Here is a 55,994-nt window from a genome sequence, read left to right as displayed (position 1 = left end):
GCTCGTCGCCGGTCACCCACCACTTGGCACGCCAGTTGTGGCCGCCGTACGACACGGTGTCACCGCCGGTGTAGACCCGTGCGGCGTCCCAACCCGGCGTGGTGCAGGTGGTCCCACCGCTGCCGTTGCCATCGCCTGTGCCCCCGCCACCACCTGTGCCATCGCCGCTGCCGCCACCGATGTTGACGTCGACGCAGGAGTAGAACGCATTGGCGGTGTCCGCGATGTTCCAGACGGCGAGCACCTTCTGACGGCCCGTGAAGGTTCCGAAGTTCACCTCCTGGCTGACGTCCGCGGCCGGCTGCTGATTGTGGCCGTCGAACTCGGCGATCTTCTGACCACCGATGAAGTACTGCCAGTTGGCGGTGGAGTGCCGGGCCGTGTTGTGCCACGTGAACGTCACGGTCGTGCCGACCGGTGTGACCTGCCAGCCTTTGCTGTCGTTGTCGAGCTCGGCGTACTCCGCGTGTCCGCCACTGCAGCTCTGCAGGCCCTTGGGTCCCTCGACGCTCTGCGGTTCGTACTTGATCTGGCCGCAGTCGACGATGCCCTCGGCGCACTGTTCCTGCCTACTGGTGGGCAGCGTCACCCACCCGTGGGCGCTGGCCGTGCTCGCCGGGAGGCTGACGGCGAGCACCGGAGCCAGCAGCGCACCGATCGCGAAAGCCGCTCGTCTTTTTGTGTTCATGCCATTCACTTCCTTCGGGGTGTTCGAGGTTGGCGCATGTGAAGCCCGGCCTTGCCGTGCGTTGCCGGTGGTGCGTGGTGGGCAGTTGCGCACCGATGGCGCATCCCGCGGGGCCGGGCGGGGTGCGCGGACACCTCGAGGGCGCGGCGCGTGAGACACGCGCCGCGTCTTGGCGCAATGGACGCCGTAGGTCAGGGCGAAGGCCGGGAAAGGTCTGGACCTGACGACCACTAGGTCTAGACCATAACCTCGCGTCCGGTTCGGTCAAGAGTCCTGCGCGCGCCGTTCGAAAACTGGGAGGGATTACCCCGGGAACCGGGCCACGCCTCGAATCTTCCCCGGCTATTGGTCTAGACAAGCTCGGTCGGAATGGTTCACAGTGCTCTGCACGTGCGTGCCACCGGACCGCAGAGCCATCGCCCCGCCGCGCGGCACCCCACGAACGCGGCCGCGGACATACCCGCATCACCCGCCGGAGTAGCGCCCCGAGCACCACACACCGACGCCGTCCGGGCCGGCACGCCCACAAACGCACCCCAGTCTCGCCCCATCGCGGCGCAGCACCCCCACGGTCGCTGCGCGAGAGAGGAGCACCTCCAATGAAAGCGCTGGAAAGAAGCAAGGTGCACGTGCTCGGACTGTTCCGGATCGTCGTGGGACTGCTGTTCGCCTGCCACGGAGCCGCCACCTTGTTCGGCATCCTGGGCGGTCCGCACGGCGCAGAGCCGCAGTTCGCCGCATGGCCCGGCTGGTGGGCCGCGGTCATCCAACTGGTCGGCGGGGTACTGGTTCTGTGCGGCCTCGGAACTCGCCTCGCCGCCATGGTGTGCTCGGGATCCATGGCGTACGCCTACTTCGACGTGCACCAGGCCCACGCGGCGCTCCCCATCGAAAACGGCGGCGAGCCTGCGGCCATGTTCTGCTGGTCCTTCCTCCTCATCGCCGTTTTCGGACCGGGTCGATGGGCACTGGCGTCCCTCATTCCTTCCCGCCGACGGTCCGGCACCGGGTCGACCGGTTCGACGTGGTCACGGAGCACGTCGACATCCGCGTGAGCGGAAGGTCGACGTAACCGCCGACGGACAGCGCACCCTCCTGTCCGTCGGCCCACCGTTCTCTGCTCCGTGGTCGGCCCGCCGCTCTCCGCTCCGTCGACGGCCCGCCGTTCTCTGCCCGGCTCAGCACGATGCCTGGGCACCGTTGTTCGACCAGGAGATCGCCCGCAAGGAACTCACCCCACCGGAACAGGGCCGACAGGGCCGATGGCCTGTGATTGCCTGGCCCGGGGTTGCCCCTGACCCCGTACAAAGTCCGGCGGCGGCCCGGGTATTCGGCCGACTGCCGGCCGCCGGTCGCGTCGCCGGTGACGTGACCTGGTTGAACGTTCGAGCATGGTCCAGTGCGCCGCCGAGTGCCCTGTACAGGGAAAGGGCGCCGAGCGGCCCCGAATTGGTCTAGTCCCTTCTTGGTCCAGACCATTGACCCATCGCTGGGGCGGCCGCTATCCCAGTAGTCGGCAACTCCCTGTCCGGGCACGGACATTGGCCACCCCTTCCACACACCGGGACTGACATGAGACTCGTGCGTTCCTTCCGCGCGGCCCTCACCGCAGCCGCCACCACGGCGGCCGCGATGGGCCTCGCCCTCACGGGAACCGGCACCGCACAGGCCGCTACGCCCCTGCCGAACCACGTCTTCGCCCCCTACTTCGAGGCCTGGACCGGCGAGAGCCCCGCCGCCCTGTCCGCCCAGGCGGGCGCCAAGCACCTGACGATGGCGTTCCTGCAGACCGCCTCCAAGGGCTCCTGCACGCCGTACTGGAACGGCGACACGAGCATGCCGATCGCCGCCTCGACCTTCGGCGCGGACATCAAGACGATCCAGGCCAACGGCGGCGACGTCATCCCCTCGTTCGGGGGCTACACGGCCGACACCACCGGCACCGAGATCGCCGACAGCTGCACCGACGTCCAGCAGATCGCCGCCGCGTACGAGAAGGTCATCACCACCTACGACATCTCGCGGCTCGACATGGACATCGAGGTCGACTCGCTCGACAACATTGCCGCCATCGACCGCCGCAACAAGGCCATCAAGCTGGTCGAGGACTGGGCGGCTGCCAACGGGCGCACGGTGGAGATCTCCTACACTCTGCCGACCACCACGCAGGGCCTGGCGAACAACGGCGAGGCGCTGCTGCGCAACGCGGTGAGCAACGGCACCCGGGTCGACCTCGTGAACCTCATGACGTTCGACTACTACGACAACCAGGCCCACGACATGGCCAAGGACACCCAGACGGCCGCGCAGGGTCTGTACGACCTGCTCGCTGAGCTGTACCCGGGCAAGAGCTCGGCTCAGTTGTGGAACATGGTCGGCGTCATCGAGATGCCGGGCGTCGACGACTTCGGCGCGGCGGAGACGTTCACCTTGGCCAACGCCCGCACCGTGTACGACTGGGCGGTTGCCAAGGGCATCAACACCCTGTCCTTCTGGGCGCTGCAGCGGGACAACGGCGGCTGCGCCGGCGGGGCCGCCGCGGACAACTGCTCGGGAATCCAGCAGAACACGTGGGACTTCACGCACGTCTTCGCGCCGTTCACCGGCGGGACCACCACCCCGTCCAACGATTTCTCCGTCGCGCTCAGCCCCACCTCCGCCTCCGTGACGGCCGGCCAGTCCGCCACGGCCACCGTGAAGACGGCCGTGACGAAGGGTGACGTCCAGAGCGTGAAGCTCAGCGTCAGCGGGGCGCCGGCAGGCGTCACCGCCTCCCTCAGCCCGACGTCGGTCACCGCGGGCGGTACCTCCACGCTCACCCTGGCCACCACCTCGGCCGCGGCCTCGGGCACCTACACGGTCACCGTGACCGGCGCGGGCACCTCAGGCAGCCACTCGGCGACCTACTCCCTGACCATCACCGGCGGCTCCGGCAACCAGTGCACCAACGCGCCGTGGGCCAAGGACAAGGTGTACACCAGCGGCCAACAGGTCTCCCACAAGGGTCACAACTGGAAGGCCAAGTGGTGGACGACGGGCGAGGAGCCCACCACCACCAGCGAGTGGGGCGTCTGGCAGGACCTCGGCGCCTGCTGAACCGCCACCCCCTCCCCTAGCCGGATGCCGCAACGCCGCAGGCACTCTTCGACAACGCGTCAGGAATGAGCCGGGCCCGCCCAGATCGCCTGCGGCATAGTCGGCCGGCAGCCGGGGCTCGCGCCCGCAGGGTGACACAGGTCGATCAGGCCGGGCCCGGCCGCCAGCAACGGCGGCCAGGGGGCTGCCGCCTGTCGGGCCAGAGTCCGGGTGTCCTACCGCTCGTGGCGTCGCAGAGCGCGGCGGGGCAGGATCCGGAAGCCTCACGCTCCCGGCCGGCGCCGCGTGGGAGTGCACCATCGACGCAAGCACAGCTCGGTCGTCGGCCCGCCGGCGACCGCCCACTCCGAGGAGGCTGTGCAGTCGCGGGCTACGACTCGCCATGCCAACTCCCCCAATTCGTCTCACACAAGACGCTCGATCAATCCCATGCCAGGAGTCGCGAGCGGACACCCAACGAGACGATCTCTCAGGCAGTCCCGGTCACCAAGCACTGCTTGGGGTGGGGAATCATCAACGCATGGATCGGGTGATAGATCTCGATGAGGCCGCCGCTGCCATCGCGGACCGACAGCCCCTGTGGCAAGCCGCCGGGCTCAGTTGCACGCCACGAGCATGGACGATACGGGCACGCTTCCCGCACCGGATGTGAGATCGGTAGTAAACCCGACATGCCGAAGACCGCCACGCCGAAGCACGGTGGTCCGCAAAGTCCCGCTGCACCGCCGGAGGTTCAAGGGAAGGGGGCGTCTGCCGAGGCAGGTCGGCCTCCCGTATGAGCGAGGCACTTGTTCAGGGCCGCTGTCCGCAGAATGCTTCTTGTGTGTTGCCATGGACGGGGGCTGCGTGCGAGAACGGTGAGCGCAACTCAGTGGCGTTCGGCATGCGGACGAGGAAAGCTCGCGCACATGGTCTCGGTATTGCAGAATGTGGCAATTGACTGTGCGGATGCCTACGAACTGGCCCGGTTCTGGAGCAGCGTGACTGGCCGCCCGCTGCATCCGGAGGACAGACCGGGTGACCGGGAGACCCAGGTGCTGCCGGCGGAGGGCCCAGTACTGCACTTCAACCAGGTGCCCGAGGCCAAGACGATCAAGAACCGGATCCATCTGTGTCTGCGACCCGGGACCTCGCGCGAATCCTTGCTGATCCCGAAGGCAACGAATTCTGCGTCCTGCGCAGTGAGTCCGACCGAGCCGCCATGACTTCCTGACGCTCGCGCGCCGTCCTTGCCGGTTTCGCGTTCGACTGCGTGACGCACGGCCCGCCCCCGTGCGGGGCATCCGAATACGCCGCGACGATGCCAAGCTTCTTCTTCAGCTGCACTGCTGAATGATCTGCGCCTGCCGGCCCCTGCTCCTTCTCCTCCTCAGCTGCTCGCAGCCGTGCGACCTCCAGGCTCGTACGTGCCCTCAGGCCGTCGGGTGGGAGCCCGGGGTGTGGCCGAAGGTGCGGCGGAAGACGTCGATGAAGGCACTGGTGGACGACCATCCGCACTGATGGGCCACCGCGGTCACCGGCGTCCGCTCGGTCAGGAGGACCAGGGCGTGGTGGAGACGAAGTTGTGTGCGCCACTGCGGGAAGGTCATGCCGAGGTCACTGCGGAACAGCCGGGACAGGGTGCGGTCGCTCGCCCCGACCTCGCGGCCGAGTTCGGCGAGCGTGCGGCTGTCGCCCGGCTCGGCTTGCAGGATGTCGCACAGGGTGCGCAGCACGGGGGTGGTGGGAGTGGGAAGGTACAGCGGCTGCTGGGGGGATGCCCGCAACTGGTCGAGGAGCACCGTGCGAAGGCGGCCCCGTTCGGGGCTGTCGTCGTCCTCGGCGCGTGTGTAGGCGATGATCAGTTCACGCAGCAGTGGGCTGACAGCCAGCACGGTCGGTGCGTTGAGACCGAGCGGGTTCTCGGTGGCGGGCAGGCCCACCAGATGCAGGTCGAGTTCGCCGTAGGCCCGGTGCGCGTGCGCGGTGCCGGCGGGCACCCAGATGGCGCGCGTGCCCGGGGCGACCCAGGATCCCTCGCTGGTCGTGACAGCCAGCACCCCGCGGCCTGCATAGATGATCTGGTGGTCGTCGTGCCGGTGGGCGTCGATCGTGCCGCCGGCCGCCAGCCACTGGGTACGGGTGGGAGCTACGGGATCGTGGCGGGTTTCCATCATCACGTGGCAGGTTATCGGAAGTGCGACATGATGTCGGGCCCGGAACATGGCGGGATGCGAAGGAACACACCGATCGTTCTGCTGTCCGTGGGGCACGCCTGTGTCGACATCTACCAGGGTGCCGTGTCGGCCCTGGTGCCGTTCTTCGTCGCCGAGCGTGCCTACACCTACGCGGTCGCCTCGGGCGTTGTGCTGGCCGCCTCGCTGCTGTCCTCGGTGGCGCAGCCAGTGTTCGGCGCGCTCACCGACCGCTGGGCCATGCCCTGGCTCCTGCCGGTCAGCACGCTCCTCGGCGGTGTCGGCATCGCACTGAGCGGCCTGAGCGGCTCCTACGCGCTCACTCTCGTATGTGTCGCGATATCGGGGATCGGCGTGGCCGCCTACCACCCCGAATCCGCCCGCCTCGCCCGCATCGCCGGCCAGGGCAGCCACCGGGCCATGGGCTGGTTCTCCACGGGCGGCAATATCGGCTTCGCGCTGGCCCCGCTCATGGTCGCCGCCGTGGTGGCCACCGAAGGACTGCGCTGGACGCCCGTGCTGGTGCTGCCGGCCCTCGCCGGTGCCGCGATGTGCCTGCCCGCGGTGCGCGCCCTGCAGCACAGGCAGGCCGCCGGACACCGTACGACGGCGCCGGCCGGACGCGACGACACCGCCTCCTTCGTGAGACTGTCACTGGCCGTGGTCTTGCGATCGATCGCGTTCATCGGTCTGAGCACCTTCATCTCGCTGTACGCCCGCCAGCGCCTGGGCGGCAGCGCGGCCGCGGGCACCGCGGCCCTGTCCGTGCTCTACCTCGGCGGTGCGATCGGCTCGGTGCTCGGCGGGTCGCTGGCCGCCCGATGGGACCGGGTGACGGTCTCGCGCCGGTCGTACCTGATCACGGCCGCGGCCATCGCCGGCGTGGTGTGGGTCCCCGGCCCGACCATCTACCTGTTCGTGGCACTGACCTCGGTCGGTCTGTATGTGCCCTTCTCGCTGCAGATCACGCTCGGCCAGGACTACCTGCCCTCTCGAGTCGGCACCGCCAGCGGGATCACCCTCGGCCTGACCGTCAGCGTCGGCGGCCTGGCCAGCCCCGCCATCGGCAGCCTGGCCGACGCCACTTCCCTGCAAACCGCACTGGCGCCTCTCGTAGTGACGCCCGTGCTGAGCTGGCTGCTTTTTCGAACCCTGCCCGAACCGGGCACGCCACAGCCTCAGGTCGCGGCGCCGACGAAGGGAGACGACACCGATGCCGCCCTCAGCCCCCTCCATGCCGACCCCCGATGAACAGCCCCTACGACCAAGCCATAGGCGCGTTTTCTGGCCAGTACTCACTGGTAGCGGATGTGAGGCCCGCTTGCTGGGGCATGATCGCGGTTGTGTTCCGCGAAGACATGCCCTGCCGCGTGAGGTGGGAGATCCTGATGCACGAGCGGTTCAGCGGCGTGTGGATCTGCAAAGACTTTGGCCGCGCGACCATCAGCGCGGATCCCACCGAGCTGGGTCGGGCCGTCCTTGCCGCGTACCTCGTCGGCCGGTCAACCCGGGGTGAAACGTTCCGCGTCGTCGTCCGCGCTGACAGCGGCGGCCAGTTCGTCATCACTCCCGGCCAGCTCGCCGACCCTGGTTGGAAGGCGAACCCGGCCATCTGCCAGGCGCTGCCCGTCTACCTCCGCAACGCCCTCGCCTGACCCGGGCAAAGCCGCCGTTGACAGTGCCGCGGCAGGAAACCGATTCACGGGACCGGTGACAGCAGGTGACGTTCCATCTGAACGATCCCGGGGCCCATGCTGCTCCTTGGTCGGCCCGCGGACGGTGGTAGACAGCCGTGTTCGGAACAGGGCGCGGGATCTTGGGCGCCAGAACGCCGAGGCGCTCAACGGACGATGTGAAAGGCGCTCAGGGGCTATGCGTTCGGTTGATGAGGAGCAGGGCGATGCAGACGATGGAGCAGACCGCCCCTGCGTACAGCAGCGGCGCAGTCCAGAACCACACCTCTTCGGTGCTGTGGCCGCTGGTCCAGTGGCAGGTGATGGACGGAGGGAAGTTGTCCACGCTCACCGATGTCAGGCTGTAGTCCCGCCCGGCATCCATGTACACGCCGTCGCCGGTCTTGTCCCCACACACGCCGAGCGGGTTCGTGAAGGCGAGTCCGTAGACGGTTCCGGCTCCGTAGGCGGCGATGGCTGCTGCGCTGCCGATCACAGCCCAGCGGGCCGGCTGCGAGGGCTTCCTCCTCGTCACCCACAACGCGTACGGGAATGCCCCAACGACGAAGAGAAGGAGTGTGATCGCGGGCGGGCCGAACAATGCGAACAAAGACACCATGCGTCCTGACGTTACTTCCAGCGGAGGAACCGTTGCTGGTTCGCCCGTTACTCAGCCCGCCGGAAAGGTCTCGTGGAGGCGTGGTGTACAAGGTTGTCGCTGAACCAAGAGCTTCTACGGGAGTCCGTTCAGACGCCGCCAGCAGAGGAGCGCGCATCCGAGAGTGCGGAAAGCCTCGTGGATGTCGTCGCGGATCCGCAGGCGCCGGAACCAGTGCGGATGGGCGAACGCGCGCTCCACCAACCAGCGTTGGGGGCCCAGGCCGGAGCCGTGCTCGGTGCCACCGCGGGCGAACAACGGTTTCGGGCCGAGGTCCCACACCAGGCGGCGGTACTTGTCATGGTCGTAGCCGCGGTCCCCCAGTACTACGCCCGGGCGTCGCCGAGGTCGGCCGCGCTTGCCGCGAACGGGCGGCACCGCCTGGAGGAGCGGGATCAGCTGGGTGACGTCGTTGCGATTGCCGCCGGTCAGCGTGACGGCGAGTGGGATGCCGGTAGCGTCGGTGATCAGGTGATGCTTGCTGCCCGTCCTGCCCCGGTCAACGGGGCTTCGTCCGGTCTTAGCACCCCCTTAATAACGCCCGAATGTGGGAGCCGTCGACCGCTGCACAGGAGAAGTCCAAGGCGTTCGCGGCCCGCAGCTCGGCGAGCAGGGCCTCGTGCAGCCGAGGCCACACCCCGGCCTCGGTCCACTCCGCCAGGCGCCGCCAGCAGGTCATGCCGGAGCCGAAGCCGAGCTCCTGCGGCAGGTGTTCCCAGGCAATCCCGGTATGCTGCACGAGCTTAGAGGCATCATCTCATTTGGAGCACCTGCCGGTCGCCGTGCCGACGCCGACCTCCACCTTGCGGACGGGTCGGCACCTCCGGCACCACTCGCTGGAACAGCTCCCACAGCTCATCCGGCACCAGCCGCTCAGCGATCCCCGTCCCGGCCGGCCGTCGAACAGGCCAATTGACATGGCCTGTTAGCAGAGAACTGTCCCCGCCCGCCGGGGCCGGTAGGGGCCGGCGGGAAGCGCGCCTCAGCGCCGGACCGGGCGGACCGGGAGCGCTTCGACGCTGTTGCCGATGAAGCTGCGCTGGCGGGGCAGTTCGGCCTCGGGTACGGCGAGGTCGAGATCGGGGAAGCGGGTGAAGAGCCGTTCCAGGGCGATCGTGGCCTCGAGGCGGGCGAGCGGGGCGCCCACGCAGTAGTGCACGCCGTGGCCGAAGGACAGGTGCCGGGCCACGCCGGGCCGGGTGATGTCGAAGCGGTCGGCGTCCGGGCCGTGGAAGGCCTCGTCGCGCCCGGCGGCGGTGTAGCCGGCGAGGACCGGGGTGCCCTGCGGGATTACGGTGCCGCCGACAGCCAGGTCGCGGGTGGGGTAGCGGAAGGGGAACCAGCTGACCGGGCCGTCCCAGCGCAGCGTCTCGTCCACCACGTCCGACCAGGTGGCCTTGCCCTCCAGGACCAATGCCAGCTGGTCACGGTGGGTGCACAGTGCCCGTACGGCATTGCTGATCAGGTTGAGGGTGGTCTCGTGGCCGGCGACCAGCATCAGGCGCATCGTGCCGATGAGTTCGTCCTCGCTGAGCCGGTCGCCGCCGTCCTCGCGGACGGCTATCAGGGCGCTGGTCAGGTCGTCGCCGGGGGCGGCCCGGCGGGCGGCCGCGATTGTGCCGAGCAGCTCGACGAGCTCGCGTACGGCGGCCATGACCTCCGCCGGGGTGGTGTCGGTGGCGATGATCACCGTGTAGGTGAGGTCGTGCAGCCGGCCGCGGTGCTCGGGGTCCACGCCGAGCAGCTCGCAGATGACGCTCATCGGGAGCGGGAGCGCGAAGTGGGTGCGCAGGTCCGCGATGCCGTCCGGGTCCTCGGCGGCGGCCTGGCCGAGGTCGTCGAGGAGGCCGGCGGTCAGCTCCTCGATGCGCGGCCGCAGCCGCTCCACCTGGCGGGCGGTGAAGGCGTTGCCGACGAGGGAGCGAAGGCGGCGGTGGTCTGCGCCGTCAGCGGTGTGCATGCCTTGGGCGTTGGCGAACACTCGCAGCGGCCAATCCGCGGGGATCGTGCCGTCGTTCAGGGCTGGGCAGTGGCGGGCGTCCTTGGCCACGTCGGGGTGGGAGAGGAACTCCTTGAGCGCGTCGTGCCCCAGGACGACTGCTGCGGGCACCCCGCCGGGCAGGGCGATATCCGCAACGGGCCCCCGGGCGCGCAGGTCAGCGTTCAGGGCGTGCGGGCAGCCGCCGGCGGCGTCGACGACGTGCGCGGGCACGGGTGCGGGGGTGTGGGAGGACAAGCTGGGACTCCTGACCGTGTGAAACGAATACCGGCCAACAGTGCGGTGTCGACGGCTGGTTGTACAAGTCGGTTCCGCCGACGCCTCGGCCGAGGGTCCCAGCCCGCCCGTCCAGCTCGGCTGACTACCGAAGGGCCGGGGCCCGGCACCTCCAGCCTCGCCGGTGTTCGAGGCGCAGGGTCTGGGGCAGCGCCCGACAAGGACCGGCTCCACCGGATGGCCGTCCTGGCCGGCCGCCCTGACCTGACGTCACTCACCGAGCACGTGCGTTCCTTCGCCTCCATGCTCACCCACCTGCAAGGCGACCAACTGCCGGCTTGGATCGAAGCGGCCACGGGCTACCGCCGACGTGCCCGGTCTCAGCCCCCCGGCGTCCAGGACCTACTACGACTAGAAGATCGCCCAGGTTGCCTCAGTCGCTCTGGTCACCTCCGTCCAGCGGGGCCGAAGGGACGACTCACTGCGCGCTGCTGACGCCGAGGTCGACGCGCATAGACTCCCGCATGGACCTCAGGGCTGGCCACAGGTCCTTCAGCAAGCTTTTCGCACGATCGATGTTGTCGTCTGGGTGGGGGACGCCGCAATCAATGCGCCGCAGCAACCCGTAGAGGACGCTGATCTTGTCGTTCACGATGCGTGCCTCGGCGAGGACACTGTCCGAGACCAGCATCTGCGCTTCGTCGTACTGGACACGGTGGGCGTTCATCGCCGTACTGGCCCTCTGACGGATCTCGTCCGTCAACGCACCGGTCGCCACGGCCTGCACAAAATCGGCCAGCGCATAACGGCAGCTGCGCGCCTTGCTGTTGAGACCGATGTAGCAGTTGCGCAGGTTGTCATGGTGCTGGCGCTCACCCTCCCAGCGCAGCGCCCGGTAGGCAGCGCGTTGGGCCACGTACCCCGACGTTACGGTTCCGCCCACACCTGCAATACCGACCACCAGAGTGGCTAGCGCTGCGTCCATGAACCCAGTACAGCAATCCAGACCCATCTACCGGTGGAAGCCATGCGCGCCTCGACGGTTCATCACACACTGCGCGTAGTGCGAGGCCGGCTGCGCCCGCGCCAGGCCCTGACGGTCCGCGAGAGCACCGCCGGGGGCTCGGACCCAATGCGACGGGCTCCGAAGCCCCGCAGTGACGACCAGTTCGCCGGGCACCTCGCCGACTCGATCCGGATCCTCCGAGAAGGGACTGTCGGTGCCGACGGAAGTCGACTCACTCAACTGACCTCTCTCATCGCTGGTCGGCTGCCCGTTGCCGCGAGCCAGTCGAGCTCACGGCCCGTTCATCCAAGGAGTGCGAACGACGCCCGCTCTTGCCACTTCGCGCCGTCATGCGCCATGAGGACAACTGACGAGGCCAAAGATGTGACGGGGAGTTTGCCGATCAGTTCAGCCTCAATCTCATCCAGAACCGCATCGTCCTGACCCTCAGCGACAGTCAGGTGCGGCACGACCTCGGTGAACTGTCCGCCATAGGGAGGGGCTTCGGGCCACCGGTCAGCGATCACCTCGGTGAGCCGTCGCAACTGCACGTCTGGCTCAGGAGCGAGATACAGCACCCCCGGAAACCGCCCACAGCTCTCAAAGCGCAGGTCAAAGGCATGATGACTGCCGAACACATCAGTGAGAGCCGAGCTGACACGCGCATCTATTCGGTTCTCGTCGAGGAACGGGAAAAGCACCGTGACATGTGCTGGTACTCCTGCTCTGGCTGAGGGATCGAAGCGTTCACGCCAAGCGCGGACGGCTGGCTCCGCGTCCGGGATCCTGATGATGAGTCCCGTCTGGCCTGCCCGAAACCTGCTGGTGCTGTCGTCTGCCATGACTCCCCATGCTGCCACCTCAGAAGCGGACGGCAGCACTGAAGCTCGCAGCCACGGAGCGTCACGGAGTCCACGTAGGCTTCCGAAGCTCGATCGCCGGTTACCGGAAAGTCATATACGGCGCGGTACGGCTCCCTCCTGCCAGCGGTAGAGGTCGCGCAGCAGGGAAATCTCGGCGCCGTGATGGATCAGCTCCCTGTTGACGTGCAGGACCCTGTTCTCCATGGGAAACCGCTCGGGACCCACCGTGGGCGGTTTCTCCAGGTCAGCGTCCGAGAGTTCGCGGACCCCCGCGTTCCATCTCCCATACATCTCATCGAGCTGATTTAGCGCCTCGTCAGCGGTCCCCGCGTAGGCGAACGTCTCGGAGTCGACGTCCTGGCCGCCGAAGTACCATCCGACCCGATAGCCCAGGCACGAGACGATGATGTGCGCCAGCCGCCAGGCAATCGTGGTCACCGGCGCCGGCACCGGGTCAGGGGACGCGAAGTCCACCATCCACTCCCCCGAACCTGCCGACATCGGTGCGGCCGACGTGCCACGTGGGCGGATGCTCCAGCAGCCGCGCACCGGCTCCCAGAAGTACTCCTCATCGGTAAGACCGTCCAGCCGCGGCCGCACGTTCTTGCGCCAGTACCAGTCCAGCTGCTCCGCGAGCCGCTCGCTTCTTGTCATTTCCGCACACTACATACAACGGAGACCTGGCTGTGACCCTCGCGGTCGCCGTCGCCGGCCGAGGGCCGCGAGACCCTACCGCACCGGGAGATGACGCTCGGGGCTGATGTGCCCTTCGGGCCGCGCCGCCGCGAGCGGCTGTTTGACATTGACAACCCGGCTGGCTGGGTTGGGTTCAACGACCCAAATGTGACAGCCTCGACCGATGACATGACGGATGATCAAGACCGCAGGCTCCCGGCCGAGATCAGGATGAGTATCCCGAGCGAGCGCCACGCCAGAGCCTCCGACCTGCATGTTCGAAGATGGCGAAGACCCACTCATTATGCGTCCATGATCATGAGCGATCTTCAGCACGGGACACGCGGGGAGCCGACGGCGCCTGAAAGCCGGCGACGCATATCAACCCGATCACCTGGGTCAAGCGGCCTCGGGACGCCTAGGATGGCGGGCAAGCGGAGCCGTAGCGCAGAGGTCGACGCGCGTGGTCTCCAAAATCACGAGGACGCCGGTTCAAATCCGGCCGGCTCCGCCCACTACGGAACAGCACAAGGCCGTCAGCAGCAGGTGCCCTCGCGGACCGTGAGAGGGCAGGCGGGCCAGGCCGGTGCCGAGCATGATGCGCTCGAGTCTCGGGCAGGACGCTGTCGCTTGCGAAGCGGCGAAATACGCTGACGCGCGGGCCCACGTCGGGTGGACTTCCCGGGCTGGCGTGTGAAGGTTCGTCGGTGAACTTCCGCGGCGTCGTCAGTGTGGGTGGTTCCCACTGGTTCCCAGAGGGGGAATGTGTGGGACATGCCCCGGACCCCCGGCCCCGAATATCAGCCGCAAATCCGATCATTCGACGGTCAGCTCGGTGACCCGTCCGGGCGGCGGACTGCCCCGGACGGAAGAGTCACCGATGGTGCAGAATTGCGATCATGAAGTCGCCATGAACCACTCATTACATGATCAGACATGCGATGCGCACGCTGTGCGCCGCCACCCTCGTGGCAGCTCCCCTCGCCCTGACCGCGACGCCTGCACAAGCCCTCGCTTCATGTACGGTCAACGGCCGCCCCGTGTCCGGTACCACCGTCAACGGTACTGCCGGCTCCGACTACATCAGCTGCGGCGCCCTCTCCGCGGGCGATAGCGTCGACGGCCTGGGCGGGAGCGACTACATCGTCATCAACGGCAGCGTCGCCGGAACCGTCGACGGCGGCGCCGGCAACGACTCCATCACGGCCAACGCCGGTACCACGGCGAACGGCAGGATCCTCGGCGGCCTCGACGGCGACTCCATTTTCGTCGGCCCCAACGCCGGCACCGTCGACGGCGGACCCGGCTCGGACTTCTGCCGAGTCACTTCCGGTAATCCCCCCATCAACTGCTGACCAGCAACGTGTCCGTTGACCCAGCCAACTGCGACGCTCAGAGCGGCCAGCGAGCGTGCACAACACGCCGGCGGACGCCCAGCCCGCGCGTGACCTGGCCACGGGCCGCCGCTCCTGGGTCGCTGAGACTGCTAGTTCGTTGCTGCGCTGTTCGATCACCTGGCCACCGAGTGGGACAGCACCCGTGCCACCGGCCGAAACGACCCGTTGCGCGATGCCTTGGGCCGCGGCGGCCCCTTCCCCGAAGGTCCTTGCCTCGAAATGGGGTCTGGAACCGTCCTGTTCACCCGAACTGCTGAGCAGGGTCTATCCGTGCGTGATCAGCGTGGACCTGTCCGAGCAGATGCTCCGCCAGGCTGCCGGACGGTCACCAGACCAGGACTGGATGTCGCAGCTCGAATGCTCCTGGCCTGCTTGCCACTCTCTGCTGAGCACCCACGGGCACATCCGCCTGGATGTGGGGAGAGATCGTCGTTGCAGTACGTGTGCCGCTCGACACCCGAGGGGGGATTGTGCGAACGAAAGCGAGACTGCTGCGCTGTGCCTGTTCGTAGGCGCTGTCGCGGTCGGCTGTGCGAACGCCGGCGACACCGCTGACATACGCCCGGCTGACACACGCTCCGCCGGCCGGCTGCTCAACGAGGCCGACCGCACCATCCTCCAAGCGGACGACGTCGACGTGGTCCAGACCGAGCGGTCTTCCCGTGGCTTCGGGCCAGCCACAGGAGCGGAACCAGGCCGCGTGCTCTGTGCTCGCTTAGCAGGCGAGGCCACAGCCGTTCGACGCCTTGAGGGCATTCGTCAGAGACCCACAGGCGTACGGGACCACGAGACAGGAACCGGCCGGGAGGCAGACCATCGGGCAGGGCCAACGACATGGTCGCACCGTAGACCGTGGAACCGACAGCACACCTACCCGCAAGCCCTGAGCACGCCTCCGCTACCAGTGGTCCAAACGAGCCCCCTAGTGCGCCACGCGGTAGCGGAGGTAGACGACTCTCGAGCTGAAGGTGCGGGTCTCGACGAGTTCGAGATCCACCCGGCGCTCACGCCGGGGAAAGAACGGAATGCCGCCGCCAACCAGCACCGGGTAGACCATGGTCCGGTACTCGTCGATCAGACCCGACGCGGCCGCCTCGGCGGCGAGAGTCGCGCCGCCGATCGCGATGTCACCCTCCCCCGGCTCGGCCCGCAACCGCTCGATCTCCTCCGCCAGGCCGCCGGAAGCCAGACGGGCACTGCCCTGCACCGCCGAGAGCGTGGTCGAGAACACCACCTTCGGGAGCGGCTTCCAGAGCGCGGCCCACTCGAGCATCGAGTCGTCGAGCGATGGATCCTGGTCGGCGGTCTCCCAGTACAGCATCGTCTCGTACAGCCGTCGTCCCAACAGGTGGACGCCGACCTCTCGAATCTCGTCGATCCAGAAGCGAAAGACATCCTCGTCGGGCGCCGTCCAGTCGAAGCCTCCGTCCGGCCCGACGATGTAGCCGTCAAGTGAGACGCTCATCGAATAAGTCACGCTGCGCATCAGAAGTCCTCCTCGCTGACGGGTTCGACAGTACGACCGCCGCATACCGCAGGACTCATCGCGGCTCTCGGGATCCCTTCAGATCTCCCCGCCCCACACGAAGATCATCACAAAGGACGGGGATCTTTCAGAAAAACGGCCCAAGGGGCACGGCCGGCTCGGCCGCAGATGGCGCGCTGTCACGCTCCCAACGGTCCACGACGGCCTGCTTCTCCGAGGAGGGCAGAAACAACGCGGGTCCAGTCGGAGCGGACGATCGACGAGCTTGAGGCTTCAGTACCCAGGACCTGGCCCGCCTCGCCGCCCAGCACGAGGACAGCATTCGACTCCGCGAAACCGCCGCCGGCACCACCCGGGTCAGCCGTCTGCCGTTACCCCGAACCGCCGTCATCGGGACGTGTACGGATGCCGCATACCCGACCGGATGCCGACTCTTGCACGGCGAGAGTTGGACCTCACCAGCGATCAGATCGAAGCCTCGTCGGTCGGCGAAGGCACGGCGCACGGACGGAGGACCATGAGCGAGTCTTCCAAAGTCGCCACCATGGCGGAGGGGAACCGGTCGAGCTCAAGACAGAGCGCGACGTCATCAGGATGGACTCCTTGACGCACACCCTCAGCCAGCTCGGCGGCGGCGCGCGACTCGCCGGCGCGGCGGAGGAGCTCAGCCGCATCCGTCCCAGCCTCGGTGGCCCTTCGAGCGATGTATTGAGCGCACGCCAGATCTTCATCGGCGTGCCCATCGTCGCCAGTGATCACGAAGGTGACACGGTCACACTCGCGTGTCCGCAAGAGCCGAGCCGTTGCCTCCGCCACCACGAAGCTGGCGCACAGCACCAGCGACGCCTCCTTGACCGCAAGGGCGCCGACCGTCCCTGCCGTGGTCTTCTGCACAACGGTCCGTCCGGCAAGGTCAACAGACCGCAGCAGGCCCGGCGAGTTGACGAAGTCGAACCCGGGCGCGGGCGGACCGTCTTTGAGCGCCACCCAATCCCGGTGGCGAGCCTTGAGCGAAGCGGCGTCGTCCAACGACTCGGCAAGAACGATCTTTTCCGCTCCCTGGGCAAAGGCCCAGGCAGCCACCGTGAAAGCACGCATTACGTCGACCACGACCGCCACAGAAGGGACTTCGACCAGATCAGCGATGCCAAGGAAGCGAGCGTCCATTCCGATCATGATCGCGTATGCCCGGCCCAAAGCGCTCGAAGAGTGACACACGTCACATCGACGGCCTCGGAGTGCAACACCTCCGGCTGCCTGCCTCGCGAAAGCGGTCAGGAACGACACGCCTGCTCAATCGCCACACGGGATGGGATGCCGAGCTTGGCGGACAGTGCGGCGGCCGTCGGCACGTTCGCCGCGTAGGGCTGTCACAAATGGTGAGGCCATCCAATCCTTGCTGTGGACAGCCACTGTTTGGTTCGTCGTCGTCGCTGCTGTCGAGGGTGAGTTGCCGGGTGGCGAGGGTGGCAGGCTGGAGGGCATCGACGCGCAGCGCGATGCCCTGAACTGGCCTGCCCGGTGGGGCGGGTGGGAAGGATGTCGCTGTGCCCAAGCCCTGTCCGGAAGCGTTCCGCGAGGGATGTTGTGCGGGTCTCGAGGAACCGCGGCCCGGGCGTGACACTCGAGCAAGGGGCTGACGCTGCCCCGGCCGGCGGGGCGGCCCTTGCTGGTACTGCCCAGAACCGGTGTACGCGGAGGGTTGTGCGCTCCGGCGTAACTCCGCTGGCTGGCATGCGCCGGTAGCGGCCTGGTGCAGCGTTCGGGATAGTGCCTGCGAAGGGTCCGCCGCTTGCGCACGGACCCTTCTACCTGCCCGCTTCCGGCACCCGGGGGACTCGCCATGAAAACCGTCAGGCTCCGCCGTACGCTCAGCGTTCTCGGCGTCACCGCCTCCACCGTCCTGGCCGCTGTCACTTTCGCCCAGCCGGCCCACGCAGAGAGCGCCTACGGCCTCATGAACACCGCGACCCGCAAGTGCACCGACCTGCCTGGCTTCTACGCCACCCCGCCCAACACCGAAGTCACGCAGTACACATGCGACTTCACGTACAACGACAACCAGCTGTGGTTCATCCGACCGACCCAGCCGCCCATCAACGGAAGCACCGTCGTGGAGTTCGTGAACACGAAAAGCGGTCTGTGCATGGACCTGCCCGGCTACGGCTCTGTCGCCGCGGCCACCCACGTCTCTACCTACTACTGCAACTCGGTGCCCGCCAACGACAACCAGGAATGGCTTCTCGACTACGCGTCCGGCCCCGGCAACGCCTACTACCACGTCGTCAACCTGAAGAGCGGTCTCTGCCTCGACGTCGCGGGCTGGGCCAGCGACGGATCCGACCTGGCGAACAACCTGCCGCTGACGGTCTACTCCTGCTACAACTCCGCCTGGGCCAACGGCGGCTACGACGACCACACCTGGCATGTCGTCTAACCTCGATCTTTCGTGACGGCTCGCCGGTTCACCTGGTTGGGCGCTCTACACCAGCCAGATCGGCCCGCGCTACATGGCCCACCTACTGCAGGTCGTGCTGCGCGAACTGGACGACATGAAACGAGCTGATCGGACCGGGCCCCCTCCGGGAAGCCGCCTAGAAAGCCGACCGCCGCTTAGAGAGCCTGCGCACCAATGGCGACGTCACCCGCGGTGTGAAGGTAGCTGGCGATGTCCACGCCGTCTTTGAGTACATCGAGCCCAAGTGCGATGCGCTGCCCGACTGGCTGGACCTGACCGTACCGGACGACCGTTTCGTCGCCTCCACCCTGCTGCTGAACCCGGCACCCCGGATCCGCGTGGTACGTCGCGACCAGCGATCAACCTGCAGACCAGGCTGGCTGCTGTCGCGCTGCCGTTCATCGAGCTCGCATGAGCCACCCGGCGCAGCACGGACGAGCAAGCTGCTCGCCGTCGCGGCGCCGGGCACCGTCTACGACCCGGACGCCGACGACGTTGTCCAGGCCGAGCTCGCCGCCGACGCGCGGGAAGCCGAGCTCCGCGAAGCCGCCGGGATCACGGCCCGTGTCGATGAGCGCGCCGACGCCCTGACCGCCCTCGACCCTGACTGACGGCTACCTCACGGCGCGGACTGGCACCGCAAGTACCACCTGCTGCACGCCCACCTCGCCGGCGGCGCCGACCCCGCCGCCCTCGCCCGCGAACGATCGTGGAGTCCCGAGACCACCTGCGCAGTGCCCCCGCTTCGATTACTCCTCTGAAACTCCTCAAGTCGCTTGGTGCTCAGAGAACATGACCGACAGGCTGATCCTCATGACAGGATTCACGGGACTGAGCAAGAAGAACAACTTCGTGCTGGCCATCCGGGACGCGGACGTGGTCGCGGCGGCCCTGCGTCAGGCACTGGCAGAAGCCTCACCACAAGAGCGCCCCGGCCTGGAGCGCGCTGTCGCACTCGTCGAGTCCACTGCCGCCGCCACCGAGACCCAACTGCGCGCTCGCTGGGTCCGTTCCCGGCTGGCCGCCGTCGGCTTCACCGGCGACATCACCTCGGTCGCGGCGGTGAGGGCACTGCGCCAGGCCGAGCCGAAGCTGAGCCTGCTCGCGGCGGTGCAACTGCAGAAGGAGGCAGTGGCCCATCCGGAGTGACCCGGCAGCCCGCGCACCACGCGTGGGAGCATTGCCGGTAGCGTTGCCCCTCCTCGAGGGGGGTGAGGTAGCAGCCCTTCCGTATGCATTGCAGCGGGTCCGTGCCATCGGACGCCGCCCTCGTGCAACTGATGCAACCGCTGCACGATTTGTAGACGAAGGTGCCCTGTGCGCCGTAGACCACCAAGTGCTGTCGGCCGAAGGCGCACGTCCCGGCTTCGTCCCAGCACCTCGTGGCGTAACGTACAAAGTTGCCGTCGGCGGTGTAGTGGGCTTTCCACTCCCCGGGGGCGCCGGCTGCAGCGGCGCGCCACCAAGGCGGTGCGGCTGGCGCTGCAGGCACATCGCCGATCCGGTCCGTCTGGTGCACCCGTTCGGCATCCACCCCGGAACCGGCGTGCGTTACGTCCACGCCGCCCACCGTGACAAGGCCCTGCCTCCCATCCGCTGAACCAGCACACACCATCGGCCCCGCGTATGCACCTGTTCCCGGTCCGCCCATGACATGAGCGGCCCTCGCACACTCCCACCACCCGTTCTCGAACCTTGGCGTCCAGCGTCGGGGCGGCTGGATGCGCCATCGTTCGTTATAGTGAACGTAGAGTTCATCAATCTGAGTGAGGGTGTCATGCAGGTCCCCGCCTACTACGCGGACACATACGAGGAGCAGGCCCAGACCCAGGTCGCCGCCATAGGGGAGCGCGACGGCACACCGTGGGTGGCGGTCGAGCACTGCCTGTTCCACCCCCAGGGTGGCGGTCAGCCGGCCGACCGCGGTTGGGTGGACGGTCACGAGATCGTCCCCGTGCGGGACCATGACTCCGGGCTGGTCGTGGCCGTGGCCTGCGGCGAGACGGCGCTGCCCGTCCTTTCGGTCGGGCAGCCGGTCCAGGTCCGCATCGACCTCCCGGTGCGCCTCGCGCATGCCGCCCTGCACACCGCCGGTCACCTGATCGAAGCGGCCGGACGGGCACAGGGCTGGGTGCTGGCCGCCAACAACCACTTCCCCGGCCAGGCCCGGATCGAGTTCACCGCGCCGATGCCCGACGCCCGCCTGGACACACCGGAGGGCCGGGAGGAGGCCACCGCGGCCCTGCGGACGCAAGTCGCCAAGGCCATTGCCGAAGACCTGCCCGTGACCTGGGAGAACGACGCCGACGGTCGTCGCGTCGTTCACCTGGCCCATCTGCACTCGGCTCCGTGCGGGGGAACCCACGTGCGCAGCCTCGGCGGCCTCGTCGACGTCGTACTGCCGACACTGAAGGTCAAGAAGGGCCGCATCCGCGTTTCCTACAGCGCCGACCACCGGGAGCACTCATGACGCCGCCGCCAGAGGAGCGCCGACCCGCCAGCAGCACAGCGATCGCGGTCGGAGCCCAGATCCGCCAGCGCCGCGAGCAGCGTGGCATGAGCAGTGCCGAGCTGGCCCGCAGGGCGGGCCTGGGCAAGGCGACGCTCTCGAAGCTGGAGGCCGGGCGGGGAAACCCGACGATCGAAACCCTCGACGCGCTCGCGATCGCCCTGCGCATCCCATTGACCGACCTTCTGGCCCGCGACACCGATCCGGGGCCGGTGTTCGTACCCGGCACCGACCTCGCCGACGGCGAGGTAGGACGTGAACTGCTGCGCCGTATCAGCAGCGGCAACAGCCTGGAGATCTGGCGGCTGCGCATGCCCCCCGGGACACACCTGGACGGCGTGCCGCACGCGACCGGCACCATCGAGCACCTGCTCGTCTCCTCCGGTCGTCTCGCTGCCGGGCCTGCCGACGCCCCCACCGACCTGCACCCCGGCGACCTGCTCGCCTTCGCGGGGGATGCCCCGCACGTCTACCGCACCGGCCCCGAGCCGGCCGACGTCACCGTCGTCATCGCCTCCCCCATCATCAGCTGAAAGACATCCCTGAACATGAGCGTCACCGCCCCCGCCGTGCCCCAGCGGATATTCACCAGCGACAACACCGCCGGCGCCTCGCCCGAGATCGTCCAGGCCGTCTTCGCCGCGGCCGCCGGCCAGGATCTGCCCTACGGCGCCGACCGGTTCACCGCCAGCGCCCGCGCCCGCTTCGCGGAGATCTTCGAACGCGACGTCGACGTCCTGCCCGTTTCCACCGGGTCCGCGGCCAACGCCCTGAGCCTGGCCGCCCTCGCCCCGCCCTGGGGCAGCGTGCTGTGCCACCGCGACAGCCACATCAACACCGACGAGTGCGGCGCACCGGAGTTCTTCACCAGCGGGGCCAAACTCGTTCCCCTGTCCGGCGACGACGCCCGGATCGACGCCGCCCAGCTGCGCGCGGCCGCGACGCGGAAGGTCGGCGACGTACACAGCGTGCAGCCTTCCGTGCTCAGCATCACCCAGGCCACCGAGACCGGCGCCCTCTACACCCCACCGAAATCCGCGCCCTGACCCGCATCGCCAAGGACGCGGGCCTGCGCGTCCACATGGACGGAGCCCGCTTCGCCAACGCCGTCGCCGCCCTGGGCTGCACCCCGGCCGAGCTGACCTGGCAGGCCGGCATCGACGTCCTCTCCTTCGGAGCGACCAAAAACGGCGCCATGACCGCCGACGCCATCGTCGTCTTCGACCGCGCCCTCACCCCGGAACTGTCCTTCCGGACCAAGCGCGCCGGCCAGCTCACCTCCAAGATGCGCTTCCAGTCCGCCCAGCTCGACGCCTACCTCACAGACAGCCTGTGGCTGCGCAACGCCGCCCACGCCAACACGATGGCCGAGCGCCTCGGCACCGGGCTCAAGGCCATTCCCGGCGCCGATCTCCTGCACGCCGTCGAGGCCAACATCCTCTTCTGCCGCCTCCCCCAGCCGGTCATCGACCAGCTCCTGGCCGAAGGATTCACCTTCTACCACGACCGCTGGGAGCCAGGTGTCTGCCGCTTCGTCACCTCCTTCTCCACCACCGAACACGACGTCGACACTCTCCTTGAGGCCGTACGCCGCCTCGCCGTCTGACGCCCCACGGCAGAGCGGAGGCGCCGGGTCACCACCGTGGTGGACCGCGCCATCGCTCCTGACACGAACCAGGTCACGGTGGTACGAGGCGTGGGCAGCCTCCTCGCCCGCCCTGAGTGCCGACAACCGTAGGCGTTGATCCGTGTCGGTGCGTGGCTTCCGACCAGTAGGCGCCCGCGCGCCGGTCCTACGTACACCGGCTTTCTCGAGATGGCCCTCAGCTGCGATGTGGGTCCGTCTGTTGAACGTCGCTTCGCTTGGCGAGTGAGCGCCGGGCATCATGGTTGTCGAGACGGGCCATACGCGAGAGGGCGAGTGCAGCAGGTGTCTGGAGGCGGGCAGGCGGCTTTGACGGAGGTGTGGCAGCAGCGATGGCCCCACTGCCCTCCAGTGGGCTACAAACTCCGTGTCCCGTATCGAGATGCCTGGGTGCGCTTTCGCAGCCTGCCGCAGTCGAAGCGGTACGCAGAGAACGAGAGCGAGTACGCCGTCGTCCTGGAGCGTTACAACACCGTCCTCGACGAGTTGTTCGCCGGCACAGACGTATACGTGATCACTCCTAACTGGGCGACTGAAGCCGAGGTCCCGCCGCTTCAACCCGACGCCGGCTATGGCAGAGCCTGCTGGTGAACGACGATCCAGAGCCGGAGTTCCGCACCTACTGCCATCTCTTCGCCGCCCGCCGGACTTGGCAACGTGGCTGCATCGACGAGTTGCTCCGTGAAATCGCCGACGACAAGGTGGCGGGAGTCCTCATCACCGACACGCGGATGCGGCGCGTCCATCACCCCTACGATGGCGGCGCCGACGTCTTCCTCACCTCACCGCAGGAGCGGGACCGCACGCGCGATCGGCATGCCGACTGGCTCTCCAGTCATCCGTCGGGTCTCTGACGGGCCCGGATCGCCGTGCCCGCCCACGGTGTCTGATTCAAGGGTCCCACCTCCTCAGTTCGCGGCGGCGCACGGCGGACCGCCCCGCAGACGTAGCAGGCAGGTGTGCGGCGGCGACCATCGCCGGTCAGTTGCTGCCGGACCGGCAGTCGACCCGGTGCAGGCGTGAGTACGAGTACTCAGGCCCCCGGGCCCGCGTTCGGGAAGGCTGGCTCCATGACTACCTGTCACACGCAACCACACCACCCCGTCCTGCCGCGCGTGCTGGGCGCGGCTGCCACAGGAGCGGTTCTGGCCACCGGCGCCCGGAGCTACCACTCCTGGTCCGAACACCGCAGCAACCGGACCTGCCAGGCGAGCGACAGCCTCTGCATCACCTGGTTGAACGTGACGGCCGTCCCCCTCATCCTCACGGTCACCCTGATCGTGCTCACCCTCGCCTACAAACGGCTGGACATCAGACCACGACTCGTCATCATCCCGCCGACAATCCTGCTCGCCCCGATACCCCTCGCCGCCGCAAGCACCGCGAGCGGAGCGTGGGCAGTCACCTTCACCGGCGCAGCCTGGTCGGGCTGCCTGGCCCTCGCCGCCTGGAACCGCTACCGAGTCCCTGCGGTCACGGCTTCAGCAGCGATACTGCTCGCCGCCATGGTCGCCTACTACCACTGATGATCGCCTGGCTGGAGCGGGGAACCCGCGGCACCCGAGGAAGAGTGAGATGCGGTAACCGAGGCTGCTGTGGAGCCGGTGCAAGTTGTGGAGCCGGACGCCTTCTTACCGCCCGGGCCGACAACGAACAGCCACAGGTCGTTCCGCTTGAAGACGGTGCAGGTCTGCTGCTGGCCGGGGCGGCGGAAGCGGATGGAGCCGCCGCGGACGTCGAACGGGTCCTCGGCGGTCATGTCGATGGAGATCGAGCCCGCCGCACCCCGCTACTGCGCGTGAAGGGCGAGTCAGGAGGCGGCCGTCACCCGGTCGACGGGCCGCCCGGCGGCGACGGTGTGCCCTGCGGCTCGGGTGCGGGAGCGGACGGCGAGGGCGTAGACGATCACGGCGAGCGCGGCGCAGGCGAGGGTGACCAGCCCGAGCGGGAGGGCGGTGCCGGCGCCGCCGAGGCCGACGAGCGGAGCGGCGAGCCCGCCGAACGCGAAGCGCGCCATGCCGAGCAGCGAGGAGGCGGTGCCCGCGATCCCGGGGTAGTGCGCGAGGGCGAGCGAGGTGGAGGGCGGGGTGGTGGCGGCCACGCCGCTGACCATGGTGAGCAGGGACAGCACCATCGCGGCCAGCGGGAGGTGCACCGCTGCGGTGACCAGGAGGCCGCCCGCACCCGCGAGGGTCATGGCGAGGCCCAGGACGAGAGTGCCCTTCTCCGACCATCGCTCCGACAGCCGTCCCGCGACGAAGCCGAACACCATGAAGCCCGCGGAGTTCAGTCCGAACGCGAGCGAGTAGCCCTGTGGGGAGAGCCCGTAGATTCCCTGCAGGACGTAGGTGGCGCCGCTGAGGTAGGCGAACAGGGCTGCGTTGACGAGGCCGGTGATCAGGGCGGCGCCGAGGAAGAGCCGGTCGGACAGCAGCCGGCGGAAGTCGCGGCCGCTCTGGGCCAGGCCGCCACCGGTGCGCTCCTGCGGGGGCAGGGTCTCCCGGAAGACGGTGAGGCAGGCCAGGAGGATCACGGCGCCGAGCAGGGCGAGGAAGCCGAAGATGCCGCGCCAGTCGGTGACGGCGGCCAGCTGGCCGCCCACGACCGGTCCGATGATCGCGGCCAGTCCACCGATCACGGTCAGGCGGCCGTAGTAGCGCACCAGCTTTCCGCCGGAATACAGATCACGACCGGCGGCCTGGGCGATCACGATGCCCACCGCGCCGGCCAGACCCTGCACGAAGCGGGCGGCGACCAGCGACTCGACGCTCGGACTGACGGCGCACAGCACCGAGGTGGCGATATAGGCGACGGCGCCGGCCAGCATGGGACGGCGCCGGCCGAACCGGTCCGACAGCGGCCCGGCAACCACCTGGCCGAACGCCAGGCCGAGCAGACAGGCGGTGACGGTCAGCTGCGCGGCCGACGTCGACGCGTGCAGCTCACGGGTCAGCGCGGGCAGCACCGGTAGGTAGAGGTCCATCGAGATCGGACCGAAGACGGTCAGCAGCGCGAGAACGGCGGCCAGGGCACGGCCGACCGTCCGCTCGCGCGGCAGGCTCGGGATCACGGGGGTACTCACGCAGCTCCAATGAACAGGGGCGACAAAACGGCTTCACCAGCGGCCTCTCGGCACCGCAGGAACTTGACCGATTTCCACACAACCGCGTTCCGCGGCGGTCAGGGAGTTCCTGTGAAGGGGTGTACCGGCAGTGCATGCCTGGCACCGTGGGCCGGGCGCACTGCCGGTGGGTGGGCGCATCACCTCTCCCCCGCAGCCCGCACGGTCTGGGGCGGCACCCTGGATGTGACCAACCCCCTCCCCCGTCACGGCTGCTTGCCTCATGGGCACGGATCCCGGCGTGGGCCGGGCACCCACGCCGGCCTTCGACTGCCCCAGCACGCGTGCCCTCGCCGCACGCCCTACTCGCCCGCAGCGAGCTCACGGCGCCGGCCGACCGGCGCAGTCCCTTGGACGCACACCGGCCTGGCTGAAAGAAGCCGGCCGTGCTGCGAGCGGAGCGACGAGGCCGTCGACCGTCTCCAGGCATCTGCCGGCGCGAAGCGCGCTCCCCTTCGATCGGGGGCTTCCGAAGGTCGGGCGCCAGGGCGTTGGCGGCGCAGGGCAGGCGGGCGATCAGCCGACCTTGAACATGCCCGTGCCTGATGGTGCCGAGGCCGAGAGGTCGAGCATCTCCTGGGTCAGGGCGATGCCACCGATCATCGAACCGGTGAGAATGCGCCGGGCGCTGCCGAGGCGGAAGCCGTTGACGGTCAGGGGCCCGGGGGCGGCGCCGCCGGGTTGGGGTCAGGTGTCAGTCGGTGGCCGGGGCGGCGGCGTATTCCTCGTCGGTGACGGGGGTCAGCCAGTGGACGACGTCGTGGTCGGCGTCCGCCTCGTTGATGGCCAGGTGGACCATCAGCCGGTTCGGTGCGGCGCCGTGCCAGTGCTCCTCGTCGGCCTCGAACAGGACGCGGTCGCCGGGCCGGATGACCTCGATCGGTCCGCCCCGGCGCCGGCACAGGCCGATGCCCTCGGTGACGAAGACGGTCTGGCTCAGCGGGTGGCGGTGCCAGTGGGTGCGTGCGCCGGGCATGAAGTGCACCAGGTTGGCGGTGACCCGCGACGGCTCGGGTGCGGCGGCGACGGCGTCGATGTAGACGTCGCCGGTGAACCAGTCGGCGGGACCCTTGACGGTGTTGATCGAGCTTCGGGTGATCTGCAAGGTCGTTTCTTTCTCGGTGGGCGTCAGGGGTTGACGGGCACACGCTCGGGCCACTGGCTCGCGGGATCGCGAGGGCGGCGGCGTGTTCCGGTGAGCGGCGGCGGGGGTCAGGGCTTGAGGAGTGCCTTGATGGCGCGGCGTTCGTCCATGGCCTGGTATCCCTCGGCGACCTGCGCCAGGGGCAGAGTGAGGTCGAAGACCTTGCCCGGATTGATGCGGCCGGTCAGGACGCGGTCGATCAGGTCGGGCAGGTAGCGGCGCACAGGGGCGGGGCCGCCGCGCAGGCCGACGTGGGAGAAGAAGAGCTCCTGGCCGTCGATCGCCACCTCGTGGGGGACGCCGACGAAGCCGACGTTGCCGCCCGGCCGCGCCGTGCGCAGGGCCTGCCGCATGGCCTGGGCGGTGCCGACGCACTCCAGGACCGAGTCGGCGCCGATGCCGTCGGTGAGGTCCTTGATCCGGGCGACGCCCTCTTCGCCGCGCTCGGTGACGATGTCGGTGGCGCCGAACTCGCGGGCGAGCTGCCGGCGGGACTCATGACGGCTCATGGCGATGATCCGCTTCGCGCCCATCTCCTTCGCCGCGATCACCGCGCACAGTCCGACCGCGCCGTCGCCGACCACCACGGCGGTGGAGCCGGGCCTTACCTCGGCGGCGTCGGCGGCGTACCAGCCGGTGCCCATCACGTCGGAGACGGCCAGCAGGCCGGGCCAGAACTCCTCGCCCGGCACCTCGTCGGTGGCGACCAGGGTGCCCTGGGCGTTGGGGATGCGCACGTACTCGGCCTGGCAGGTGCTCATGAACTCGCGGTTCAGGCAGTTGGAGGGGAAGCCGTTGCGGCAGTTGGCGCAGGTGTTGTCCGAAGTGGCGAACGAGCCGACGACGAACTGACCCGGCTTGAGCTCGGTGACCTCAGCCCCGACCTCCTCCACGAAGCCGACGTACTCGTGCCCCATCGGGTGCGCCTCGTCGGTCGCGTCGAGTCCGCGGTAGGGCCACAGGTCGGAGCCGCACACACAGGTGACGGCGGTACGGATGATCGCGTCGGTCGGCTTGAGGATCTTCGGATCATCCAGGGTCTCGAAGCGCACATCGCCGGGGGCGTGGATCACTGCTCCGCGCATGGGGGAAGTCCTTCCGTTTGCTGAGGGGCGGGCCTGAGGGCGGTCCGCGGGCCGTCGTGCCCTGGGCGGGCGAATCGGGGACGCGTAAGGGCGCCGATGTCCTTCGCGCGCTGCCCGGCCGGGGTGCCCCCGGGGCGGCCGCGCCGCACAGGGAGTGCCTCTGCTCCAGGTAACCGCTCCTTCGGGCGGCCAGCGAGTTACCAGCGAAAGGTGTACTGCCAGTACACCCCTCCCCCGGCGGGCAAGCCGTACCGTCGGAGACATGGACAACCGTGAGGAGGTCCGCGAGTTCCTCACCTCGCGGCGAGCGAAGATCACCCCGGAACAGGCCGACCTGCCTGCCGGTTCCCGACGGCGCGTACCCGGGCTGCGCAGGAGCGAGGTCGCAGCGCTGGCCGACATGAGCGTCGAGTACTACGCGAAGCTGGAACGGGGCAACCTGGCCGGCGCCTCCCCGGCCGTCCTCGAGGCGGTCGCCCGCGCGCTTCAGCTGGACGACGCCGAGCGCGCCCATCTCCTGCACCTGGCGCAGGCGGCCGACGGCTCCGATGCCCTCACCCGCCCCCGGCGCCGCGCCACCAGCCGGCAGTGGAACCCGCACCGCAGCCTGCAATGGACCTTGGACGCGATCACGGCGGGGCCCGCGGTCGTGTGCAACGGCCGCACGGACATCCTGGCCGCCAATCCGCTCGCCCGCGCCTTCTACACCGACTTGTTCGCCCACTCCGACAACCAGCGGAACCTGGCTCGCTTCAACTTCCTCGACCCCGCCTCCCGCCAGTTCTATCCCGACTGGGAGCTGTTCGCCGACATGGCGGTGGCCATCCTGCGCCGCGAGGCCGGCCGCGACCCTCACGACAAGGACCTGCACGACCTCATCGGAGAGCTGTCCACCCGCAGCAAGGACTTCCGCACCCGCTGGGGCGCCCACAACGTCCGCCGCCACGGGACCGGAACCAAGCGGTTTCGCCACCCCGCGGTCGGCGATCTCACCCTCGCCTACGAGTCCTTGGACCTGGCCGCCGAACCCGGACTCAACATGACCATCTACACCGCCGAACCCGGCTCCCCCTCAGAAGAGGGACTACGCCTGCTCGCCTCCCTGGCCGCCACCGAAGACGTCAGCCCGGCAGCGCAGCAGCACCCCACCGCCTGACAACGGCGATGCCCCCACGCATCCGGCGACGTCCAAGTCTCCATCCAGAAACGGCCATCAGCACGGACCCGCTGTCGAGCCAGGCCCTGAAGCCACTGATCCGCGGTATCCCTCCGGTCCGCTCCCCCTACGGCACACCGGCAGGTGGTGAACCGAGGACGCCGTGATCCGGCCATCATCCTCATCCCGGGGTGAGTTGATCGCCCCCTCCGCTATCGTGACTGCCCGTCAGTCTCGGGCGCGCGCACGTTCCGCGCGGTACGAGGGCACACGGGGAAGACGGGAGAGCGGCCGGATGCCGAGCCTTGCGCGCATTCCGCTGGACGGTGGCGGTGCGGTCCTCGTGGAGGCGGCGCCCGTCACGGCGGACGGACCCGTCCATGCCGGCCGTGTCGGTGACGTCATCCGCGATCTGCCGGCGAGCCTGCAGTCGGTACTCGCCCCGGTGCGGGAAACGGCACGTGCCGTCGTGGAACAGCTCAGGCACGCGGGTCCGGCGGAAATCGAGGTCGAGTTCGGAGTCGACCTGTCGGCGCAGGCCGGGGCAGTCATCACCAAGAGCGAGGCCGGCTTTCACTTGAAGGTACGGGTGCTGTGGCAGAACGCCCCCGAAGCCCCGGACGCGCAGGCCTCTTGAGGGGTGACGGCCGTGACGGGCGCCCTTGACCGCGGTGGCGGCCGCGGAGGACCTGACGGTTTCTGGGCGAGCATCGCCCGGATCACGGACGAGGCCGGGCGGGTGGCCGGGGCCGGGTTCCTCGCCGCCGAGGACACCGTTCTCACTTGTGCCCATGTGATCGATGCCGCCGGCAGCGCCCCGGGCGGCCGGGTCCGGCTGTCGTTCCCCGCCGCCCTCGGCACGCCCGAGGCCGTCGGTCGCGTCGAGTCCGGGACGTGGAGCCCAGCTGACGCCCAGGACATCGCCGTTGTGCGGCTCGAACGGACACCTGCGGGCATCCGTCCGTTGCCGCTGGGCTCGGCGGCGGGCAGCCGGGGCCACCGCGTGTCGTCGTACGGCTTTCCCACCCAGGCGCCGGCCGGCGGACACTTCGGCCACGCGGAAGCGGGCGAACTGCTGCCCGGCACCCACAACGGCGGCGCCCTCCTGCAACTGACCGCTGCCAACGACCTGACGACCGGGTTCAGCGGCGCGCCGCTCGTCGACGAGCCAACGGGCCTGGTGGTAGGCATGGTGACCGCCATCGCCACGCCCGACGTCCACCTGAAGGGGCTCGGCATCGCCTACGCCACGCCCGTCGACACCCTGGTCGGCGTGCTGCCGGAGCCGATCCTCCAGGACATCTGCCCCTACCTGGGGCTGGAGCCGTTCACCGCCGAGCAGGCCCGGTGGTTCCACGGTCGCGAGGAAGCCGTGGAGAAGATGCTCGCGGCACTGGCCGGGCACCGTAGAGCGGTGCTGCTGACCGGTCCGTCCGGGGCCGGCAAGTCCTCCGTGGTGCAGGCGGGTCTCTTACCGGCCCTCACCGAGGGACGGCTGCCCGGTGGCGACAGATGGCTGCCGGTCCTCACTCGGCCCGGGCAGGACCTGGCCGCCGAGCTGGAGCGCGCCGGACTGGCCGGCGCCCGTACGTCCGGTCTGTCGTCCGCGGCCGCCCGCAGGCTCGCGGCTGAATCAGACCGCGACCATCTCCTCCTGGTGATCGACCAGTTCGAGGAGGTATTCACCCAGTCGACCGCCGCCGGCCAGGCGGTCATCGACGAGCTGACGAGGGCGGCGGCCTCGTCGGCGGCCATCACCCTCCTCCTGATCATGCGGGACGACTTCTACCCGCGGATGGCAGCCATTGCCCCGGCCTTGCTGGAAGCCGTCGCCCCCGGGCTCGTCAACATCCCCGCCACACTCGGCCGACAGGACCTGAACGCGATCATCACCCGCCCGGCACAGACGGTGGGAGCCCGTTTCGAGGACGGTCTTCCGGAACGGATCATCACCGACGTCCTGGCCGCCGACCCCGCCGGTGCCACGACCGGCCGGGCCCCGGCGGTTCTGCTGCCACCACTGGAACTGACCCTGAGCCAGCTGTGGCGACGACGCTCCAACGGCGTCCTGACCCACCACGCCTACCAGGCGATCGGCGAGGTCACCGGCGCGCTGGCCACCTGGTGCAACACCGCGGTCGCCGACCTCACCGCCGAACGACGAACCGTCGCCGAACGCATTCTCACCGCACTCGTCCGGCCCGCCGACGAATCCGGCCGCATCCCCGCCGTCCGCCAGCAGGTGTCGTTGACCTCCCTGCGCGACCTGACCGACGCTCGTGCGGATACTGCCTCTGCCGCCGGCTCCTCCGATGCGGTCACCGATGAGTCGCTCTTCGACGACGTCCTGACCGCGCTGACCAGCCACCGGATCGTGACCACTCGCAGTCGGCATCCCGCAGCCCCAGCCACCGAGCCGGGAGAGCCGGTCGCCGAACTGATCCACGACGCCCTCATCAGGGACTGGGCGGAACTGCGCGAGTGGGTGGCCCGTGATCACAGCTTCCAGGACTGGCTGCGCCGCGCTCGCGAACAACACGCGCGCTGGGCGGCGCATCATCGTCATGATGACCTGCTGCGGGGAACGGACCTGAGCCAGGGGCTGGAATGGTGCGCCGAACGCGGACTTCCCGCCACCATCGGCGCCTATGTGCAGCGCAGCCACCAGCACCAGCAGGCGGGCATCCGGCGGGCCAGACGGCTCAACGCCTTCCTCGCGAGCCTCCTCGCCCTCGCCCTGCTCGCAGCGGGGGTTGCTGTCTGGCAGCGCTCGGAAGCCGTCACAGCACAGCGGGAGGCGCGGTCCCGGGAACTCGCAGCCGTTTCCGGTGCCCTGCTGCACACCGACCCCGACCTGGCTGCGCTCCTCGCGGTACAGGCCTATCGAACCAGCCCCACCGACCAGGCCGTCGCCGCCCTCTACACCGCCGCCGACCTGCCGCTGAAGCACAGGATCACCACTGACAGCAGGATCGTGTCCGTCGCCTACAGCAAGGATGGCCGCACCCTCGCCGAGGCCCGACAGGACGGGACCGTGTACCTCCGTGACCCGGCCACGGGACGGCCCCGGGTGACGTTCACCGCCCCGCATCCGCTGATGGCGATGGTGTTCAGCCAGGACGGGCGGACAGTGGCGACGCTGTCGGGCAACGACACAAGCGACGAGCACACCCTGATGCTGTGGGACGCCACGACGGGCAGACCGCACGCCGGCCCGGTCCGCACCACGGCGGCCTCGATCCAACTCACGCCGGACGGACGGACGCTGGCCGTCGGAGGCGCGGGCAAGGGCATCGAGTTGCGGAGCACGGCCACGGGCAGGCGGAGCGGCTTCGTCGCCGCGGGAGTCGACACGCAGGTCGCCGCCATCAGCCCCGATGGCCGTACGGTGGCGTCACTGGGCCATGAGGCCCGGGCACGGCTGTGGGACGTGCACACCGGTAAGCAGCGGGCCGGGTTCGACACGTCTCCCAGCGCTGACATGCCCTTGGGAGCGACAGAATCCGTGGCCTTCAGTCCGGACGGCAGACGTCTGGCGACCGGGGACTTCGGTGGCTTCGTCCAGTTGCGCAGTGCGCGCACCGGGAAGATCCTCGCCTCGCTGTTCGGGCACACCGGTGAGGTGACCGCCCTTGCGTTCAGTCCGGACGGCGACACTCTCGCAACGGCGAGCAGTGACCACACCGTGCGTCTGTGGGATGCCGGCACGGGGAAGGCGCGTGCGACTTTCGTCGGCCACACCTCCGACGTCACGGCCCTGGCCTTCAGCCCGGACGGCCGCACACTCGTCAGCGGCAGCGCGGACCACGACCTGCGCTTGTGGAACCCGTACAGCGGCATGGCGCGGTTGGCACTGCCCGGTATCGACGGGACGTTGCAGGACATGGTGGTCGGTCCTGACGGACGTACGGTCGCCGTTTCAACACAGACGCTCACGAGCGAGGGGGTCGTACGGCTGTGGGACACACGCCGGAACGCCATCCGCTTGAAGTTCACCCAACCCGACGATGCCACGGGCCTGGCCTTCAGTCCGGACGGCGGGACGCTTGCCGTAGGCAGTGACGGAGACAGTGTGCGACTGCGGGACCCGGTAACCGGTCGGACACGCCGGTCCCTCCCGCAGGGCGGCGGCAGCAGAACCCTGGTGTACAGCCCGGACGGCAGGATCCTGGTAGTCGACGGCGCAAGCCTCTTCGACCTCCGAACGGGCAGAGCCCGAAGCATCACCGGAGAGGACGCGGAGGACGAGGAGGAGACGCCGGACATCGACCCGGCCATCCCCGTCGCCTTCAGCCCCGACGGACACTACCTGGCGGCGGTGACCGCAGACCGTCGCAAGGTGCGGATCCGCAACCCCGGCTCGGGAAAGGTTCTCGCCACCCTCGACAGCCCGGGACGCGTGACACGGATCGCCTTCGCGCCGAAAGGACACCTCCTGACGATCGGCGGCGCCGATGGCACGGTGGCGATTCGGAAGGACATCTTCGACACATCACCGACCACGTTCAGCATTCCCACCAGCGTGACCTCACTGGCGTTCACCCCTGACGGCCGCACTCTCGCCATCGCCGGTTCGGACGGCGACGTGCGGCTGTGGGACACGCCGACCGAACAGATCCGCAAGACACTCACCGTCTCCGACAACGGCATCGGTTTCATGGCGTTCGGCAGTGCCGGCCGTACGTTGGCCCTCGCCACCGACGACAGCGCGGTACGGCTCTACGACATCGACCTGCCCACCCCCGCTCAGGCGACCGACGCCGTATGCGGCGCAGTCCACCGTCGGCTGACCCCCCAGGAGGCCGACCGCTACCTGCACAACCGTCGCACCACCCAGGTGTGCCACCTCTGACAGGAGTGGTGAGGCGGGGTGAGTTGACGGGCGCGGTGTGGGCACGGACAGCCCCGTTGCTGCCTGGTGTTGATGGCCAGGGGCGGCCCTTGCGGGATCATCAGCAGGTGGTCGACGGGGTTCTGTGGCGGCTGCCGGCCGACTGACGGTGCCCCCTCCCGGCGTCAGCCGCATTCCGGCGTGTCCCTCCTTGCGGTGACCGGCCGCGTGGCGCCGCCCGTGACCGTCCGCGGTGCAGCACAGTGAGCCGGTGCTTCCTCGCCCTTTGACCTTCCTCCTCCTGGTACTGCTGGGCGTCACAAGCTGCACCACCGTGACGCCCAACTCCCCGCCGGCCGACGGCCGTCCCCTGGACGCACGGGCCCCACTCGCGCCGGACGGGCCGACGCCGACGTCGACGGCAGCGATGCCGGTGGCACCGCCCTCGGCGCGCTCCGCGCTGGTGCGAACGGGGCCCGAGCGGGCGCGGCACACGCCTGAGGTCCCGCACCGGACTTCCGTGGCCTCCGTGCAGCGGCCACACAGAACTGCTCCCAGGACGCATCCCACACCGCGCCACCGTCCTGCCCCGCAGCAGCACCCGCGCCCGAGGACCCGGCACCCTGCCGTGCAGACAGACCCGGTCCGCCCACTGCCCCGGACTCAGCGCAATCCCCAGCAGATGCGCCAGCTGTGCCACAGCGCCGACAAAGTGGCCGCCCGCGACCTCGCGGACCTGTGCCATCAGGCCTGGGGCTAATTTGATGGGGACTCTCGAGAAGGGCTCTGTCTGCAGTTCCGTGATCTGAAAAGGCCGTGTCCCTCACCGCCTCGGTAGGCTGGCTGGGTGACTGACCACGGCATTGGATTCCCCTTTTTTCGTCTGCATGTTGTGCCGGCGGTTCTCGCTCTGGCGAGTCCTTCATGGCAACGCGACGTGTGGCTGCAGCCGGAGGAATTTGAGGATCTGGACTTCGTGGTCCACGTGCTGTTCGACGATTTCTGCAACGCTGACGACCCCGCTCCGTGGCTGGGCAAGAGCCTCCGGACCGAGGAAGAAGTCACGCTCATGGAGGAGTTGGGCAGGGCCTACTCGGCAGTGCAGGAGTCTGTGGGTCGCAGCGCCCCGGATGAGACATATCTCGATGCTCCGGGATGGGGTGCCGTGATCACCATCGCGGCCGGACTGGCTCAGGTGATGGTGACCAATGACCTTGAAGCCATGGCTGTGCTTCAGGAGCAGCGTCAGCGCTCCTGACGACAGGGGCCGTGCTGCAACAGGCATCTGCGGCTGGGCGGATGAGATGACGTGTCAACTTGACCCGGTCCTGAAGGACCGGGCTTGGAGGTAGTGCCCAACTGGTTGTTGGGTGGGCTCCTCCGTCCAGACACCCCTATGGGGTGGCAGGGACGCGTGGCTCACGCCCCGCAGTCCACGTGTCCTGGCCCCTGCGGGCCAGGACGCGGGAAGCGTTCCGGTCGGCGTGCGCAACGACGCCGCACGACCGGCATACGAACTTGGCTTGGGAGACACGGTTGAGCCGGTCGACGTGGCCGCACTCCGCGCACTCCCTTGAGGAGTAGGCGGGATTGACGAACACGTGCGGGACACCGGCCCTGCGCGCCTTGTAGACGATGAAGTCTCCGAGCTGGGCGAAGGCCCAGGAGTGGAGGGCGACCCGTTGGGGCTTGTGGAGCCGTACCCTCTGCCGGATTCCCTTGAGTTCTTCCAGGGATATCCCGCACGAGGTGCGTTCAGCCTCGGTCACGATCGTCTTGGCGATGATGTGGTTGGTGTTCTTCACGTGCCGCTGCTCGCGGCGCGAGCGCTCTTTCAGCCGGCGCTTGGCGGACTTGGTGCGCTTCTTCTGGAGCTTGGCCCGCAGGGCAAGCTGTCGCTTGCGGTATCGGTTCAGTCCGCGTCCGGCGGCCTGGTAGCCGGTGGACGTGGTGGCGATGTTGACGATTCCGAGGTCTACGCCGATGAAGCCGTCGGGCTCGTACTGCTCGGCCTCGGGCACCTCGCACGTGGCGATCAGATAGAACACGCCGTCGCGTTCGATCAGGTCGGATTCACCCTTGCGGTACTGCTGGAGCACCTTCAACGCGTCCTGGGAGCAGGCGAAACGCACGTTCTTGATTCGGCCTGCGGTGGTCCAGATGCTCACCGTCTGCGCCTCGTACCGCCAGCTCAGACACCGGTCGTCGTACGGCTGCGCGGCCTCGGACCGGAAGACGATCGGCTTGGACTCGACTTTCCTGCGTCGCTTCGATCCGGGCTTGCCAAGGTTTCCAGCTTTGAGATTGGCGTGCAGCGTGGTGTACGCGTCCCTGACCTTCTTGATCACATGTTGTGCAGCCTGCGCCCCGAGCCCTTCGGCCTTGAGGTGCGCGTACGTGTTCTTGCGCAGCTCGTACTCACGCGGCACATCGTTGACAAAGGCCACGTCAGAGACCCAGTTGGCCAGATCGTTGACCGTGCGCAGAGTCGAGAGCAGTGCCGACGCCTGGGCGGCATCCGGCATCAGCTTGACCTGCGTCACCATCTTCACGCCCAAGACCATAACGTTGATCTATGTCACCACGCTGGGAGTCAAACCCCAATATTCGCAGGGGCCGCACGGTCGTGTCGTCCGCACCCTCCACGCCCACTTGGTCTTCACGCCCAAGTGCCGGCGGGGGCCATTCACCGACGAGATCCTTATACGCTGCGAAGAGATCTTGCGCGCCGTCTGCGCCGACTTCGAAACCGAACTGGTGGAATTCAACGGCGAACGCGATCACGTCCACCTGCTCGTGCACTACCCGCCCAAAGTCGCCGTGTCCCGGCTCGTCGGCTCACTCAAGGGCGTATCGGCCCGAAGGCTCCGGCAAGAGTTTCCCGACCACATCCGCAACTACCTGTGGGGCGACCACTTCTGGTCCCCGTCCTACCTCGCCGCGTCCTGCGGCGGCGCCCCCTTGGCGATCATCAAGAAGTACATCAAGAACCAGAAGCACCCCAACTGAGGCCAACAGTGCAGACCCGTGCCCCGGTACGGGTCACCCGCATCTTGAGAAGCACGACCCCACGGCCGTAAACCGGCGGGGCTCCGCGCTAGGTCATGCTGAACGCCCGACCCGCTCGTTCGATTGGCTCATTCGTTGTTCAGCCGCTGGATGGCCTTGAGCACCTGGCCTGCTCCGTCTTCCGTCACCATGTGTTGGGCCGCTTTGGCGGCGGCTCGTGTGTACGTCTCCTGCTTTGCGACTTGGTTGAGTGCGTCGGCGAGTCGATCGGCAGTCAGGGATCGGAAGGGGATCGGGGAGGTGGCGGCGCCGAGGGCGGCAAGTCGACCCGCCCAGAACGGCTGGTCCGCAGCCACTGGCACGGTGACCGCAGGTACTCCGGCACGCAATGCGGCGGCCGACGTGCCGGCCCCGGCGTGGTGGACGACCGCAGCCAGCCGTGGGAACAGCAGGGCGTGCGGTACGTCCCCGATGGTGAGGACGTCATCGCCGTCGGCGGCGAGCCTGGCAGTGCCTGCCTGCAGGATGCCGCGCAGCCCGGCGCGGCGCAGGGCGCGCACGGCGATCTCGCTCAGCCGTTCCCCCTCGCCGGCCGCCATGCTTCCGAAGCCGATGAACACGGGCCGGGGCCCGGCACGAAGGAAGTCCTCCAGGTCCTTTGGCAGCCGCTCGGATGCATCGTGATGCGGCCACCAGTTACCCACCACCTCCAGGCCGGAACGCCAGTCGGAGGGATGGGGCACCAGCGCCGTGCTGAAGCCGTGCAGGATGGGCCAGTTCGCCTGTTCCTGCCGTCGGCGCATCGCGGAGGCCGAAGCCGGGGGCAGCTGAAGGCGATGTCGCAGCTCTGCGACTGCCTGCTCGCAGACACGGTCGGCCATGCGAAGGGCGAAGCGTCCGGCCATGCGGTTGGCGGAGCGGCCCAGCGAGCGCGAGCCCATGACGACGGGAGAAAAGTCGCCGGTCGGTGTGGTGGGCTGAAGGTACACACCGAGGCTCGGGATGCCCCTGGCCTCGGCCAGGTGCCAGCCGAGCGGGGCCGTGGTGGTCGACAGGAGGAGCAGATCCGTGCCCTCGTCCACGGCGTCGGCGAACCCCTTGCCCAGTTCGGTGATGAACGCGGCAGCCGTACGCATCAGCTCGCGCGTGCCCTTGACGCCGCCATGCTGTCGCGGATCGGTGGGAAGACCGCGGAATTCCAGCCCGGCGTCGCGAACGAGGGGTGCGTAGGCGTCTGTGGCGGCCAGGGCGACGTCGTACCCGGCCCGTCGCAGTTCGGCGCCCAGGCCCGTGTACGGCGCGATATCGCCGCGCGATCCAGCGGCGGCGATCAGGATCCTCATCGGTGCTCCTCGGCGTTGCTTCGGCCGCCTGCGCGACGTGCTGCGTTGGCATGAACGGCCGTGCACATGTAGGCCGCCAGGCCCGGGCGCTGCTGCGACGGCGGTACGACCAGCGCGAAGGCACGTGGGTCGGCGACGAAGTCGTCCGCGATGCGCCGATGTGTCTCGGGCGGGCAGGAGGTGAACCAACGCGCGATGTGCAAGCGGTGCTCCTCGGCGAGGTCCATGGCCCGCTCACCGTCACCCGGCTCGCCCTCATCGAACGCCGCGAGCAACTCCGCCCGCCAGGCGGCCGCGTCTCCCATGAGCTGCCGCCAATCCTCCTTGCCATGGGCGGCAGCGCGCGCCATCGCCTCGTGCTGTCCCTCCGAGTGCGCCCACTTCAGCTCTGCCTCGGTGGCATAGCTCAGGTCGAACTCGACCTCGCCGAAGACCTCGAACCGTTCCTGCGGCGTCAGCACCACCCCGGTCTGCTGAACCTTGATCGCTCGTTCCGCCACCTCGGCCAGCCGCTGCAGCCTGGCGATCTCCTCACTCAACTGCCGCTGCCGGGCTCGCAGATGCTCCAGGGCGTTCGCCTGCGGATCCTTGAATATCGCGGCGATCTCATCGAGCGAGAAGCCGAGCTCGCGGTAGAAGAGGATCTGCTGCAGGCGGACCAGATCCGCGTCACTGTAGAGCCGGTAGCCGGCGTGGCTGCGTCCACTGGGCGAGAGCAGCCCCGCCTTGTCGTAGTGATGCAGGGTACGCACCGTCACCCCGGCGAAAGCTGAGACATGGCCCACGGAGTAGTTCATCCACCTGCCCTTTCGTTGGGAGACAGCTTCAAGCCTGACGTAAGGGGAGGGTCAAACCGGTGTGGCAGGGGCCAGCATTGCTCCGGTCCGTTGCACAGTGTCCTGGGCCGGCCCGCTGTCGACCCGCCACGGCAGAAACGGTGTCTTACGGCTCGGTCCGCGATTGATGGTGGGTGTAGCTCCGTCTCGGGGGCAGCTGATCCGGAGTGTCGCGACGGCCGTTGACCAGCCCGGGGTGTTGTGATGGGCGGTGCTCGGTCGGGATATTTGCTGGTCGCCGTTTGTTGATGGTGGTCATACTGCCGCGATGGATCCAGTGACTCTTGAGACCGACCGTCTGGTGCTGCGGGCCTTCACACCTGCCGACGTGGATGCGGTGCATGAAGCCTGCCAGGACGAGGACATCCAGTTCTACACCCCGGTGTCGGTGCCGTACAGGCGTGCGGACGCGGAGAAGCTCGTCGGCGAGAAGCTGCCCGCTCAGTGGGCCGAGGACAGGGACTACACCCTCGGCGCGTTCCGCAAGGACACCGGCGCCCTGGTCGGCTCCTACTGCCTGACCCTCGTCAGCCGCGGCGTCTGGGAGCTCGGTTACTGGGCGGCCAAGGAACAGCGCGGACGCGGGTACTCGGTGGAGGCCGCTCGGGCCCTGTGCGACTGGGGCTGGGCCACCCTCGACGTCCACCGCATCGAGTGGTGGGCCATGGCCGGGAACACCGGCTCGCGTGCCGTCGCCGAGAAACTCGGCTTCGCCGTCGAAGGGACACTGCGCAATCGCGGCATCGCCAACGATGGCGAGCCGCACGACTGGTGGGTGGGCGGACTGCTGAGGCCCTGATGCTCGGGCCGGTGCTCGGCCGGTCATGTTAGCTCTTCTGCTGGGAGGGCGAGCGGCAGCGGGAGGCCGGTGCCTGCTCGCCCGGCAGGCCGCCTGCTGATCGACCACCAGCCGACCCGCCAGGCCAGCACGCCCAAACCTCAATCGCGGACCAAGTCGTTAGTCCCGGCATGGGCCGTCGGTAACAGAGCCGCTGCCGTTCGCCGTGTCCGGAACGGTGGCGCAGACTTGACTACCGTTGTCCTCGTCGGTCACCGTCACGTGCCCGTTCGTGGAGAAGGAGTCTCCCTCCTCCGCCTTGTACCCGATCGGGTCGGTCGACGTCGTCGGCAGTACGTCACGCGGGGAGATGCTGCACGGCGACGGGACGTACGTGGCAGCCCCGCTGGGCACCGATCCGCTCGGATAGACGAAGGTGGGTTCAGGGGAAGAGGGGTCGCAGTCCCGGGCCTCCTCCACCGCGTCGTTGATGATCTGACGACCGGCGGCGTGCAGTCCGTCGCTCGTCCGCTGGTTCTCGAAGTAGTGGTCGAACAAACCGAGTCCGCCCAGCACGCACACCGTCGTGCCGAGGCCGAGCAGCCAGTTCCTCAGGGACTTGCCATCGCCCTTCGCCTCAGATCCCCTGGCCCAGAGCGCGGCTGAGGCGGCGACCACCCCACCGACCACGAGCATGCCTACGGCGGCCGCGATCGGGAAGGGGCCCGTGTGTACCCCCTGAACCGGCAACGGTTGAGCAACCAGCATCTGCAACTCCCCCATTTGAACAGGCAAGGCCGTCAGCCTAAGGGGCCGTCCCATGGAAGATCCCGCGCGGCGTTCGCCTCAAAGGCGACGGCATCCACCCCGCGCCCAGCCGCCGGGCACCAGCCGCGCGAAGGAATCGGCCCGGGAGTGCGGAACATCGGTGAGTCACAGGCCGTGTGGCATTTCTTGGCCCCGCATCAGGGGACTGCGGCCAGAGCCTTGAATTCCCCACCCCCGTCGTCTGCACGTGCGACACGCGGCTACGGCCCCCGCACTCCACAAGCGGGCGTCACGGCGGTCAGCTGAGCTTCCCCCATGGACGGCCAGTTGCGGTTTCGCGGTCCGTGATCGAGACCTGAGCCCCTGCCGCATTCCCCCGGCAGGGGGAGGCGGATCGTTCGGGCGGTTGATGCCGCACTGTCGCGGGTGGTGCGACGTTCGGAGTGTGAGCGGAGACGGACAGGTATACGGGGCCCTGTGGCGTGTGTGGTGGCGCGGATGGCCGCGTTGGGTGGGTCCGACGACGGTGTTCTGGGCGGTGGCGTACGCCGCCTTCGGCCTGTCCTGTGCACTGAGCCGGACGCCGCTCTTCCATGGCGGCGGCGCCCAGGCGTCGTCCGCGCTCGATTGGGCCGTTGTGGCGATGGGCGCACTGGCGGGTGTGGTCGGTGCTGCGGTGGTGCGGTACGGGCTGCCGCCGTGGCTGCGGGTGCTGCTGTGGACGGCCTGCGTTCTGGCGGGGATCGCTGCGTTCAGCTTGCTGATGGACGTGATCACGCTGATGTTCGGTCAAGGCGTGGACAGTTGGGTCGCTGCCACGAACCATGCGCTGGCGGCCATCGGCGCGTTGCTGCTCACGGCAACCGGCCGCTCCCACCACCGTCCACCCAGCGGGGCCTGCGCGCCGGCACCGTCCTGCGCGCCCGCACGGGTCCAGATCGCTGCCGCCGCCGGAACGGTTGCCTTCGTGCCCTACTGCGCCATGAAGTTGTTCTGGGCGTTCGGAGGGACTTTCGCCGGGACGAACATCGAGGAGATCCTCGCGATCTCCAAGCGCAACGGTGCCTCAGAGATCTGGCTCACCCTTGAGTCCTGGGGCTTGGACGCCACCGTATTGCTGGCCGCACTCGGCCTCTTCCTCCTCTGGGGCCTGGTCCGCCCGTGGGGACAAGTCTTCCCGCGCTGGACGCTGCTCCTGCGAGGCCGGCGCGTTCCCCGCTGGCTTCCTCTGACTCCGGCGCTGATCGGCGCCGCCACCCTCGCCCCGTACGGGCTGCTCGGGATCGGCTACTGCGCTCTGGCCACGGCCGGTGCGGTGACGATGCGGCCGGGCGACTTCCACTCCTCAGGCGACGCCTTGTCGGTCAGCTGGATCGGCATGATCGCGTTTGCCGTGTACGGCGCCGCCCTGGCCATCGCCGCCCGCTCGTACTGGCTGCGGACCCGTCCCATCGGTGAGGTGCCGGCTCAGGACGAGTGATTATCCGCTGCCGCCAGGGCGTGTTGGGAACATCGTGGCTGTCGACGGCTGATGGGCTTGTGGCTGCCACCGCGATCTTCGAAGATGTGCCCATGTCTGAAGCCCCTGACATCGCGACCGCCTGGCGCCGGCTCTTGGAACGCCGGTCGGGCACCCCGGGGCGCGACGCACGAATCGCTGCCGGTCATCGCTGAGGCCGCCCACGCCGAGCCACTCCTGCGCGGCTTCTATCCCTTCCCGACACACGGCACCCTGCATTTTCTTCGGAGCGCCCCGCCCTGGCCCGAAACAGATCACGACGACCTTCCGTTCATCGTCTACGGCCGACCGCCGTACCGGGTCCATGCAGCCGGCTACGCCGCCCTACTGGGCGAGGTCGCGACGCCCGCGGAAGCCGCCGCGCTCGTGGTGAGCAATTTGCCCCAGAGGTAGTCACGCTGCCTAGTCGGCCCACACCCGGTCCGGTCGCCTGCGAGGTCGAGCTGGACCGAGGCGGGCACCCAGATCGCCTCCAGGACCGGGGGCGAGCTGCGGAGAATCGTCTCGCTGGCCAGCCGTGATCAGTACCGACAAAGGCTTCTGCCCTGCTCGACGGCAAGGTCAGCTTCCGTGAGCGGTGAACTGCGCCAGCTGGTCTTTGACCCACGGGTCGTAGACTGCGAGCCGCCGGGCGGCCGCGGGCTCGAACTGCGCCAGCTGGCCGGCGACCCACGGATCGATCTGCCGGTGGCCGGCGGGCGGCCGCGAAGGGTGATGACCGACCTCCACCGTCACAGCGGAAACAGGCGAGGTCGGCAGCGAAGTGGCCGCGCTCGCCGGGCCACCCACGGCAACAAGTGCACCCACAGCGGCCGCGGCACAGACACCCGGGGCGGCACAACGCCGCATCAGCTTGCTCATGCTCTCCTCCAGCATCCTCGAGCAGCAGATCCCAAAAACGGAATCATCAACTCCGGTCGGTTCGCTTACCCCGCCACATCCGCGCCACACACCCACAGCCCCGGCGCCCACCACATCCCACAGGTCACCACCAGGACCCGGCACACCGCCCAAGGCCCACCGATAGACCGAACCGCAGCCCCGGCCGCACACCCCGCACATCACGCCCCCTACGGCACTCCGCCTGCCGCCTGCCGCTCGGGGACGCTGCTCGGGAACGCTGCTCGGCCGCCGTTCGTCTACAGTCTCGTAGACCGTCTGCTTTCCGTAGTCACTCGTTCCTGCCCGTTCACTCGCATGGCCCGTTCCCAGGGAAGGTCCCGATGACCAGTACGTCGCACCAGGCCGATCCCGGCCTGCCCGACGCGGACGGACGGCACTGCGCGAGGACTCGGACACCTCCTGTCATGAACCGTGCCCTCCGCCGCCTCGGCAGCCTTGCCCCGCGTACCCTGCGCGGACAGCTTTCGCTCGTCGCACTCACCACCGCCGCTCTGCTGATGACGATCCTGACCGTGGTGTTCAACGCCGTCATGGACCGGCACCTGCAACACCAGGCTGACGATGAACTGCGCAACCGGGCGGCAGCGGTGGCCACGACCGTCGACACCCACGGCCGCCGGGTACGCGTCCTGGAAACCGTCAACGACAGCCTCCTCGACTCCAACGTGTGGATCTACGCCGGGACCCGTCTGCTGGAGAAGCCGCCGTCCACCACCGTCGGAGGCGCGCTGACCAGGGCCGCCGACCGGCTGGCCGAGCCGCCCAGGCATGTCTGCGCGACCGTCCACACCCAGGGCCGTCCACCCGTCAGGCTGTGCTCCCACCCCGTCCCCGGACGGCACACCACCGCCACCGTCGTCACCGCCCTGGACCTCGCTCCGTACCGCAGCTCGGCCGACACCCTGCTGCTGGGATCACTGATCCTCGACGCCGTGATGCTCGGCTGCACCTATGTGCTGACCCGTCTGTGCGTCGGCCGGGCACTGCGCCCGGTGCGGACGATGACAGACCAGGCGACCCACTGGAGCGCCATAGGCTCCGACGAGCGCTTCGGCATGGCTGACCACCCGGCCGAACTCGCCCGGCTCGGAGCTTCGTTGGACCAGCTCCTGGACCGCATCCGCACCGTGCTGCGCCATGAACAGCAGCTGACGGGAGAGCTGTCCCACGAGCTGCGCACCCCGCTCACCCGGATCGTCATGGAACTCGACTGGTGGCGGGGCCGCCCCCGCACGGACGCCGAGACACATTCCGTCCAGGAGGTGATCGCCGAGGCCGCCCAGTCGATGCGCACCATCTGCGACACGCTGCTGAACGACGCCCGGGAGAGTGCACTGAACCCGGCGACGACCCCTGGAACCACTGACGTGGTGCCCGTCCTGGACCGCCTGGTCCAACAGCTCGACAGACCGGACCACGTGAAGGCCGTGGTGGATACGGAAGTCCCGACGGTGGAGGCAGGGGTTGCGCCTGCGCTCCTCGAACGCATCCTGAGCCCCCTGCTCGCCAATGCCGGCCGCTACGCGCGCTCCCGCGTGACCGTGTCCGCTCGGCGCATTCCCGGCGCCGTGCGGATCGACGTCGTCGACGACGGTCCCGGCGTGCCTGATGCGTTCGTGGCCGAGCTGTTCCAGCCCGGCCGCCGCGCCGACGCCGACGACGGACACGACGGCGCGGGACTGGGGCTGCCGTTGGCACGGCGCCTGGCCCGCGCCGTCGGCGGCGAGGTGTCCTACGACCTCGAATACGCGACCGGGGCAAGATTCACGGTCAACGTGCCTGCCGGTTGACCGGGTTCGCCGAGCAGTACAGCGGACGAGCCCGTGCTACGTCATCGAAAAGGCGCGGCGCTCGCCCCGAAAGGGACGAGCGCCGTGTGAGAGGAGTCGGTCGCCGACGGCGGCCGAGAATTTCGGCAGTGGCACGAAGAGCCTGGCCACGTGCTCGGCGGCCGTTCGGCAGGTCAGGCGCCGTGTCCGGCGGTTCGACCGGGCTCGGTGACGTCCTTGCGCGTCACGCCCAGATAGACGACCAGGCCGAGGATGACGGTCAGGAACAGTGCGCTGGTCACCACGGTGCCCAGCCCGACGCCGCCGTCGCCCGTCGGCTGGGAGAGGTAGTCGCCGACCGACGCCCCCAGGGGACGGGTGAGGACGTAGGCGATCCAGAAGCTCCACACCGCGTTCAGGCCGAGCTTGAAGTGTGCGATGGCCACGGCGGCGATGGCCGCTGCGAACAGTACGGCGGACAGCCAGTACCCGAGGTCCATGCGTTCGGAGACCAGGTCACCGGCGGCGGTACCCAGGGCGAAGGTGAACAGTACCGCCAGCCAGTAGAAGGACTCGCGGCTCGTGCTGTCGATGTGGTGGATGGACAGTGTCCGCTCACGCCGGTACCAGACGGCGAACACGATCGCGAGAACGATGGCGAAGACCGTCGTACTCGTCTCCAGTGGCACGCCCATGTTGTCGGTGAGGTTGTCGCTGATCAGGGTGCCGACGACGCTGATCAGGGCTACGGCGAGCCAGTACACGCCCGCCCGGTACGCCCTCGTGCGGAACTGTGCCACGAGCACCACGGCCAGCAACGCGCTCATCAGCACCGACACACCGGTCAGGCCGAGGCCGGCCTTTTCGTTCAGCAGATCGGCCGCTGTCTCACCGACTGTCGTGCACAGCACCTTGATGATCCAGAAGTATGCGGTGACTTCGGGCACCTTGTTCCAGCGCAGCCGGTGTCCGACGGGAGCGGCAGGCTCGCCGGCCCCATGGGCAGCGGAAGCCTCGGATGTCTCAAAGGTCATGGTCAGCGACCGTGCCACCGGACACCTGAACGGATCCTGACTACCCGCGCGGCACCGGGCGCCGGTACGCCGACAGCGGCCCTGCACCCGCTGCTCGCGTCCGCCGGCCCCCGTCGTCCGGCCAGCGATCGGGCCGGCCGCCCGACCTCGCAGTCGCTTCGTACGCGCAGCGTCGGGTCGTAGTACCCCGGTACCACCTGACCTGCACTTTTGAGTCCCCGGTACCACCGGATCCGGCAGATCGCGGCATTAGCGTGGCGGAGGTGGCGTCGGGCGTGCCGGGCGCCGAACTCCGAGAGAGAGAACGCGAATGATCGAGGCACAGCAGCTCACCAAGAGGTACGGGGAGAAGATCGCCGTCGACGGTCTGGACTTCACCGTGAAGCCGGGCACGGTGACCGGGTTCCTCGGCCCCAACGGTGCGGGCAAGTCCACGACGATGCGAATGATCGTCGGACTTGACGCGCCGACGAGCGGCGCCGTCACGGTGAACGGTCACCGCTACGCCCGTCACCAGGCGCCGCTGCAGGAGGTCGGGGCGCTGCTGGAGGCGAAGTCGATCCACCCGGGCCGCTCGGCCTACCACCATCTCCGGGCGCTCGCGCTGACCCACGGCATTCCGCGCCGCCGGGTCGAGGAGGTCGTCGAACTCGCCGGTCTCGGCAGCGTCGCGAAGAAGCGCGCCGGCGCCTTTTCCCTCGGCATGGGCCAGCGGCTCGGCATCGCGGCGGCCCTGCTCGGCGACCCGCAGACCGTGATGCTGGACGAGCCCGTCAACGGACTCGATCCCGAGGGCGTCCTCTGGATCCGGAACCTGCTCACCTCCCTCGCCGCCGAAGGGCGCACGGTGTTCGTCTCCTCGCACCTGATGAGCGAGGTGTCACTGGTGGCGGACCACCTGATCATCGTCGGCCGGGGACGGCTGCTGGCCGACACGACCGTGCGGGACCTGGTGCGTGAGGCCGGCGGCGACACCGTGAAGGTCGCGACGAATGACCCGGCGCGGCTGCGCGAGGTGCTGGCCGGGCCGGATGTGGAGATCACCGGCCGCGTCGGCACGGAGGAACTGCAGGTGGCCGGGATGTCCGCGCGAGAGATCGGGCTTGAGGCGGCCGAGCACGGGATCCCCCTGTTCGAGCTGACCACGAAGGCGGTGTCGCTGGAGGAGGCATTCATGGAACTGACCAAGGACTCCGTGGAGTACCACGGCTCCACGACCGGCACCGAGACCTCCGGGAGCGCGGCATGAGCACCCTTACGGAAAGTCCCGAGACCCCCGAGGCCGCCCCGGCTGCTCAGGCCCGGCCCGTCTACCGGGTGACCGGGCGGCGCGTGCTGGCCTCGGAGTGGGCCAAGCTCTGGTCCCTGCGGTCCACCTGGATCACCCTCGGCCTGGGCCTGCTCTTCCTGGTGGCCTTCGGTGTCATCGCCGCGAGCCACTACAAGTCCAATCTCGATTCCGGCCGGCACATGGACCGTGACTTCGCCTCCGCGACGGCCGTGAGCCTGTCCCTGTTCGGCACGAATTTCGCCCAGCTCGCCCTCGGTGTGCTCGGCGTGCTGGTCACGGCAGGCGAGTACTCCACCGGGATGATCCGTTCGACCCTCGCGGCCGTGCCGCGCCGGCTGCCCGTGCTGTGGTCCAAGGCGGCGGTGTACGGAGTGGTCGCCCTGGTGATCGCGACCGTCGGCGCGTTCGTCGCCTTCCTCGTCGGCAGCCGGATCGTGTCCGGCACACCCGCCGCCATGGGCCTCGGCCACGCCGGCGTCGTACGCAGCCTACTGGGCGCCGGGCTCTACCTCGGCCTGGTCGGCGTGATCGGCACCGCCCTCGGCGCGCTGCTGCGGTCCGTCGCCGGCGGCATCTCGGTCCTGGTCGCCGCCCTCATGCTGGTGCCCGGACTGGTCTCCCTGCTGCCCACGTCGTGGCAGGGCGACATCGACCCCTACCTGCCGAGCCACGCGGGCGAGTCGATCTTCGCAGTGACCCATGACTCGACCACCCTGTCGCCCTCCGCCGGACTTCTGGTCTTCCTCGGCTGGACGGTCCTGGCGCTGGCAGGGGCGGCGTACCGGCTGCGGCGCAGCGACGTCTGAGAAACCGCACCCTCGTCAGGGCGCGCATCATGGGCGGGTGAGTTCTATGACCACCGATGATCTCAGCGGGATGGGGCCGCTGGTCGCCCGGCTCGGCCGGGCCGGCCAGCGGCTCCGCCACGCCGACCAGGCCCGTCCCTGGGTGCTCGACAGCGCCGTGTTGGTGCTGGTCTTTCTTCTGTTCTGCCTGCCGGACCTGGTGCACGCGATCGGCGGGGACGGTGACCGCGACGGCCCGCGCCGCTTCCGCCTGGCGTTCACCCAGCTGCCCGCGGTCGGCATGCTGGCCCTGCAGGCTGGACTGGTGCTGCCGCTGTTGTGGCGGCGTCGGGCGCCTGCGGTGGCGTTCGGCGCCGTCATGGCCGTGTTCGTCCTCCAGTGGTCCCTCGGCGCCGCACTCCGTGCGGACGTCGCCCTCTTCGTCGCCCTGTACAGCCTGGCCCTGCACGGGCCGCTACGGCAGCTGCCGTGGGCCTGCGCGGTCATGGCGGGCGCACTGGGCCTGGTCGCGGCACGGGTCTCGGCGGCGGTGTCCGTCTGGGACGCGCTCTTCTTCCTGCTCAGCACGGCGACCGCGGCACTCGCGCTCGGCCTGATGATCCGCATCCGGCGGGCCCAGCTGGCCGCGCTGCGCGACCGCGCGGCCCGGCTGGAGATCGAACGCGACCAGCGCGACAGGCTCGCCGTCGCCGCCGAACGGGCGCGGGTGGCCCGCGAGATGCACGACATCGTCGGCCACAACCTGTCCGTCATCATCACACTCGCCGACGCGGGCGCCTACGCCACCGCCGTCGCCCCGGAACGGGGAAAGGAGGCCTTGCACCTCATCGGTGGCACCGGCCGCCAGGCGCTGAGCGAACTCCGCCGGGTGCTCGGGGTACTCCGCGAGGCAGACGGCCCGCGCAGCGAGCCCGAACTGAGCCCGCAGCCCGGTCTCACGGACATCGGCGCGCTGTGCGAGAGGGTACGCACCGCCGGCCTGGAGGTCGTCTACCGTACTGCCGGTGACGTCGACGAGCTCGACAGCGGGGTGCAGCTCACGGTCTACCGCATCGTGCAAGAGGCCCTGACGAACACCCTCAAACACGCCGGCGCGGGCACCCGTGCGAACCTGGCGATCGTCGTGGAGGACACGCGGCTGACGATCACCGTCCAGGACTCCGGCCCATCCGCACCGGCCGAACGTCCCGGTACGACTGACGAGGAAGGACACGGCCTGGTGGGCATGCGAGAACGAGCAGCTCTCTACGGCGGACACGTCAGCTCGGGCCCCGCCGGCCCAGGATGGACGGTGCGCGCCACCCTCGACCTCGCTTCCCGGGGCGGTGCCCGGTGACCACCGTGCTCGTCGTGGACGACCAGCCCCTCCAGCGCTACGGCTTTCGCATGCTTTTGGACTCCGTACCCGAGACGGAGGTGGTCGGCGAGGCCGCACACGGACTCGAAGCCGTGCGCAAGGCCGCGGAACTCCGCCCGGACGTCGTCCTGATGGACGTACGCATGCCCGGTATGGATGGCATCGAGGCCACCCGCCGTATCGTCGCCGCCGGCGACCGTTCCCGTGTCCTGGTACTCACCACGTTCGACCTGGACGAGTACGTCCACGCGGCCCTGCGCGCCGGAGCCAGCGGCTTCCTCCTCAAGGACGCCCGCCCCGAGGAACTCCTCGCCGGTATCCGCGCCGTGGCCGTGGGCGACGCGGTGATCGCGCCCGCGCTGACCCGACGCCTGCTGCACGAATTCGCCCGTCTCGTACCGTCCCCTGGCAGCGGCTCCGCCGAGGACGTGCGTCTGAGTGCCCTCACCGACCGCGAACGCGAGATCCTCGTCGCCATCGGCAAGGGCTGGACCAACGGCGAAATCGCCGCGCGTTTCGTCCTGTCGGAGTCCACGGTGAAGACCCATGTCGGCCGCGTCCTGTCCAAGATCGGCGCTCGCGACCGCATCCAGGCAGTGATCTTCGCCTACGACCACGGCCTGGCCCGGCCACACGCGGGTTGAGCCATCGGATCGGCCACGAAAACGTCCGCGACTCGCGCACCTCGCCGCCACGGCGCGGCGTGGTGCGCGGGCGGCGGGGCCGCGGTGCCGGGTCTGGCCGTCATACGGAACTGTGTGCGGGTTCCTGTGAGTTCCAGGACGCGCTGCGGCTGGGCCTGCAGACCGTACAGTTCCAGGAGTCCGCCTTGCGCACCGGTGTGCTGGTGCAGGCCTTGCAGCAGGCCCAGGCCGCTGGCGTCCAGGAACGGCACACCCGCGAGGTCGAGGCAGAGGGTGCGGTTGCGGATGATCAATGTATCGGTCACCTGGGTCACCTGCGGACAGGTGTCGAAGTCCAGTTCGCCCACCACGGTGACCACGGTTCGCTCTACGTGATCGTAGACGTGCACGTTGAAGGACGGCATGGTGAAACCACCGTTCGGGTTCAAAGCCCATCACGGTCGGCTCCCACTGCCGGAAGTAGGCCGTCAAGCGCGCGGCATACGGTGCCGCTCGAAGCCGAGCGAGACCACCCGCGCCGTCCACCGGCCACCGTTCTCTGTCACCGCACGGCGGCGCGGGGTCTCCCACCAGACCAGGCTGGCTCTGCCTCGAGCGTGTCACATCGAGGCAACCGGCACCAGAGCGCTTGCAGCGTCCCCGGCCGAAAGCACGAAACCGCCGGCATCCGGCCACGTTCGCACGGTCACCGTCGCAGCTATCCGGCTGTGGATCCGTCAGTGAGAACGAGGAAGGAGGACAAGATCATCGGGTGAGGGTGGCCAGCACCGCGGTGCCGAGGAAGAGCACGCCTCCAGCAAGCAGGCCGACGATCCGGGATCGGCGGTGCTTCCGGGTGAACACCCTTGCGTTTTCTGGCCGTTCGGGCAGATAGACGACCGGCACATGGGTTCCAAGGTCCAGTCCCAGGCCCGTCCCTGTCGCCACGGGCCGGAACCTGACGGGGCGGCCCTGCCGGTCGGCGAACTCGATCACAGGCGTCGAGAAATCGTCCGACGGTGCCTGCTCCTGATCCACCACCACCCCCTCGACGTGCACGCCGTACCGACGCAGCCGCGCTTGCAGGCGCACCTCCCGCACACCACCCCACAGACACAGCAGGCCCGCCAACACGCTCAGCCCCACGCCGACCGCTTCACCCGTCATCCGTCCCCTGCTCTCCCTCGCACAGCGCCACCCGGCACGAGCCCCGCACCAGAACGACGCGGCACCCGGCCCCATGGTTCACGCAGGTGCGCGGGCACACCTGCTCCTCGGGCTTGCGTGGTCGTGGCGGGGGTGGTGCCCATGAAGGGCCGGTAGCCGCCTTCCCGTCGGGCACGCGGCTGCCGCCCCTGACAGGGCTTCGCCGAGTCGAGCCAGTCAACGAGCTTGTGGATTCCGCGAGTTCGGCCAGTAACCTACGAGGTTTTGCGGGATTCAGGAAGCCACCGCTGTCTGACGTTGCTCACCGGCCGGTGGCGTCAGGCGCGTTCCCGCTCGTGCGTCTCGTCGATGGCTGCGGCCTGGGTGCGACGGCGGCCCAGCAGGGTGCATCCCACAGTCACCAGGCCGATGGCGATGACCTTAGCGGCCCCGTAGTAGCCGGACGCCAGCTCCTCCGGGGTGCCTGGCAGCCGCAAAAAGACCCATGCCGCCGCGAGACCCCCGAAGCCGATCAATGCGACAGCCCCCCACATCCCGAGGTCCGCCCACCAAGGTCCCGGGACGTAGTCCCGCTCGTCGGTCTGCTCAACATCCTTGTCGGTCACGGTCTCTTCTCCCGGGCACGTGGTGACGGTCGCTCGAGAAGACGCGGGGCCGGTGCGGATGGTTCACCGAGCCAGACGTTCCATGCTGGAGCTGACATCCTGCCGGCGAAATCTCCCTCGCCTTTCCGCTCGCGGAGCCACCGCCACCCGCGGGTTCGGCACGCACCAGCGCTCAGATTCCGCGAACCCGGTGGTTTCTACCGATGCATGACGCTACGCCGCGGACGGCCTCGACACGCGCCGCCACCTACCGTCGCCCACCCCCAGCGCGTCGACCGCGCCAAGCCGCACCGGTCGATGACACAGGGACGAACAGGTCGAGCGGCGTCGACGAGGGAGGTGTAGCGGCCGATTGCACGAATGCCCTTGAACCTCGGTTCAAGAGGCTCTGGTACCCAAGACAGCGCACCGCACTTCCTCGGGAGTAAGGGCAGGGCAATGCGCACCGGGAGACGGCCTGCTCGATGCGTCGGAACGCACTCGCAGCAGTCGGGCCCGCGCAGCCTCACATCCGGGATCTCAGCACGTCGACCTCACAACCCGGCGCGCTCGGGTCGAAGCCATGCTCGACCAGCCAGCGAACGCACAGCAGGCTTCGCAACGACCACCAAGCGCGGATCACGTCGAGATCGACGTCGGTGCCATAGCCGGCGACGACATCGCCGAGGTGCTCCTCGTGTCCGAGCGTCAAGGTGGCGAGGTCGAACAAGGCATCACCCTGACCCGCCTCGGACCAGTCGATGATGCCCGTGATCTCGCCGCCATCGACGAACACGTGACCGATCTGCATGTCGCCGTGCGTGAACACCGGCGTCCACGGCCGGAGCGCGGCCTCGGCGACCTGGCGGTTGCGGGTGACCAGGTCGGCGGGCAGGACGCCGTTCGTCACGAGCCGCTCGCACTCGCCGTCGAGATCCGCCGTCAACTGGTCGAGGTCCCGGCCGGGCCAGGGCGGCAACGGCGCGTCGTGCAAACTCCGGATGGCGGCACCCGCCGCGGCCCACGCCGCCGGGGACGCGGTCGACGGCTCGCCGAGCCGGCCGAGCGCCGTCCCCGGGACCGCGGCGATCGCGAGCACGGGCGGCTTGCGCCACAGGACCTTCGGGGTCGGGACCGGCGCCAGGGCCATCGCCTCGACCTCGACGTCGATGCGCGCCTGATCGGCGTCCACCTTCAGGAACACGTCGCCGACGCGCAGGGTGGCGCGCTCGGAATGGGCGACCACGACTTTGACCTCATCCATGGGCGACCAGTATCCCGGCGGTGATCGTCGACGTCGCCGGGTTCATCTCGTGCGATGGCGCGGCTGACCGCGTCCCACTACCCGGCGGCTGTGCGCCTCCATTCTGCGTACAGGAGGCTGTCACAGCGCCCCGGCAGACTGCGCGCCATGGACACCGAAGCGTTCTGGCGCGTGCTCGACGTGGCGAAGGACGGCGACAAGCCGCTCGACGTCGCCGTGGCCGACCACCTGTCGGCCCTGCCCCAAGGAGAGATCCTTGCCTTCGAGTACCAGTTCTCCCGTCTACGCGACGCGGTTTACCGCTGGGACGTCTGGGCTGCCGCCTACCTCATCGCCGGAGGCTGCTCTGATGACCGGTTCGGCGACTTCACCGCAGGCGTAGTGGCACTGGGACGCGAGTGGTACGAGCAGGTAGCCGCCCACCCGGACACGCTCGCCGAGCACCCTGCTGTGTGTACCGCGGCAGCCGTCGGCGACCAGGACGTCATCTTCGATGAGGCCTTCAACTTCGTTTCATCCACGGCGTATACGCAGCTGACCGGTGACACGGACGACTTCTGGGAGGCATGGGAGACGTACATTGCCGCTCGTTCCACGAGCGCGGACGACGGCAGCGGTGACATGGGCGAATCGTTCGACTTCGACGATGCCCAGCAGATGCGCCGGCGCCTACCTCGGCTGGCTGCGCTCTATCTCGACCGTGCAACAGACGGGCTCACATAGAGCCACCGGCTTGGCGCCGACAATCAGTTGGGGGCCCCACATCCGACAGGGCAGGTGAGCGACACACCAGCCCAAGGCACAGCACCTGTCCTAGGGCGGCATGACACGTGCGCAACGGACCGATCTGGAGTGGGAGTTCATCGAGCCGTACCTGCCGATCGGCGAGTACGGCCCGTATCCGGTGCGGGTGCGGCAGCAGCTAGCCGCGCAGGTCATCGAGGGGCGTAGCTTGTCCGGATCGAAGTTGTGGGCTCTCAGTGGCAGCTGCATTCCCGGATGTCGGGATTTCGGTGGCCCGCTGCCGCCCGGGGAGTGGGGATTGTGCGCCACCAGCGCGGTGTCGGTCCGCGGGCTCAGGTGAGGGCGGTGACCAGCAAGGCGAAGGCGGCGATGATGACGGCGACGCGGACGTAGTGGAGGCGGTCCCAGCGGTTCATCTGCTGCTTCCAGTCGGCGGGCCGGTTGTCGGCGGTCCACGTCTTGCCCCGGTTGTTGATCGGGACGAGCAGCAGGATCGACATGATCACGCTGAGGATCAGCAGCGCGGCGGCGGTGACGACGAGGCCGGCGCCGTGGTGGTGCCATCCGGCGGCGGCCCAGACCGTGGCGAGGACGAGCGAGGTGATGTACCAGACCGGCATCACGGCGCCGAGCAGCCGGGCCCCGTGGCTGCGGCCGCGTTGAGCACTGTCCCCAGGGAGGCCGTCGAGGATCGGGTTGACGAAGAAGGCGACGGAGAACTCCACCCCCACCATCACGCCGACGACCACGGTGGTGAAGATCTCGAGTACGTTGAGCATGATGACCCCTCCTGGGATCTAGCACTGCTAGGTGATGAGGCAACGCTAGTACTAGTGCTGCTCGATTGTCTAGCACTGCTAGAATGGCCACGTCGGTACAGGAACGCAAGGAGCGCCAACGGGCGAGCCGCGAACGCCTCATCTTGGCCACGGCCCGCGAACTCGCCGAGCAGCAGGGCTGGGACGCGGTCACCACCCGCCGGCTGGCCGAGCGCATCGAGTACAGCCAGCCCGTCCTCTACAGCCACTTTCGCGGCAAGCGGGAGATCATCGGCGCCGTCGCCCTCGTGGGCGCCGCCGAGATGGCCGCGTTGCTGCGGGCCGCGGCCCGTGCCGCGGACGGCCCGCGCGCCCGGGTCACCGCCCTCGCTCGCGCCTACCTCGACTTCGCCGAACGCAACCCCGGCGGTCTACGACGCGATGTTCCAGCTCGACGGCGGCCTGGCGTTCGCGAACGAGGACACCCCGGAGCCTCTGAAGGACGCCTTCGCCGCCCTGCTGGAGAGCCTCGGAGAGGTCGCCGGGGACGGCGTCCGCCCGGGGCTGTTCACCGAGGTGTTCTGGGCGGCCCTGCACGGGCTGCCGACCCTGACCCGGGCGGGACGGCTACCGCCGGAGGAGACCGAGCGGAGGGCGGAGCTGCTGGTGGACCGGCTCGCCATGGCCTGACGCAACGTCCCGGCGGGCACGCAGCCGGGGTCCTCGGGCGCGGCTGCCTGCCTGCGGCATCGCTTCCGGTAACTCAGTGTCGACTGCTGGAGCGCCTACGACGATCTCTCCAGCAGGCCCTCCGAGGCCTGTAGCCAGATTGAACCTGCTGCGGCCAGAACCTGTCGAATGCGAGTTGAGGAATGCGCGCAGGAGTAGGCCGGACCACGCCTGTGTCCAGGTCAGGGGCTACCACGGGCGGACTAGCAATGCGCCCAAGTTCCGGTGATCGGCCGATTCGGACCGCGGGAGATGCGCTGTGGATGCGGTTCGCGGGTAGCCGCCATCTGCTCAGTGAAAGGAGACGTGGCGCATGGCTACCGAGGCGAACTCCGCCAGAATCACGGGGAAGGTCCAGGGCAGGGACATCATCCTGGAGGGCCACCTGTCGAAGGACGAGATCCGGGACAGGGTGTGGTGGTGGCAGATCCCCAACCCCCAGACCCCCAAGGAGCGGGAAGACCGCCGACATGAGTTCGACGGCTCCCAGCGGGACGCGATCGCCACCCTGGGCGGGTACTACGAGGTCCCCGACGACTCACGCGCGCCCGAGGCCGCCGAGTTGATGGAGATGCTGTACGCGGAGCTCAACCCGGACGAGTGAGACGACTGGCGCACCGGGAGAAGGAGTTCGCCCCCGTCTCCTTCTCCAGCGGTAGGCCCGGCTCACGAACCGCACCGCTCACTCGTCGGGCGCGCAGGCCTTGCCGGATCTCAGCACGCCCACAGGTCCATGTCGGAACACCGGATCGTCGATGTTGTGGCTCAGTAGGCGGAGTTGACGTTGTCGATGGAACCGTAGCGGTGGGCGGCGTAGTTGGCGGCCGCGGTG

The 55,994-nt window shown here is 68.9% G+C and carries 52 protein-coding genes, 1 tRNA gene and 6 pseudogenes (1 of these 59 running past the window's edge); 34 read left to right on the top strand and 25 right to left on the bottom strand.

The features are described from left to right. Nucleotides 1–688 carry the 5' portion of a lytic polysaccharide monooxygenase gene (locus AC07CM_RS38865; protein WP_478881238.1) on the bottom strand. The gene continues 50 nt to the left of window position 1, outside the view, so the window shows 688 of its 738 coding nt (coding positions 1–688); it begins with the start codon at nt 686–688; its stop codon lies off the left edge, out of view. Nucleotides 689–1,287: 599 nt separating this feature from the next. Between AC07CM_RS38865 and AC07CM_RS38860 the strand changes: the two genes are divergently transcribed. The 3 genes and pseudogenes from AC07CM_RS38860 (at nt 1,288) to AC07CM_RS38850 (ending at nt 4,997) form a co-directional block, all read left to right on the top strand. Continuing rightward, a complete protein-coding gene (locus AC07CM_RS38860) occupies nt 1,288–1,743 on the top strand; it encodes a DoxX family protein (RefSeq protein ID WP_478881237.1) in 456 nt (151 codons plus the stop codon). 517 nt (nt 1,744–2,260) lie between these two features. After that, a complete protein-coding gene (locus AC07CM_RS38855; RefSeq protein WP_478881236.1) occupies nt 2,261–3,784 on the top strand; it encodes a chitinase in 1,524 nt (507 codons plus the stop codon). A 908-nt stretch (nt 3,785–4,692) separates the two neighbouring features. Further along, nucleotides 4,693–4,997: pseudogene (locus AC07CM_RS38850) on the top strand (VOC family protein). A 199-nt stretch (nt 4,998–5,196) separates the two neighbouring features. On the opposite strand, the gene AC07CM_RS38845 reads toward AC07CM_RS38850, so the two are convergent. Then, nucleotides 5,197–5,940: an AraC family transcriptional regulator gene (locus AC07CM_RS38845; RefSeq protein ID WP_478881235.1), complete on the bottom strand. Its 744-nt coding sequence runs from the start codon at nt 5,938–5,940 to the stop codon at nt 5,197–5,199. A 54-nt stretch (nt 5,941–5,994) separates the two neighbouring features. On the opposite strand from AC07CM_RS38845, the gene AC07CM_RS38840 reads away from it, so the two are divergent. Together AC07CM_RS38840 and AC07CM_RS38835 are read left to right on the top strand one after the other, a co-directional pair. Then, nucleotides 5,995–7,209 carry an MFS transporter gene (locus AC07CM_RS38840; protein ID WP_478881234.1) on the top strand — a complete coding sequence of 405 codons (1,215 nt, stop codon included), beginning with the start codon at nt 5,995–5,997 and terminating at the stop codon, nt 7,207–7,209. Next, nucleotides 7,206–7,613 (top strand): hypothetical protein, encoded by a 408-nt coding sequence (locus AC07CM_RS38835; protein WP_478881233.1) that lies wholly within the window; start codon nt 7,206–7,208, stop codon nt 7,611–7,613. The genes AC07CM_RS38840 and AC07CM_RS38835 overlap by 4 nt, the downstream gene beginning before the upstream one ends. A 208-nt stretch (nt 7,614–7,821) precedes the next feature. Here the strand turns inward: AC07CM_RS38835 and AC07CM_RS38830 are convergent, their stop codons facing one another. The 6 genes and pseudogenes from AC07CM_RS38830 to AC07CM_RS38805 form a co-directional block, all read right to left on the bottom strand. Next, the gene (locus tag AC07CM_RS38830; protein WP_478881232.1) at nt 7,822–8,166 is read right to left on the bottom strand and encodes a hypothetical protein; all 345 of its coding nucleotides are present in this window, start codon (nt 8,164–8,166) and stop codon (nt 7,822–7,824) included. A gap of 198 nt (nt 8,167–8,364) precedes the next feature. Continuing rightward, nucleotides 8,365–9,170: pseudogene (locus AC07CM_RS38825) on the bottom strand (IS5 family transposase). A gap of 101 nt (nt 9,171–9,271) precedes the next feature. Then, a complete protein-coding gene (locus AC07CM_RS38820; RefSeq protein ID WP_478881231.1) occupies nt 9,272–10,525 on the bottom strand; it encodes a cytochrome P450 family protein in 1,254 nt (417 codons plus the stop codon). A 457-nt stretch (nt 10,526–10,982) separates the two neighbouring features. Beyond that, nucleotides 10,983–11,489, bottom strand: a complete 507-nt coding sequence (locus tag AC07CM_RS38815) for a hypothetical protein (RefSeq protein WP_478881230.1) — start codon at nt 11,487–11,489, stop codon at nt 10,983–10,985. Between the two features lie 323 nt (nt 11,490–11,812). Further along, nucleotides 11,813–12,352, bottom strand: coding sequence for a 2'-5' RNA ligase family protein (locus AC07CM_RS38810; RefSeq protein WP_478881229.1), 540 nt, complete (start codon nt 12,350–12,352; stop codon nt 11,813–11,815). A 111-nt stretch (nt 12,353–12,463) separates the two neighbouring features. Beyond that, nucleotides 12,464–13,027, bottom strand: coding sequence for a DinB family protein (locus AC07CM_RS38805; protein WP_478881228.1), 564 nt, complete (start codon nt 13,025–13,027; stop codon nt 12,464–12,466). Nucleotides 13,028–13,484: 457 nt separating this feature from the next. Here AC07CM_RS38805 and AC07CM_RS38800 point away from each other — a divergent pair. Continuing rightward, nucleotides 13,485–13,559, top strand: a tRNA-Trp gene (locus AC07CM_RS38800). 415 nt (nt 13,560–13,974) lie between these two features. After that, entirely contained in the window at nt 13,975–14,403 is a 429-nt protein-coding gene (locus AC07CM_RS38795; RefSeq protein WP_478881227.1) for a hypothetical protein, read from the top strand. Between the two features lie 964 nt (nt 14,404–15,367). Here the strand turns inward: AC07CM_RS38795 and AC07CM_RS38790 are convergent. Continuing rightward, nucleotides 15,368–15,931 carry a dihydrofolate reductase family protein gene (locus AC07CM_RS38790; RefSeq protein ID WP_478881226.1) on the bottom strand — a complete coding sequence of 188 codons (564 nt, stop codon included), beginning with the start codon at nt 15,929–15,931 and terminating at the stop codon, nt 15,368–15,370. A 465-nt stretch (nt 15,932–16,396) separates the two neighbouring features. Further along, entirely contained in the window at nt 16,397–17,098 is a 702-nt protein-coding gene (locus AC07CM_RS38785) for a 2-phosphosulfolactate phosphatase (RefSeq protein ID WP_478881225.1), read from the bottom strand. Nucleotides 17,099–17,774: 676 nt separating this feature from the next. On the opposite strand from AC07CM_RS38785, the gene AC07CM_RS38780 reads away from it, so the two are divergent. From AC07CM_RS38780 to AC07CM_RS38740, 9 genes and pseudogenes are all read left to right on the top strand, one after another. Beyond that, nucleotides 17,775–18,368 carry an RICIN domain-containing protein gene (locus tag AC07CM_RS38780; protein WP_478881224.1) on the top strand — a complete coding sequence of 198 codons (594 nt, stop codon included), beginning with the start codon at nt 17,775–17,777 and terminating at the stop codon, nt 18,366–18,368. A gap of 215 nt (nt 18,369–18,583) precedes the next feature. Next, on the top strand, nt 18,584–19,000 hold the full coding sequence (locus AC07CM_RS38775; RefSeq protein ID WP_478881223.1) for a hypothetical protein: 417 nt from the start codon (nt 18,584–18,586) through the stop codon (nt 18,998–19,000). A 202-nt stretch (nt 19,001–19,202) separates the two neighbouring features. Then, nucleotides 19,203–19,538, top strand: a complete 336-nt coding sequence (locus tag AC07CM_RS38770; protein WP_478881222.1) for a hypothetical protein — start codon at nt 19,203–19,205, stop codon at nt 19,536–19,538. Nucleotides 19,539–20,130: 592 nt separating this feature from the next. Further along, nucleotides 20,131–20,859 carry an alanyl-tRNA editing protein gene (locus AC07CM_RS38765; protein ID WP_478881221.1) on the top strand — a complete coding sequence of 243 codons (729 nt, stop codon included), beginning with the start codon at nt 20,131–20,133 and terminating at the stop codon, nt 20,857–20,859. Further along, on the top strand, nt 20,856–21,431 hold the full coding sequence (locus AC07CM_RS38760) for a helix-turn-helix domain-containing protein (RefSeq protein ID WP_478881220.1): 576 nt from the start codon (nt 20,856–20,858) through the stop codon (nt 21,429–21,431). The genes AC07CM_RS38765 and AC07CM_RS38760 overlap by 4 nt, the downstream gene beginning before the upstream one ends. A 15-nt stretch (nt 21,432–21,446) precedes the next feature. Next, nucleotides 21,447–22,504 (top strand): annotated as a pseudogene (locus AC07CM_RS38755) (threonine aldolase family protein). 429 nt (nt 22,505–22,933) lie between these two features. Beyond that, nucleotides 22,934–23,134, top strand: coding sequence for a DUF3885 domain-containing protein (locus tag AC07CM_RS38750; RefSeq protein ID WP_478881219.1), 201 nt, complete (start codon nt 22,934–22,936; stop codon nt 23,132–23,134). Further along, nucleotides 23,131–23,397, top strand: coding sequence for a DUF3885 domain-containing protein (locus tag AC07CM_RS38745; protein WP_478881218.1), 267 nt, complete (start codon nt 23,131–23,133; stop codon nt 23,395–23,397). Before AC07CM_RS38750 ends, AC07CM_RS38745 begins: the two co-directional genes overlap by 4 nt. Nucleotides 23,398–23,613: 216 nt before the next feature. Continuing rightward, a complete protein-coding gene (locus tag AC07CM_RS38740) occupies nt 23,614–24,069 on the top strand; it encodes a hypothetical protein (protein WP_478881217.1) in 456 nt (151 codons plus the stop codon). Nucleotides 24,070–24,353: 284 nt separating this feature from the next. Here AC07CM_RS38740 and AC07CM_RS38735 read toward each other — a convergent pair whose 3' ends face one another. From AC07CM_RS38735 to AC07CM_RS38725, 3 genes are all read right to left on the bottom strand, one after another. Further along, nucleotides 24,354–25,625, bottom strand: a complete 1,272-nt coding sequence (locus tag AC07CM_RS38735; RefSeq protein ID WP_478881216.1) for a multidrug effflux MFS transporter — start codon at nt 25,623–25,625, stop codon at nt 24,354–24,356. Between the two features lie 733 nt (nt 25,626–26,358). Then, nucleotides 26,359–26,769 carry a (R)-mandelonitrile lyase gene (locus AC07CM_RS38730; protein ID WP_478881215.1) on the bottom strand — a complete coding sequence of 137 codons (411 nt, stop codon included), beginning with the start codon at nt 26,767–26,769 and terminating at the stop codon, nt 26,359–26,361. 107 nt (nt 26,770–26,876) lie between these two features. Beyond that, nucleotides 26,877–27,893, bottom strand: coding sequence for a zinc-dependent alcohol dehydrogenase family protein (locus AC07CM_RS38725; RefSeq protein WP_478881214.1), 1,017 nt, complete (start codon nt 27,891–27,893; stop codon nt 26,877–26,879). A 262-nt stretch (nt 27,894–28,155) separates the two neighbouring features. Here AC07CM_RS38725 and AC07CM_RS38720 point away from each other — a divergent pair, with 262 nt between their 5' ends. From AC07CM_RS38720 to AC07CM_RS38700, 5 genes and pseudogenes are all read left to right on the top strand, one after another. Then, nucleotides 28,156–29,049: a helix-turn-helix transcriptional regulator gene (locus AC07CM_RS38720; protein WP_478881213.1), complete on the top strand. Its 894-nt coding sequence runs from the start codon at nt 28,156–28,158 to the stop codon at nt 29,047–29,049. Between the two features lie 295 nt (nt 29,050–29,344). Next, nucleotides 29,345–29,686, top strand: coding sequence for a CU044_2847 family protein (locus AC07CM_RS38715; RefSeq protein WP_478881212.1), 342 nt, complete (start codon nt 29,345–29,347; stop codon nt 29,684–29,686). Nucleotides 29,687–29,698: 12 nt separating this feature from the next. Continuing rightward, on the top strand, nt 29,699–33,901 hold the full coding sequence (locus AC07CM_RS38710; RefSeq protein ID WP_478881211.1) for an nSTAND1 domain-containing NTPase: 4,203 nt from the start codon (nt 29,699–29,701) through the stop codon (nt 33,899–33,901). Between the two features lie 5 nt (nt 33,902–33,906). After that, a pseudogene (locus AC07CM_RS38705) lies at nt 33,907–34,035 on the top strand (transposase); the annotation flags it as partial. 692 nt (nt 34,036–34,727) lie between these two features. Further along, a complete protein-coding gene (locus AC07CM_RS38700) occupies nt 34,728–35,138 on the top strand; it encodes an SCO4402 family protein (protein WP_478881210.1) in 411 nt (136 codons plus the stop codon). A gap of 136 nt (nt 35,139–35,274) precedes the next feature. Here the strand turns inward: AC07CM_RS38700 and AC07CM_RS38695 are convergent, their stop codons facing one another. Further along, nucleotides 35,275–36,444 carry an RNA-guided endonuclease InsQ/TnpB family protein gene (locus tag AC07CM_RS38695; RefSeq protein WP_478881209.1) on the bottom strand — a complete coding sequence of 390 codons (1,170 nt, stop codon included), beginning with the start codon at nt 36,442–36,444 and terminating at the stop codon, nt 35,275–35,277. Between the two features lie 22 nt (nt 36,445–36,466). On the opposite strand from AC07CM_RS38695, the gene tnpA reads away from it, so the two are divergent. Next, entirely contained in the window at nt 36,467–36,889 is a 423-nt protein-coding gene (tnpA, locus tag AC07CM_RS38690) for an IS200/IS605 family transposase (protein WP_478881266.1), read from the top strand. A 128-nt stretch (nt 36,890–37,017) separates the two neighbouring features. Here the strand turns inward: tnpA and AC07CM_RS38685 are convergent, their stop codons facing one another. Together AC07CM_RS38685 and AC07CM_RS38680 are read right to left on the bottom strand one after the other, a co-directional pair. Further along, nucleotides 37,018–38,232, bottom strand: coding sequence for a glycosyltransferase (locus AC07CM_RS38685; protein WP_478881208.1), 1,215 nt, complete (start codon nt 38,230–38,232; stop codon nt 37,018–37,020). Further along, the gene (locus AC07CM_RS38680; RefSeq protein WP_478881207.1) at nt 38,229–39,029 is read right to left on the bottom strand and encodes a MerR family transcriptional regulator; all 801 of its coding nucleotides are present in this window, start codon (nt 39,027–39,029) and stop codon (nt 38,229–38,231) included. Before AC07CM_RS38680 ends, AC07CM_RS38685 begins: the two co-directional genes overlap by 4 nt. Nucleotides 39,030–39,336: 307 nt before the next feature. Between AC07CM_RS38680 and AC07CM_RS38675 the strand changes: the two genes are divergently transcribed. Next, nucleotides 39,337–39,867 carry a GNAT family N-acetyltransferase gene (locus tag AC07CM_RS38675; protein ID WP_478881206.1) on the top strand — a complete coding sequence of 177 codons (531 nt, stop codon included), beginning with the start codon at nt 39,337–39,339 and terminating at the stop codon, nt 39,865–39,867. 159 nt (nt 39,868–40,026) lie between these two features. On the opposite strand, the gene AC07CM_RS38670 is transcribed toward AC07CM_RS38675, so the two are convergent. Continuing rightward, nucleotides 40,027–40,614 carry a hypothetical protein gene (locus AC07CM_RS38670; protein WP_478881205.1) on the bottom strand — a complete coding sequence of 196 codons (588 nt, stop codon included), beginning with the start codon at nt 40,612–40,614 and terminating at the stop codon, nt 40,027–40,029. 538 nt (nt 40,615–41,152) lie between these two features. Here AC07CM_RS38670 and AC07CM_RS38665 point away from each other — a divergent pair. Both AC07CM_RS38665 and AC07CM_RS38660 read left to right on the top strand, forming a co-directional pair. Then, nucleotides 41,153–42,094: a hypothetical protein gene (locus tag AC07CM_RS38665; protein WP_478881204.1), complete on the top strand. Its 942-nt coding sequence runs from the start codon at nt 41,153–41,155 to the stop codon at nt 42,092–42,094. Nucleotides 42,095–42,145: 51 nt separating this feature from the next. Then, nucleotides 42,146–42,526: a DUF6193 family natural product biosynthesis protein gene (locus AC07CM_RS38660; protein WP_478881203.1), complete on the top strand. Its 381-nt coding sequence runs from the start codon at nt 42,146–42,148 to the stop codon at nt 42,524–42,526. Between the two features lie 168 nt (nt 42,527–42,694). Here AC07CM_RS38660 and AC07CM_RS38655 read toward each other — a convergent pair whose 3' ends face one another. Then, the gene (locus AC07CM_RS38655; protein WP_478881202.1) at nt 42,695–42,994 is read right to left on the bottom strand and encodes a hypothetical protein; all 300 of its coding nucleotides are present in this window, start codon (nt 42,992–42,994) and stop codon (nt 42,695–42,697) included. Nucleotides 42,995–43,440: 446 nt separating this feature from the next. On the opposite strand from AC07CM_RS38655, the gene AC07CM_RS38650 reads away from it, so the two are divergent. Further along, complete coding sequence (locus AC07CM_RS38650) at nt 43,441–44,826, top strand: sensor histidine kinase (protein ID WP_478881265.1); 1,386 nt, start codon at nt 43,441–43,443, stop codon at nt 44,824–44,826. Nucleotides 44,827–44,999: 173 nt separating this feature from the next. Here the strand turns inward: AC07CM_RS38650 and AC07CM_RS38645 are convergent, their stop codons facing one another. Next, the gene (locus tag AC07CM_RS38645) at nt 45,000–45,839 is read right to left on the bottom strand and encodes a COG4705 family protein (RefSeq protein WP_478881201.1); all 840 of its coding nucleotides are present in this window, start codon (nt 45,837–45,839) and stop codon (nt 45,000–45,002) included. A gap of 310 nt (nt 45,840–46,149) precedes the next feature. Between AC07CM_RS38645 and AC07CM_RS38640 the strand changes: the two genes are divergently transcribed. From AC07CM_RS38640 to AC07CM_RS38625, 4 genes are read left to right on the top strand one after another with little or no spacing between them, the layout of a single operon-like run. Then, nucleotides 46,150–47,088, top strand: a complete 939-nt coding sequence (locus tag AC07CM_RS38640; protein ID WP_478881200.1) for an ABC transporter ATP-binding protein — start codon at nt 46,150–46,152, stop codon at nt 47,086–47,088. Beyond that, nucleotides 47,085–47,936: an ABC-2 transporter permease gene (locus tag AC07CM_RS38635; RefSeq protein WP_478881199.1), complete on the top strand. Its 852-nt coding sequence runs from the start codon at nt 47,085–47,087 to the stop codon at nt 47,934–47,936. The genes AC07CM_RS38640 and AC07CM_RS38635 overlap by 4 nt, the downstream gene beginning before the upstream one ends. A 46-nt stretch (nt 47,937–47,982) precedes the next feature. After that, nucleotides 47,983–49,272: a sensor histidine kinase gene (locus tag AC07CM_RS38630; protein WP_478881198.1), complete on the top strand. Its 1,290-nt coding sequence runs from the start codon at nt 47,983–47,985 to the stop codon at nt 49,270–49,272. Further along, the gene (locus AC07CM_RS38625; RefSeq protein ID WP_478881197.1) at nt 49,269–49,937 is read left to right on the top strand and encodes a response regulator; all 669 of its coding nucleotides are present in this window, start codon (nt 49,269–49,271) and stop codon (nt 49,935–49,937) included. The genes AC07CM_RS38630 and AC07CM_RS38625 overlap by 4 nt, the downstream gene beginning before the upstream one ends. Here AC07CM_RS38625 and AC07CM_RS38620 read toward each other — a convergent pair. From AC07CM_RS38620 to AC07CM_RS38605, 4 genes are all read right to left on the bottom strand, one after another. Next, complete coding sequence (locus AC07CM_RS38620) at nt 49,901–50,341, bottom strand: STAS domain-containing protein (protein ID WP_478881196.1); 441 nt, start codon at nt 50,339–50,341, stop codon at nt 49,901–49,903. The two genes, AC07CM_RS38625 and AC07CM_RS38620, sit on opposite strands and share 37 nt — an antisense overlap. A 340-nt stretch (nt 50,342–50,681) precedes the next feature. Continuing rightward, nucleotides 50,682–51,083, bottom strand: coding sequence for a DUF3592 domain-containing protein (locus AC07CM_RS38615; RefSeq protein WP_478881195.1), 402 nt, complete (start codon nt 51,081–51,083; stop codon nt 50,682–50,684). 317 nt (nt 51,084–51,400) lie between these two features. Next, entirely contained in the window at nt 51,401–51,688 is a 288-nt protein-coding gene (locus tag AC07CM_RS38610) for a hypothetical protein (RefSeq protein ID WP_478881194.1), read from the bottom strand. 505 nt (nt 51,689–52,193) lie between these two features. Further along, complete coding sequence (locus tag AC07CM_RS38605) at nt 52,194–52,931, bottom strand: phosphotransferase family protein (RefSeq protein WP_478881193.1); 738 nt, start codon at nt 52,929–52,931, stop codon at nt 52,194–52,196. Nucleotides 52,932–53,078: 147 nt separating this feature from the next. Between AC07CM_RS38605 and AC07CM_RS38600 the strand changes: the two genes are divergently transcribed. Together AC07CM_RS38600 and AC07CM_RS38595 are read left to right on the top strand one after the other, a co-directional pair. Then, nucleotides 53,079–53,654, top strand: a complete 576-nt coding sequence (locus AC07CM_RS38600) for a DUF4240 domain-containing protein (RefSeq protein ID WP_478881192.1) — start codon at nt 53,079–53,081, stop codon at nt 53,652–53,654. A 100-nt stretch (nt 53,655–53,754) separates the two neighbouring features. Further along, the gene (locus AC07CM_RS38595; protein WP_478881191.1) at nt 53,755–54,015 is read left to right on the top strand and encodes a hypothetical protein; all 261 of its coding nucleotides are present in this window, start codon (nt 53,755–53,757) and stop codon (nt 54,013–54,015) included. Here the strand turns inward: AC07CM_RS38595 and AC07CM_RS38590 are convergent. Next, nucleotides 54,008–54,454, bottom strand: coding sequence for an anthrone oxygenase family protein (locus tag AC07CM_RS38590; protein ID WP_478881190.1), 447 nt, complete (start codon nt 54,452–54,454; stop codon nt 54,008–54,010). The two genes, AC07CM_RS38595 and AC07CM_RS38590, sit on opposite strands and share 8 nt — an antisense overlap. Before the next feature lie 83 nt (nt 54,455–54,537). Here AC07CM_RS38590 and AC07CM_RS38585 point away from each other — a divergent pair. Both AC07CM_RS38585 and AC07CM_RS38580 read left to right on the top strand, forming a co-directional pair. Next, nucleotides 54,538–55,123: pseudogene (locus tag AC07CM_RS38585) on the top strand (TetR/AcrR family transcriptional regulator). A gap of 352 nt (nt 55,124–55,475) precedes the next feature. Further along, nucleotides 55,476–55,766, top strand: a complete 291-nt coding sequence (locus tag AC07CM_RS38580; protein ID WP_478881189.1) for a hypothetical protein — start codon at nt 55,476–55,478, stop codon at nt 55,764–55,766. Nucleotides 55,767–55,927: 161 nt separating this feature from the next. On the opposite strand, the pseudogene AC07CM_RS38575 reads toward AC07CM_RS38580, so the two are convergent. Continuing rightward, nucleotides 55,928–55,994, bottom strand: a pseudogene (locus tag AC07CM_RS38575) (transglycosylase SLT domain-containing protein); the annotation flags it as partial.

The sequence above is a fragment of the Streptomyces sp. NPDC044061 genome (genome assembly GCF_056434305.1).
Note: the sequence above shows the minus strand (reverse complement) of the source record. Positions and strands in the feature narration are given on the sequence as shown.

What these genes read in the sequence shown, in the direction of transcription:
- AC07CM_RS38660 (WP_478881203.1), top strand. Translation starts at nt 42,146, where the DNA reads ATGGGCTTGTGGCTGCCACCGCGATCTTCGAAGATGTGCCCATGTCTG.
- AC07CM_RS38695 (WP_478881209.1), bottom strand. Translation starts at nt 36,444, where the DNA reads ATGGTCTTGGGCGTGAAGATGGTGACGCAGGTCAAGCTGATGCCGGAT.
- AC07CM_RS38835 (WP_478881233.1), top strand. Translation starts at nt 7,206, where the DNA reads ATGAACAGCCCCTACGACCAAGCCATAGGCGCGTTTTCTGGCCAGTAC.
- AC07CM_RS38640 (WP_478881200.1), top strand. Translation starts at nt 46,150, where the DNA reads ATGATCGAGGCACAGCAGCTCACCAAGAGGTACGGGGAGAAGATCGCC.
- AC07CM_RS38715 (WP_478881212.1), top strand. Translation starts at nt 29,345, where the DNA reads ATGCCGAGCCTTGCGCGCATTCCGCTGGACGGTGGCGGTGCGGTCCTC.
- AC07CM_RS38605 (WP_478881193.1), bottom strand. Translation starts at nt 52,931, where the DNA reads ATGGATGAGGTCAAAGTCGTGGTCGCCCATTCCGAGCGCGCCACCCTG.
- AC07CM_RS38680 (WP_478881207.1), bottom strand. Translation starts at nt 39,029, where the DNA reads ATGAACTACTCCGTGGGCCATGTCTCAGCTTTCGCCGGGGTGACGGTG.
- AC07CM_RS38770 (WP_478881222.1), top strand. Translation starts at nt 19,203, where the DNA reads ATGACAGGATTCACGGGACTGAGCAAGAAGAACAACTTCGTGCTGGCC.
- AC07CM_RS38810 (WP_478881229.1), bottom strand. Translation starts at nt 12,352, where the DNA reads ATGGCAGACGACAGCACCAGCAGGTTTCGGGCAGGCCAGACGGGACTC.
- AC07CM_RS38815 (WP_478881230.1), bottom strand. Translation starts at nt 11,489, where the DNA reads ATGGACGCAGCGCTAGCCACTCTGGTGGTCGGTATTGCAGGTGTGGGC.
- AC07CM_RS38760 (WP_478881220.1), top strand. Translation starts at nt 20,856, where the DNA reads ATGACGCCGCCGCCAGAGGAGCGCCGACCCGCCAGCAGCACAGCGATC.
- AC07CM_RS38845 (WP_478881235.1), bottom strand. Translation starts at nt 5,940, where the DNA reads ATGATGGAAACCCGCCACGATCCCGTAGCTCCCACCCGTACCCAGTGG.
- AC07CM_RS38780 (WP_478881224.1), top strand. Translation starts at nt 17,775, where the DNA reads ATGAAAACCGTCAGGCTCCGCCGTACGCTCAGCGTTCTCGGCGTCACC.
- AC07CM_RS38860 (WP_478881237.1), top strand. Translation starts at nt 1,288, where the DNA reads ATGAAAGCGCTGGAAAGAAGCAAGGTGCACGTGCTCGGACTGTTCCGG.
- AC07CM_RS38590 (WP_478881190.1), bottom strand. Translation starts at nt 54,454, where the DNA reads ATGCTCAACGTACTCGAGATCTTCACCACCGTGGTCGTCGGCGTGATG.
- AC07CM_RS38635 (WP_478881199.1), top strand. Translation starts at nt 47,085, where the DNA reads ATGAGCACCCTTACGGAAAGTCCCGAGACCCCCGAGGCCGCCCCGGCT.
- AC07CM_RS38595 (WP_478881191.1), top strand. Translation starts at nt 53,755, where the DNA reads ATGACACGTGCGCAACGGACCGATCTGGAGTGGGAGTTCATCGAGCCG.
- AC07CM_RS38580 (WP_478881189.1), top strand. Translation starts at nt 55,476, where the DNA reads ATGGCTACCGAGGCGAACTCCGCCAGAATCACGGGGAAGGTCCAGGGC.
- AC07CM_RS38670 (WP_478881205.1), bottom strand. Translation starts at nt 40,614, where the DNA reads ATGCTGGTTGCTCAACCGTTGCCGGTTCAGGGGGTACACACGGGCCCC.
- AC07CM_RS38685 (WP_478881208.1), bottom strand. Translation starts at nt 38,232, where the DNA reads ATGAGGATCCTGATCGCCGCCGCTGGATCGCGCGGCGATATCGCGCCG.
- AC07CM_RS38675 (WP_478881206.1), top strand. Translation starts at nt 39,337, where the DNA reads ATGGATCCAGTGACTCTTGAGACCGACCGTCTGGTGCTGCGGGCCTTC.
- AC07CM_RS38600 (WP_478881192.1), top strand. Translation starts at nt 53,079, where the DNA reads ATGGACACCGAAGCGTTCTGGCGCGTGCTCGACGTGGCGAAGGACGGC.
- AC07CM_RS38620 (WP_478881196.1), bottom strand. Translation starts at nt 50,341, where the DNA reads ATGCCGTCCTTCAACGTGCACGTCTACGATCACGTAGAGCGAACCGTG.
- AC07CM_RS38840 (WP_478881234.1), top strand. Translation starts at nt 5,995, where the DNA reads ATGCGAAGGAACACACCGATCGTTCTGCTGTCCGTGGGGCACGCCTGT.
- AC07CM_RS38785 (WP_478881225.1), bottom strand. Translation starts at nt 17,098, where the DNA reads ATGGACGCTCGCTTCCTTGGCATCGCTGATCTGGTCGAAGTCCCTTCT.
- AC07CM_RS38790 (WP_478881226.1), bottom strand. Translation starts at nt 15,931, where the DNA reads ATGCGCAGCGTGACTTATTCGATGAGCGTCTCACTTGACGGCTACATC.
- AC07CM_RS38655 (WP_478881202.1), bottom strand. Translation starts at nt 42,994, where the DNA reads ATGAGCAAGCTGATGCGGCGTTGTGCCGCCCCGGGTGTCTGTGCCGCG.
- AC07CM_RS38725 (WP_478881214.1), bottom strand. Translation starts at nt 27,893, where the DNA reads ATGCGCGGAGCAGTGATCCACGCCCCCGGCGATGTGCGCTTCGAGACC.
- AC07CM_RS38650 (WP_478881265.1), top strand. Translation starts at nt 43,441, where the DNA reads ATGAACCGTGCCCTCCGCCGCCTCGGCAGCCTTGCCCCGCGTACCCTG.
- AC07CM_RS38795 (WP_478881227.1), top strand. Translation starts at nt 13,975, where the DNA reads ATGATCAGACATGCGATGCGCACGCTGTGCGCCGCCACCCTCGTGGCA.
- AC07CM_RS38855 (WP_478881236.1), top strand. Translation starts at nt 2,261, where the DNA reads ATGAGACTCGTGCGTTCCTTCCGCGCGGCCCTCACCGCAGCCGCCACC.
- AC07CM_RS38720 (WP_478881213.1), top strand. Translation starts at nt 28,156, where the DNA reads ATGGACAACCGTGAGGAGGTCCGCGAGTTCCTCACCTCGCGGCGAGCG.
- AC07CM_RS38645 (WP_478881201.1), bottom strand. Translation starts at nt 45,839, where the DNA reads ATGACCTTTGAGACATCCGAGGCTTCCGCTGCCCATGGGGCCGGCGAG.
- AC07CM_RS38630 (WP_478881198.1), top strand. Translation starts at nt 47,983, where the DNA reads ATGACCACCGATGATCTCAGCGGGATGGGGCCGCTGGTCGCCCGGCTC.
- AC07CM_RS38740 (WP_478881217.1), top strand. Translation starts at nt 23,614, where the DNA reads ATGACTACCTGTCACACGCAACCACACCACCCCGTCCTGCCGCGCGTG.
- AC07CM_RS38615 (WP_478881195.1), bottom strand. Translation starts at nt 51,083, where the DNA reads ATGACGGGTGAAGCGGTCGGCGTGGGGCTGAGCGTGTTGGCGGGCCTG.
- AC07CM_RS38805 (WP_478881228.1), bottom strand. Translation starts at nt 13,027, where the DNA reads ATGACAAGAAGCGAGCGGCTCGCGGAGCAGCTGGACTGGTACTGGCGC.